The following is a 56,493-nucleotide window of genomic DNA, read 5'->3' as shown; positions in this document are numbered from 1 at the left end:
CGCGCGCCTGAACGTCCAGCAAGGTACGGTCAGCTTCTCGCCGGCCGGCGACGACAGCTGGTACGACGTCGTTCCGAACCGCCCGATCACCAGTGGCGACCGGCTCTGGACCGACCGCGATTCGCGCGCCGAAGTCTTCATCGGCTCGACCGCCGTTCGCACCGACGCCCGCTCCAGCCTCGAATTCACCCAGATCGACGACGGCACCATCCAGCTCACGCTGATGCAGGGCAGCCTCGACCTGCACATCCGCGACGATCCGGACGACCAGCGCATCGAGGTCGACACCGGCAATCTGGCACTGGTGATCCTGTCGCGCGGCGATTACCGCATCGACGCCGACCCGGCCGCCGGCACGACGCGCGTCGCGGTCGCCGCCGGCAGCGCAACGGTCTACGGCGAGAACGGCGCGCCGCTGCCGCTCGGCTCGCGCCAGCAGATCACCGTTTCCGGACGCGACCTCGGAACCGCCGAAACGCGCGTGCCGCAAACCGCCGCCGCCTTCGACCGCTGGGTCGGCGAGCAAAACCTGATCGACGAACGCTCGGCGTCGGCGCGTTTCGTGTCGCGCGACGTGGTTGGCTACCAGCAGCTCGATGCCTACGGCGACTGGCGCAGCGATGCGAGCTACGGCAGCATCTGGTATCCGCGCAACGTCGCAGCCGATTGGGCGCCATACCAGCAGGGCCAGTGGATCGACGTCGCGCCGTGGGGATGGACCTGGGTCGACGCGGCGCCGTGGGGCTTCGCGCCGTCGCATTACGGACGCTGGGCGCGCGTTGGGCCGCGCTGGGGCTGGGTGCCGGGGCGCATCGACGCGCGGCCGGTGTTCGTGCCGGCGCTGGTCGGTTTCGTCGGCGGATCGGGGCCGGGCACCGGCACCGGCACTGGCACTGACGGGCGCAACGGCGTCGGCTGGTTTCCGCTGGCGCCGGGCGAGCGCTGGCAGCCGGGTTTTCGTGCGAGCCAGCGCTATGTCGATCGCGCGAATCGCACGGTCGTTTACGTCAACGGACCGTTGCAGCGCAACGATGTCTACGTCAACCAGCGCTTCGGGCCAGCGGTGACGATGGTGCCGGCAGAACGGTTTGGCCGAGGGCCGATCGACAGGCGTGACTTCGTGCGCCAGCGCGACGACAGCCTTTCGCACGCGCCGGTCGCCTTCGCGCCGCCGCTCACGCTGACGACAGGTGCGGCCGTCGGCGGGGTCGCGCTCGGCGCGCTGCGCACGCGGCCGTCCGCTGCCGTGCCGCCGCCGATGATGCAACCTCGCGCGCCGATGGCGCAACTAGCGCCGATCCAGCCGATCCAGCCAAGAACGCAGATCTACTCGACCGAGGGCTCGGCTCAGCAACAACGACAGCAGCAACTGAACGAGCTGGACCGGCGTCGCGAGGAGCAGCAGCAACAGCTGCATCGACAGCATCTCCAGCAACAAGCGTCGAGCGATCAACGCAGACGCGCGGCGGAGCAGCAGGAGCAGCAACGCCGCGACGTCCAAAGGCAGCAGGAGAGCCGGGTCAACGCCGCGCGCGACCAGCAGGAGCAGGACCGGCAGCGCCAGGCCGATCGGCGACAGCAGGAGCAACGGCACGAACAGCAGCGCGAACAGGAGCAGCGCCTGCAGATGCAGCGCGCCGAGCGCGACCGCCAGGAGCAGAACCGGCAGCTCCAGTTCCGCCAGGAACAGCAGCGGCAGATCCAGCAGCAGGAACAGCGGCAGGCGCAGCAGGACCTGCAGCAGCGCGCGACTCAGCTGCGCGCGCAGGAGCAGGCGCAACAGCAGCAGCGCCAGCAGGATAGGCAGCACCAGCAACAACAGCAGGCATCACGTCTTCAGGACATCCGTCAATCGCAGGAGCGCGCGAACGAGCAGCGGCGCGACGACCAGCGCCGCAATCAGCAGCGATAGCCCCGCCGCGGCCGACGAAAAGTACCAGCCGCTACAGTCGATTCAGGGCGCCGCGGGGCGCCATCAGGAACCTCATGTCCACATTCGACTTCGATCTTTTCGTCATCGGCGGCGGCAGCGGCGGCGTTCGTGCCGCCCGCATGGCTGCGCAACGCGGTGCCCGTGTCGCGCTCGCGGAGGCTGCAGAACTGGGCGGCACCTGCGTCAACGTCGGCTGCATTCCCAAGAAGCTCTACAGCTATGCCGCCGGTTACGCGGAGGCTTTCGCGGAAGCGCCTGGCTACGGCTGGTCGTTCGGCTCCGCGCCGACCTTCGACTGGGCGCACCTCAAGTCGCAGCGCGCAAAGGAGATCAGCCGTCTCAACGGCGTCTACCGCGGCCTGCTCGAGAACACGGGTGTCACGCTGATCCAGGGCTGGGCGCAGCTGGCGGATGCGCACACCGTCACGGTCGGCAAGACCAGCCACACGGCGAAGCACATCCTTATCGCGACCGGCGGCATGCCTTTCGTGCCTGAATTTCCCGGTCGCGATCTCGTCCAGGTGTCCGACGGCATGTTCGACCTGCCCGAATTCCCGAAACGGCTGACGATCGTCGGCGGCGGCTACATCGCCTGCGAGTTCGCATCGATCTTCAACGGGCTGGGCGCAGAAGTGACGCTGCTCCAGCGCCAGGCGCACATCCTGAGCGGATTCGACGCGCACATCCGACAGTTTCTTGCGCAGGAAATGGGCAAGACGGGCATCGACATCCGCCTCAACACGCAAGTCGCCAGCGTTTCCCGCACTGCCGCGAAGGGTCCGTTCGACATCGCGCTCGAAAGCGGCGAGCGGCTGGAAGCGGATGTGTTGCTTTTCGCCACCGGCCGCCGGCCGAATACGCAAGGCCTGGGACTCGAAGCCGCCGGCGTCGAGGTCGACAAGCACGGCATGGTCGTGGTCGATGCGCACTACCGGACCTCGCTCAAGTCCGTCTACGCGCTGGGCGATGTGTCGACGCGCATGCAGCTGACGCCGGTCGCGCTGGCCGAGGCGATGTCGCTGGTCGATGCGCTTTTCGGCGACGGCAGGCGCAAGGTCGACTACGACCTGATCCCGACCGCCGTCTTCACGCATCCGAACGTCGGCACCTGCGGACTGACCGAAGCGGCTGCGCGCGAGAAGTTTGGCGACGTCACGATCTTCTGCAGCGAATTCAAGACGCTGCGCCATACGCTGTCGGGCCAGAGCGAACGCACTTTCCTGAAGCTGATCGTCGACCCCAAGAGCGATCGGGTCGTCGGCCTGCACATGGTCGGTCCGGACGCCGGCGAGGTGGTGCAGGGCTTCGCGGTGGCGATGCGCGCCGGCGCGACCAAGGCGGATTTCGACGGCACCATCGGCATCCACCCGACGTTGGCTGAAGAATTCGTGACGATGCGGGAGCCGATGAAGGACTGATCGGCCTGACCAGATAGTCAGGGCAGGCTTGGCACAATGTCACATATGCCTTACATGCCACCGTTCGTCGCTCCCGCCCGCTTCACCGATGCCGCCGCCGCGCTGGCCTATGTGCAGAACATCTACCAGGAGGGACTGGCTCATCTGCGCGAATCGATGCTGCGCTTCGTCGCGGGCGAGGCTCTGCCGGGACGCGTGCGGGCCTGCTACCCGTTCGTGCGCGTGCACACGCACACCGTCACGCGCCAGAGCCCGCCGACGACCGCCGGCCTGAGCTACGGCTTCGTCGCCGGCCCGGGCCGCTACGAGACGACGCTGACCCGGCCCGACCTGTTCCATCGTTATTACCTGGAACAGTTTCGCCTGCTGCTGGAAAACCACGAGGTCGAGCTCGAGGTCGGCACGTCGACGCAGCCGATCCCGATCCATTTCTCCTTCGCCGAGAACGATCACATCGAGGGTTCGATGGACGTCGAGCGCCGGGCGCAGATGCGCGACGCCTTCGACCTGCCCGATCTCGCCGCGATGGACGACGGCATAGCCAACGGCACCTTCATCGCCAAACCCGGCGAGCCGGAGCCGCTTTCGCTCTTCACGGCCGCGCGCGTGGACTATTCGCTGCACCGCCTGCGGCACTACACCGGCACGGCGCCGGAGTGGTTCCAGAATTTCGTGCTGTTCACCAATTACCAGTACTACATCGACGAGTTCGTGGCGCTGGGCCATGCCGAGATGGCCGATCCTGACAGCCCGTACATCGCGTTCATCCAGCCCGGCAACGTGACCAGCTACCGCGTCGGCTACGACGGCCCCGAAGGCGGCATCGCGCCGCCGCGCCTGCCGCAGATGCCCGCCTACCACCTGGTGCGCGCCGATCGTGCCGGGATCACGATGGTCAACATCGGCGTCGGCCCGTCGAATGCCAAGACCATCACCGACCACATCGCCGTGCTTCGCCCGCACGCCTGGATGATGCTCGGCCACTGCGCCGGCCTGCGCAACAGCCAGCAGCTGGGCGACTACGTGCTGGCACACGCGTATGTGCGCGAGGACCATGTGCTCGACGAGGAACTGCCGCTCTGGGTGCCGATCCCTGCGCTGGCGGAGATCCAGCTGGCCCTCGAAAAAGCAGTGGCGGAAGTGACCGGCCTCGACGGCGCCGAACTGAAGACCATCATGCGCACCGGCACCGTGGCCAGCACCGACAACCGCAACTGGGAGCTGCTGCCGCAGAACGAGCCCCAGCGCCGCTTCAGCCAGAGCCGGGCAGTCGCGCTCGACATGGAAAGCGCGACCATCGCGGCTAACGGATTCCGCTTCCGCGTTCCCTACGGCACCCTGCTGTGCGTATCGGACAAACCGCTGCACGGAGAAATCAAGCTGCCGGGCATGGCGAACCGCTTCTACCGGGAACGCGTCGAGCAGCATCTGCGGATCGGCATGAAAGCCATCGAGATCCTGCGCAGCGAGGGGTCCAGCCGGCTGCACAGTCGCAAGCTGCGCAGCTTCGCAGAGGTCGCTTTTCAATAAGCAAGGATAAACAGGCACGCTGGCCATTACCGGCGCATCATCGCCAGCCCCCGGCAACTTTTGTTGCGAATCCCTAAAGCTTTGGGGATGTCTTTTGACACAGCCATTTCGGGATATCTTTCCGGTTTCAGTACACAACTTCGCCGTGCCCACGCAAGGACAGACTCCTCATCCGCCTCAACCCGTGATCACGCTCGACAACTGCGACAGCGAGCCCATCCACATACCGGGCGCGATCCAGCCGCACGGTGCGTTGGTTGCTTTCGCGGGCGACGGCCGAACGGCATGGATGAGCGCCAATGCGTCCGCCCTGCTGGGTTCGACGGTGCCGCACATCGGCGAAATGCTGCGTTCGGACCATTTCGAAGGCAGCGTCGACGTCCACGAGACGCTCTCCGACACGATCGTCGAACAGGAAGACGGCCAGCCGTCGAGCAGCGAAGTGCAGCTGAACGGCCGGACCTTCGATCTGGTCGCGCATCGCTCGGGCGGACTTATCGTTGCCGAGTTCGAGCGCCGACCGGCGGGCGACGATGTCGTCGCCGATTTCGCGCTCAAGGCGCATCGCGCGATGGAGCGCATCAAGCGCCAGCATTCGCTGCGCAGCCTGCTCGATTTCGCAGTGCATGCCGTCCGCCAGCTGACCGGTTTCGACCGCGTGATGGCCTATCGTTTCCGCCACGACGACAGCGGCGATGTGGTCGCCGAAGCGCGCATCGACGCGCTGGAGCCGTACATCGGCCGGCGTTATCCGGCCAGCGACATTCCGGCGCAGGCGCGGCGGCTGTACGTCGTCAATACGCTGCGGCTCATCGCCGACGTGAATGCGGCGTCGGTGCCCATCGAGGCCGAAGCGGGCACGCCGGTGCTGGACATGAGCCATTGCGTGCTGCGCAGCGTTTCGCCGATCCACATCGAATACCTGCAGAACATCGATGTCGCCGCGTCGATGAGCATCTCGATCGTCGTCAACGGCCAGCTCTGGGGCATGCTGGCCTGTCACCACACGGCACCGCTGCAGGTGCCGTATTCGGTGCGCATGGCCTGTGACGTGCTCGCGCAATTGCTCGCCGCAAACGTGCAGAGCCAGATCGCCAGCGAGAACGCGCGTCGCAGCGATGCATCGGCAGACCTGCGCAGCCGGCTGATCGAAGCCACGCTGCACGCGGAAGATACCGCCTCGGCACTGTCGGCGATGGCGCCCGACATCGCGAAGGCGTTCAACGCGCATGCGGTGGTGATCGCCGAAGAGTCGAAGCTGCATTTCGACGGCGACCTGCCGCCCGGCTTCGCGCGCCAGCTGGTGCAGTGGCTCGATGCGTCCGACATGCCGGCCGGCGCCATGCGCACCACCGCCTCGCTCAAGAGCTTCGCGCCGGAACTCGCGGACAAGGCCGGCGTCTGGTGCGGCATGCTGGCGCTGTCATTCGATCCGGCGGCGCACGGCTGGCTGGTGCTGCTGCGCAAGGAGCAGATCGAGACCATCGACTGGGGCGGGCGACCGGAAAAGGAATACAAGACCGGCCCGCTCGGCGCGCGCCTCACGCCGCGCGGCTCGTTCGACATCTGGCGCCAGACCGTGCGCGACACTTCCGAGCCCTGGAGCGCGGCCGACATCGGCTTCGGGCGCCAGATTCTCGACGAACTGCTGCGCGCCCGCACCGTGCGCATGGCCGAAGTCGCACGCGGACGCACGCAGCTGATGGCGATGCTCGGCCACGATCTGCGCGACCCGCTCCAGTCGATCGCCATGGCCGCGCGCATGCTCGGCAAGCAGGCCGATCTCGGCGATGGCCAGGCAGCCAGCACCGGCAGTCGCATGGGCCAGCGGATCCAGGCATCGAGCAACCGCATGGCGCGGCTGATTTCGCAGGTGCTGGACATGTCGCGGCTGCAGACCGGCGGCGGTCTCACCATGAATTTCACCGATGTCGACCTGACCTCGCTGCTGGACGATCTGCTGGACGAAATGCGCACCGCGCACCCCGGCGTCCATGTCGTCCGCGAAGCGCCGCGGCACCTGCCGGCGCGCGTCGACGGCGACCGGCTGATGCAGGTTTTCAGCAACCTCATCAGCAATGCGCGGCATCACGGCGCGCCGGGCGAATCGATCGTCGTGCAACTTGCGGCCGAGGACGATTTCGTGACGCTCGACGTGAGCAATGTCAGCCCGCCGATCCCGGGCGACCAGCAGTCGCAGCTGTTCGCCGCGTTCAAGCGCCGGGAAGTCGCGAATCCGCGCAACAAGAACGGCCTGGGGCTCGGCCTGTACATCGCGCACGCGATCGTCGAGGCGCACGGCGGGACCGTCGGCTACAGCTATGCCGATCCTTACGTGACCTTCAGCGTGCGGTTGCCGCTGTCTGGCCTGCCCGGTCCGGCCGGCGAATGAATCCCGAGGATCTCCAGCGTCTCGTGACGCTCGAGATGCCGTTCGGCAAACACAAGGGCACGCTGATCGCCGACCTGCCGGGCAACTACCTCACATGGTTCGCACGCGAGGGCTTCCCGAAAGGAGAGATCGGACGACTGCTGCAGCTGATGCACGAAATCGATCACAACGGCTTGTCGGGGTTATTGAAGCCTCTGCGACGACCCTGAGCATCGGCAACGACTGACGCGCTGCAAGGTTTCGGCCGGACGGCGAGGCCGAGTGCAAAGCGGGAAAACAGATCCTGAAATTGTTCAAATATTCAAGGATTTCGATGACCCGCAAGTACAGATTCACCCTCGGCGCAGTTACTGCAGCAGCGGTACTGACCGCAGCCACCTTTGCCGCTCATGCACAGAGCGCCGCTCCGGCAACCGATGCCAATGCAGGCAAGCCGAACCCGGTGACCAACGCCATTTCGAAGGCCATGGGCAAGTTGCGTGCAGACACCGACATGCTCGATGTGCTCAACGCCCACGCCAGCCTGAATCCGAAGGCGATCGAAAAGGTCGACGTCAAGACGGCCCGCGCCCAGCCGACCATCGCCGATGCCGTGAACGTCGTCCTCAAACAGCAAGGCAGGAGTACGAATCCCGAAGAACTGGTGCCGGGCGTGACGAGCTTGGACACCACCGTTCAAGGCGCTGCCGGCATGCTGCCCGCACGCATCTACACGCCGGCCGGCGCGGGACCGTTCCCGGTCGTCGTGTACTTTCACGGCGGCGGCTGGGTGATTGCCGACAAGCAGGTCTATGACGGCGGTGCTCGCGGTCTGTCGAAGGAAGCGAATGCGGTCGTGATCTCGGTCGACTACCGCCGCGCGCCGGAAGCCAAGTTCCCGGCAGCCTGGGACGATGCACTGGCATCGTACAAATGGGCACTGGCGAATGCGGCGCAGCACAAGGGTGATCCGAAGCGGGTTGCATTGGCCGGCGAAAGCGCAGGCGGCAATCTCGCACTCGCCACCGCCATCGCAGCACGCGATGGCAGCCTTCAGGCGCCAACCGCCGTGGTCGCTGTCTATCCGGTCACACAGACCAGTCTGAATACCGAGTCGTACATCGAGAATGCAATCGCCAAGCCGCTGAATCGCGCGATGGTCAAGTGGTTCGTCGAAAAGACGACGCGCAGCCCGGCCGATCTGAAGGACAAGCGCCTGCAGCTCATCGACGCCAAGCTGGAAGGCCTGCCGCCGGTCACGATCATCAATGCCCGCATCGATCCGCTGCGCAGCGACGGTTCGAAGATGGAAGACGCGCTCAAGAAGGCCAACGTCCCGGTCGAGCGCCGCGAGTACGAAGGCGTGACGCATGAATTTTTCGGTGCTGCAGCAGTGGTGCAGAAAGCCAAGGAAGCACAAGCCTATGCAGGTCAGCGCCTGAAGCAGGCCTTTGGTTCCTGATGACGGTGTGCTGAGTCGTCACCGGCATCGACCACAATGCTTCGGTGAATGACTCCACCCTGTTTCAGGTCAGCCGGCTGACCAAGCGCTACGGCGACGCTGTCGTCGTGGACGATCTCTCGTTCGATATCGCGCCCGGTGAATGCCTTGGCGTCATCGGTCCGAACGGAGCCGGCAAGACGACCACGATCCGCATGTGCCTGGGGCTCACCGCCCCGGACGCAGGGCGGATCGTTTTTCATGGGCGCGATGGCGAGTTAGAAATGCCGCGCGATGCGCTTGCCATCAAGGCGCAACTTGGCGTCGTCACGCAATTCGACACGCTCGACCCCGACTTCAGCTGCGCCGAGAACCTGATGGTCTACGGCCGTTATTTCGGATTCGCGCGCGCCGACATCGCGCCGCGTGTTCCGCAGCTTCTCGAATTCGCCGCCCTGTCGCAGAAAGCCAATGCGAAGCCGGGAGAACTTTCAGGCGGGATGAAGCGCCGGCTTTCGCTTGCTCGGGCGCTGGTCAATGATCCGAAGCTGCTGCTTCTGGACGAACCGACGACCGGCCTCGACCCGCAGGCGCGTCATCTGATGTGGGAGCGTCTCCAGGTGCTGCTGCAGCAAGGCAAATCGATCCTGCTGACGACGCACTTCATGGACGAAGCCGAGCGGCTTTGCTCGCGCCTGCTGGTGCTGGACCACGGCCGCAAGATTGCCGAAGGCAGGCCGCGCGACCTGATCGCAGAACACTTGGAGCCGGACGTCGTCGAGGTCTACGGTGTTGGCGCAGTCGCGCTGGCCGAAGCACCTGAATTGCGCGCTCTGGCCGCACGCATCGAGGTCAGCGGCGAAACCGTCTTTTTCTACACGCAGGACGCACGCCGTCTGCTCGACGCGTTGACGCAACGCGGCGGTCTTCGCACCTTCCACCGACCGGCGAATCTCGAGGACCTGTTCCTCAAACTGACCGGCCGTCAGATCCGAGAGTGATGAGCAATCCAACTTCTTCGCCTTCGATCTGGCGCCCGCCGGTGCTGTCGATGCGCTGGTGGCCGGTATTCCTGCGCAATCTGCTGGTATGGCGGAAGCTCGCGATCCCGAGCCTGATCGGCAACATCGCGGAGCCGCTGATCTGGCTCGTCGCCTTCGGCTACGGCATGGGCGCGCTGATCGGACAGGTGGCGGTCGATGGCGTGAAGGTGCCGTACATCCTGTTCCTGGCGAGCGGCTCGATCTGCATGAGCGCGATGAACGCGGCATCGTTCGAGGCGCTGTATTCGGCGTTTTCGCGCATGCATGTGCAGAAGACGTGGGACGGCATCATGAATGCGCCGGTCGGCCTCGACGACATCGTGATGGCGGAGATGCTGTGGGCCGCTTTCAAAGCGATCTTCACGACCACGGCAATCCTCTTGGTCATGCTTGCTCTGGGCATTAGCCACAGCCCGAAACTGGTCGTCGCCTGGTTCGTGCTCGCCGGCGCCGGCATCACGTTCTCATGCATCGCGCTGATCTTCAATGCGTTGGCCAAGGGCTACGACTTCTTCACCTATTACTTCACGCTGTTCATGACGCCGATGATGTTTCTCTCGGGCGTTTTCTTCCCGCTGGAACAGCTGCCGGTAGCAGTGCGCGCGGTGTCGGCCTGGCTGCCGCTGAGCAACGCCATCGCGCTGGTGCGCCCGCTCTTCATGGACCAGTGGCCGACCGATGCGTTGCGGCACGGCGCGGTGCTGGTGATCTACGCAGTCGCCGCTTTCTGGATCGCGCTGGCACTGACGCGCAAACGCTTTCGCGCCTGAGCGGCTGCAGCGCCCGAAACTTCAGGAAGGCTTTTCTTCATTGGCCGCTCCTTCTGCAGACAAAGCAGCCGCTGCGCGAAGCTTGTCTTTCTTGCTCGGACGCTTGCCCTTGACGCCGCCGGTTCCCGGCACTTCGGCATGGTCGATGGCTGGAGCGGCCGGCGCGACGTCCGCGCGCGGCGCAGGCTCGAAACCGGCGATCCGCTCGCGCGGCACCGCAAAGCCCTGGCGCTTCTCGATCAGCCTGAAATGCGCTTCGCTTTCTTCCGTCACGAAGCTCACCGCCACGCCGGTCTCGCCTGCCCGACCGGTACGGCCGATGCGATGGACGTGGTCCGTGGCCGAGCGCGGCAGGTCGTAGTTGACGACCGCCGGCAGTTGCACGACGTCGATCCCGCGCGCCGCCAGATCGGTCGCAACCACCACCTGCACGCGCGAAGCCTTGAGGTCGGCCAGCACCTGGCTGCGCTTGCCCTGGCTCAGCACGCCATGAAACGGCTCGGCGTCGAGCCCCGCCTTGCGCAACTTGTCGGCGACGATCTCGGCGGCGAACTTGGTCGCGACGAAGACCAGCACGCGTGTCCATTTCTCGTCCTTGACGAGGCGCGCCAGCAATTGGGTGCGCCGGCTGGCATCCACCTCGATGGCGCGCTGGGCGATGTCGGGGACGGCAGTGGTCTCGGACTCGGATGCGATGGCAATCCGCAATGGATCGGTGAGCGTGCGTCCGGCGAGTGTTTCGATGTCCGGCGCGAAGGTCGCCGAGAACATCAGCGTCTGGCGCTGCGCGGGAAGCAGGTCGAGGATGCGCTGCAGCTCGTCCGCAAATCCCAGGTCGAGCAGACGATCGGCTTCGTCGAGCACCAGCGTCGAGAGCGATCCGAGCCGAAGCGCGTTGTGCGCGACCAGGTCGAGCAGCCGACCCGGCGTGGCGATCATCACGTCAGCGCCGCCGCGCAGGCCCATCATCTGGGGATTGATCGAGACGCCGCCGAAAGCGACGGCGATCTTCGGCTGCCTGGCGGGCTGCTGCGGTATCGCCTGTACCAGTCCCTGCAGCGTCTCGCCGACCTGTGCGGCAAGTTCGCGCGTGGGCACCAGAACCAGTACCGACAGTTCTCGACGCCCTTCGTGGCGGATGATGTCCAACAGTTTCTGCAGCAGAGGCAGCAGATAGGCCGCTGTCTTGCCGGAGCCGGTGCGGGCAGACGCCAGCACGTCGCGGCCGGCCAGGATCGCGGGAACCGCTTCGCGCTGGACGGGCGTGGGCTCTGCATAGCCGACCTTGGCTGCGGCTTGTGCAAGAGGAGAAATGAGGCCCAGGGCGTTGAATGGCATGCGTCGGCAGGATCAGCGGAGTCGGTGGAACGAGGGCCGAACGGATGTTCGACACAGGAAAGTGGGGAGAGGAATGTGCGGGGAACGAAGCGCCAAGGATAGCCAGCCCCACTGCGCAGACGCAGAAACGTTTCCTTTCGATCTTTTTACCGCATCTTCAAAAAGGTTTTTACCCAAAACGTCCGGAGTGGACGACAATGCAAAAGCGTTTAGGCGGATTTCCGTCTGAACGTGAACCGGTGATAGGTCAGTTTCGCGCCACAGCGCTCTTCAGTCAGTTGTGATTCTGGGACTCCATCGCTTTGTTATTTTGGTTTGAATTAGGAGTCCCTCCATGGGCAAGAAACTTTACGTAGGCAATCTGTCCTACTCCATCCGTGACAACGATCTTGAACAAGCCTTCGGCGAGTTCGGTGGCGTGACCAGCGCCAAGGTCATGATGGAACGCGAAACCGGCCGCTCGAAGGGCTTCGGCTTCGTCGAAATGGGCACCGACGCTGAAGCGCTGGCTGCCATCGAAGGCCTGAACGGCCACACGCTCGACGGCCGCGCTCTGACGGTCAACGAAGCACGCCCAATGGAACCACGTCCTGCTGGCGGCGGTTTCGGTGGCGGCCGTAGCGGCGGCGGTGGTGGTGGCGGCTACGGTGGTGGCGGCAGCGGTGGTGGCGGATACGGCGGCGGTGGCGGCCGTAGCGGTGGCGGCGGTGGTGGTGGTTACGGCGGTGGTGGCGGCGGCGGTGGCCGCGGTGGTTACTAAGCCCTCGCTCGAACTATCCTGACCTCGTGTCGGAATGAAAAGCTCCTTCGGGAGCTTTTTTTGTGCCCGAGTTTCATGCATACGGGATTCGCCCTACACCGTCCTACGCGTTAGTGCGTAGCGAGCCCGTCAGCCTACGGTCAGTCGTATCCAACGACCCTCGATCCTTCAAACAAGAGGGTCGAGACAATGGGAATCAAAAGTCAAACAGACTTCTTTTCGGGGGTCATGTTCACTGCGATAGGCGCCGCTTTCGCGATCGGCGCCACCACGTACAACGTCGGAAACGGCGCCCGAATGGGCCCGGGCTACTTCCCGCTGATGCTGGGTGTGCTGCTGGCCATCCTGGGCGCGATCATCATCTTCCAGTCGCTGGTGGTCGAAACCTCCGACGGCAGCCCGATCGGCAAGTGGGCCTGGAAGCCGCTGGCCTTCGTCATCGGCGCCAACCTCGCATTCGGCGTCCTGCTCGGCGGATTGCCCAGCATCGGCCTTCCTGCCATGGGAATGATCATCGCGATCTACGCCCTGACCATCATCTCCAGCCTCGCAGGCGAGCATTTCAAGCTGCGCGACGTCCTGGTGCTTGCGACGATCCTCGCGGTCGGCAGCTATATCGCCTTCATCTGGGCGCTGAAGCTGCAGATCCAGGTCTGGCCTACCTTCATTTCGGGCTGAGGACACACGCATCATGGAACTGTTTCATAACCTCTCCATCGGGTTCGGTGTCGCATTCACCTTCACCAACCTGCTCTATTGCCTGGTCGGCTGCATCCTGGGCACGCTGATCGGCGTGCTGCCGGGCATCGGCCCAGTCGCGACGATCGCAATGCTGTTGCCTGCGACTTACGCGCTGCCGCCCGTGTCGGCCCTCATCATGCTGGCCGGCATCTACTACGGCGCCCAATACGGCGGCTCGACGACGGCCATCCTGGTCAATCTGCCGGGGGAATCGTCCTCGGTTGTGACCTGTATCGACGGCTACCAGATGGCGCGGCAAGGCCGGGCGGGCCCAGCGCTCGCTGCGGCCGGGCTCGGCTCGTTCTTCGCCGGCTGCGTCGGCACGCTGATCCTGGCGGCCTTCGCTCCGCCGCTGACCGAACTGGCCTTCAAGTTCGGCCCTGCCGAGTACTTCTCGCTGATGACGCTCGGCCTGATCGGCGCTGTCGTGCTGGCGTCGGGCTCGCTGCTGAAGGCTGTGGCGATGATCGTGCTGGGTTTGCTGCTGGGCATCGTCGGCACCGACGTGAATTCCGGCGTGGCGCGCTTCAGCTTCGACATCCCGGAACTCACCGACGGCATCGGCTTTGTCGTGATCGCGATGGGCGTGTTCGGTTACGGCGAAATCATCGGCAACCTCTCGCAGCCGGACGACGAGCGCGAAGTCTTCACAGCCAACGTCAAGGGCTTGTGGCCGACCAAGGACGACTTCAAGCGCATGCTGCCCGCCGTACTGCGCGGCACGGCGCTGGGTTCGGCGCTCGGCATCCTGCCTGGCGGCGGCGCTTTGTTGGCGGCGTTCGCGGCCTATGCGCTGGAGAAGAAGATCAAGATGCGGCCGGGCGAAGTGCCGTTCGGCAAGGGCAACATCCGCGGCGTGGCATCGCCGGAATCGGCGAACAATGCCGGCGCGCAGACATCGTTCATTCCGCTGCTGACGCTGGGCATTCCACCGAACGCGGTGATGGCGCTGATGGTCGGCGCGATGACCATCCACAACATCCAGCCGGGCCCGCAGGTCATGACCTCGAATCCGGAATTGTTCTGGGGCCTGATCGCCTCGATGTGGATCGGCAACGCGATGCTGATCATCCTGAACCTGCCGCTGATCGGCATGTGGATCAAGCTGCTGACGGTGCCTTACAAGTTCCTGTTCCCGGCCATCGTGCTGTTCTGCGCCATCGGCGTGTATTCGACGAACAACAACACCTTCGACGTCTGGATGGTGGGCCTGTTCGGTTTCATCGGCTACATCTTCCTGAAGCTGAAGACCGAGCCGGCGCCGCTGCTGCTGGGCTTCATCCTCGGCCCGATGATGGAGGAGAACCTGCGCCGTGCATTGTTGCTGTCGCGCGGAACGTGGAGCGTTTTCGTGACGCGTCCGTTGTCGGCCGGGCTGCTGGTGGCTGCATGCCTGCTGCTCGGTATCGTGCTGCTGCCTTCGATCAAAGCCAAGCGCGAAGAAGCTTTCGTGGAGGAATAGGCTCGCCCCCAGGCTTGCCCACTTCGTGTGGCAGCGCCTACCCCCTGCCGGGGGCAACACCAGCGGCCGGGCAGAGCCCGTTCCGCGGTGTTCTGCGAACAAGAATGCCGCCTTCGGGCGGCTTTCTGCTTTTTGCGCTGCGCGCCATGCCGTGATGTGCGCTGGTTAGGCGGTGCGGGGTTTTACGCGTGCGGCGGCGGCTTTGGCGTTGGTGCGGGCGGTTTCGATGTCGTCGGCGTGCGCCAGCGCGACGCCCATGCGGCGTTTGACGAAGCTTTCGGGTTTGCCGAAGAGGCGGATGTCGATGCCAGGGATGGTGAGGGCTTCGGCTACACCGTCGAAGACGATGCCGGTGGCGTCGACGCCGCCGTAGATGACGGCGCTGGCGCCGGGGGTGTGGAGCGTGGTGTCGACGGGGAGGCCGAGGATGGCGCGGGCGTGGAGTTCGAACTCGTTCTGCCACTGGGTCGCCATGGTCACCATGCCGGTGTCGTGCGGGCGGGGGCTGACTTCGCTGAACCACACCTCGTCGCCCTTGACGAACAGCTCGACGCCGAACAGGCCCTGACCGCCCAGATCGGCGGTGACGGCTTCGGCGATCTGCTGCGCCTTTTGCAGCGCAGCGTCTGCCATCGGATGCGGCTGCCAGCTTTCGACATAGTCGCCGCTGACCTGGACGTGGCCGATGGGTTCGCAGAAGTGCGTCTTCACGACGCCGGCTGCGTCCACGGCGCGCACGGTCAGCAGCGTGATCTCGTAGTCGAAGTCGATGAAGCCTTCGACGATGACGCGTCCGTGGCTCACGCGGCCGCCGGCCATGGCGAAGTCCCAGGCCTTGGCGATGTCGTCCGGACCGTCGATCCTGCTCTGGCCCTTGCCGGAACTGCTCATGACCGGCTTGACGATGCAGGGGTAGCCGATGTCGTTCACGACGGCGGCCTGCAATTCGGCAAGCGAATCGCAGAACCTGTACGGACTGGTCGGCACGCCGAGCGTCTCAGCGGCAAGGCGGCGGATGCCTTCGCGGTCCATCGTCAGGCGGGTGGCGCGGGCGGTCGGCACCACCCGAACCTTGCCGGCGTCTTCTAGCGCTTGGAGCATGGGCGTGGCGATGGCTTCGATTTCAGGCGCGACGAGGTGCGGTTTCTCGGCCTCGATCAGCGCTTCGAGCTGCGCGGGATCGCTCATGACGATGGTGCGCGCGTGGTGCGCGACCTGCTGGCCGGGCGCGTTGTCGTAGCGGTCGACGGCAATGGTTTCGACGCCGAGGCGCTGGAGTGCGATGAGCACTTCCTTGCCGAGCTCGCCGGAGCCGAGCAGCATCACGCGGGTGGCAGAAGGAGAAAGAGGGGTTCCGATGGTCGTCATGCGGACAGTTTAATGAAGCTTGCTGCGCCACAATGACCGCCGCATGCGGGCCTCCGGGTCCGCCCTTTTCAATCTGCAGTGCAAGGAGCATTTCTCATGGCTATCCAGACCGTCGGCATCATCGGAGCCGGAACGATGGGCAACGGCATCGCGCAAGCCTGCGCGGTCGCGGGCGTCAACGTGGTGATGGTCGACATCGCGCAGGCGGCGGTCGACAAGGGCTTGGCCAACGTCGCGGGCAGCCTCGACCGGCTGATCAAGAAGGAGAAGCTGACCGAGGGCCAGAAGACGGCCGCGCTGGCGCTGATAAAGGGCTCGACGAACTACGACGACCTGAAGTCCGCGCAACTGGTGATCGAAGCCGCGACCGAGAACCACGCGCTCAAGATCAAGATCCTGAAACAGATCGACGCGATCCTGGCGCCCGAAGTGATCGTCGCATCGAACACCTCGTCGATCTCGATCACGCAGCTCGCCGCCGCCACCTCGCGCCCGGACCGATTCATCGGCATGCACTTCTTCAACCCGGTGCCGATGATGGCGCTGGTGGAAATCATCCGTGGCTACCTCACCAGCGACGCGACGCACGATGCGGTCAAGGCGCTGGCCGAGTCGCTCGGCAAGTCGCCGATCACGGTGAAGAACGCGCCCGGTTTCGTGGTCAACCGCATCCTGGTGCCGATGATCAACGAGGCATTCTTCGTGCTTTCGGAGGGCATCGCCACCGCGGAAGACATCGATGCCGGCATGAAGCTCGGCTGCAACCAGCCGATCGGACCGCTGGCGCTGGCCGACATGATCGGGCTGGACGTGTGTCTGGCGGTGATGGAGGTGTATCTGGAGCAGTTCGGCGACTCCAAATACCGGCCGTGTCCGTTGCTGAAGGAAATGGTCGCGGCGGGTCAGCTCGGTCGCAAGACCAAGCGCGGTGTTTACAGCTACTGACCGGTTCGCAGGGTGCCTGACGCCCTGCAACCCTAACGGCGATGCGGAATTGCATTGCGGGCAATTTAATCGCTCGATATAATTCAACCCATGCACACCGAAATCACCGCCGACAACATGCTCAAGCTGGACAACCAGCTGTGCTTCGCGGTGTATTCGACGTCGCTGGCCATGACGCGGCTCTACAAGCCGCTGCTTGAAAAGCTGGATCTCACCTATCCGCAGTACCTCGTGATGCTGGCTTTGTGGGAACGCGACGGCGTGATGGTTTCAGAACTCGGCACACAGTTGTCGCTCGATTCCGGGACATTGACGCCGTTGCTCAAGAGGCTCGAAAGCGTCGGCCACGTGACCCGGCTGCGCGATGTGATGGACGAACGCCGCGTTCGCGTCACGCTGACCCCGAGCGGCCGTGCGCTCAAGTCGCAGGCGACCGTGCTTCCTTCCTGCATCCTGGCAGCCAGCCAATGCTCCATCAACGAACTGTCGACGCTGACCCGGCAACTCCAGCAGCTGCGCGACCGCCTGAAGGCAGCTGCCTGAAAAAGATTCCTTTCTTCACCGCCGCGCAAGTCGCGGCATCTTCTTCAACCCCTTCTCCAACCACCAAGGAAACAACCATGACCACGCAACTCGACAAAGTTCTCTACACCGCTGAAGCACACACCGTCGGTGGCCGCGAAGGCTCGGGCAAGTCCAGCGACGGTGCCATCGACGTCCAGCTGAGCGCGCCAGGTTCGGGCAAGCCGGGCACCAACCCGGAGCAGCTGTTCGCGGTCGGCTACGCCGCCTGCTTCATCGGCGCGATGAAGGCCGTTGCGCCGAAGGTCGGCGTCAAGGTGCCGGACGATGTCTCGATCGACTCGAAGGTCGACCTCGGCCCGACGAACGACGGCGCCCGTTACGGCATCAGCGTGCATCTGGCGATCACCCTGCCTGGCCTCGACGCCGAGCAAGCCAAGAAGCTGGTCGACACGGCGCATGAAGTGTGCCCGTACTCGAACGCCACCCGCGGCAACATCGACGTCGAAATCACCATCGCCTGATTGATCTCCGCGCGGTCGACCTGACCGACGAGACATCGAAACGAAGGCGCTGCGGCCACAAGCCGCAGCGCCTTTTTGCGTGGTGTGCCGCGCGCACTCGGGTCGATGGTGACAATGGCCGGATGACATCAACTTCAAGCACGCATCCCTACGAAAGCCTCACGCCGGACGTCGTCCTCGATGCGTTGGCCACACTGGGCCTCCACGGCGACGGCCGGCTGACCGCCCTCAATTCGTACGAAAACCGTGTCTACCAGGTCTTCATGGACGACCCGAAGCCGTATCCCGCGGTCGTCGTCAAGTTCTATCGTCCCGGCCGCTGGAGCGAAGCCGAAATCCTCGAAGAGCACGCCTTTGCACTGGAACTGGCCGAGGGCGAAGTTCCTGCCGTTCCGCCGCTGATGCTGAACGGCGCGACGCTGCATCACCACGCCGGCTTCTCTTTCAGCGTGAGCCCCTACCGAGGTGGGCGCGGGCCGGAGCTGGACGATTTCGAAGTGCTCGAATGGGTCGGCCGTTTTCTCGCCCGAATCCATGCTGTTGGCGCCAAGCGGCCTTTCATCGAACGGCCCGTCCTGAACCTGCAGACCTTCGGCATCGCCTCACGCGACTGGCTGCTCGGCAACGACAAGATTCCGCTCGACGTGCAGCGCGACTGGGAAATCGCCTGCAACGATGCGCTCGACCGCATCGCCGCAACGCCGCTGGTCGCCGGTGTTCATACCGAGTTGCGAACGCTGCGTCTGCACGGCGATGTGCATCCCGGCAACATTCTCTGGACTCCCACCGACCGGCCCGGCGGCGGTCCGCACTTCGTCGACCTGGACGATGCACGCACTGGATTTGCCGTGCAGGATTTGTGGATGCTGTTGAACGGCGAGCGCGCGCAACGCACCGCGCAATTGAGCGGGCTGCTCGACGGCTATGAGCAATTCCGCGAATTCGATCGGCGTGAACTGGCGCTGATCGAGCCGCTACGAACGCTGCGGCTGATCCACTACAGCGCCTGGCTGGCGCGGCGCTGGGAAGATCCGATCTTCCCGATCAATTTCCCGTGGTTCGGATCGAGCGATTACTGGAAGGGGCAGATTCTGGTGCTGCAGGACCAATGCGAGCGGATGGAGGAGGAGCCGCTGTATGCGTGAACTGATGCGGCATCGGTTCAATTGCAGCCCTTGAGGCAGGGGCTGGTGACTGACGCCGGTTCTTGTGCATACGATTTTCCAGCGTCCTCTGCTTTGGCAGGCACGAACATTGGTGGATCTTTCATGCGGATGGCAGACCAGAGCGAATGGGTCAATGCGTAGCGTTCGCCGACGTATCTGAATCGATCGCCGATCCACGTGGACAAGAGGAAGAAAACAATGATCACGCCTGTGGTGTTGCGCAAGAAGCGCAGTTCTGAGATGCGCTTCCTGAATGCGATCCAGAAACCAACGTTTGCCAACAGTGCGGTGAACAGCGCGATCAACGCATAAGCCATGTAGGTCAGGCTCGGCCCAACATTGCGCTGCTGATACTTGGAGAACCAGATCGAATATACGCAGGAGAAGATAGCGGCTGCGACCACGGGCAAATTGATCGCAATGATGAGCAGACGACCGAACATCAGCGCAATCCCTCCGCAAACAAGCGTTTGGCGAGAGCCTCCCACCTAAGGGTGCTTCCCCGCACAAGGTGCGCATAGTAGAAATGACCATCGCCTTGATTTCGATCCTTCTGATCTTGAAGCTCGGGAGCTGCTTTCATCAGGTCGAACTGGGAAATTCCGGCGTGAATCGGATCTCCTAGTTCGGTCAGATCGATGACGATCACCTTTCGGATGCATTCGTGCTTTCGCAGATCGCCCAGAAAATCTGCATCGATCGGCGATGCAATCAAAACAACGTGATCAACGACGTGGGCTTGGCGTGCGTACCAGTGTGCTGTTTGTGCGGCCAGCAAGGAGCCATAGGAATATCCAATGAGATTGAACTGTGGCGCAGCATCTGTCATTCCGGGGGTGACAACCCACTCCGAATCATCGCGATAACGAATCAGGGTGCCAGCCCGCGCTGCATCGATCAACGACCCTGTCCGACCAAGTAGCCGAGATGCCGTATTCGTCAACCCCGCACTCACATGCGAAATCCCCGCCTCTTTGAACGCAGCAAGCTGAGGCTGAACATACGGTCCGTCCAACCCCGCGCCTCCCCAATACAGCGTCCCCTTCGGCTTCCTGACATAAACCGTCGCAGCCCTGGTATCGCGCTTCAAGGTCAACGCTGCAGTCGCCATCGCGGCCGGCACCAGCAGCGGCGCGATCACGCGTCTTCTCCGAAGACTTCGATCCGGATTTCGCTGCCGACGCTGCCGGACACGAACTCGGTATGGTCCTGCGCATCGGTACGGCCCTGCACCAGACCGCCGAGGTAACTCAGCCGGTACAGGCGGTTCGCCACCGGTTGCCCGGTCGACTCGTCGCGGACGAGGAATCGTTGGTCTGCGGGCGGCGTGTCATCAATTGGGTCGGCGTCGCCTGCGGACTGAAGCCCAGCCCGCCAGCCGCCGACGAACGCCACACCAGCCAGAGCACCCACAGTGGCCGCTGCAGTCCCGGCACTTGCGGCCATCACCACATCGCCCGCCTCGCCTTCCGTCCACGCAGTCTCCTGCGAAGCCACCAGCCTCGGCGGCGGACTGCATTTGCACAGACAGAGGTCGCCGCTCAGCGCACGCTGCCGGCCATGCGAACCGACGGACGAGATGCGCGATCCCACCGTACGGATCTGTCCGACGCTGCCGCACTTCGGGCATTCGACCGCGTCGCCGTCGAAGGCGTTCGGCATGCCATGCCAGGTGCTGGTCGAAAGCCCGGTCAGCACCTTGCCGGCGCTGGTCGTCGTATCGCCGACGTGGATGTAGAAACGCTTGCCCATGAAGTCCTCCGCTTTTTTATAGTGCGGAAAATTCTATGGGTTTGAAATCACCGGCCTTGCATCGACTGCTGGCCGAAAGTTCACGTCAAGCTGCTCCGGGATCGCTTTAGTTCGCGTATTGCGGCTCGATCTGCTGCTGTGGCGCCGAACCGGGACGCAGCGTGGGCGGCGCGTTGGGGTCGTAAAGCAACGTGCCGGTTCCGACACCCGCTCCCGCACGCACCCCGCCACCGATGCCGGTCGATGCGCCGAGCCCCGCGCCGCCATAGACCTGACCGCCGGTGTTGACGCCGACGCCGACACCGACGGGGCCGACGCCGGTACCGAGCCCGACGCTCGGCCCGCCGGAGCCGAATCCCAGTCCGAGCGAAACACCCGGCACCAGCGGCATACCGATGCCGACACCGCCAGCGCAACCCGACAGCGCTGCGACGACAGCCGCTGTCGCAATCCAATGTCCGGTCCGCGAGCGCATGGCGATCAGACGAGCAACGCGTTCACGCGCCGCACATACGCAGCCGGATCGGCCGGCATGCCGCCTTCGGCCAGCAGCGCCTGATCGAACAGGATGTTGGCCAGATCGTCGAAATGCGCCTGCGAACCTTCACCGGCCTCGCCCAGCGATTCCAGTTTGCGGACCAGCGCATGTTCGGCGTTGACTTCGAGCACCGGCTTCAGGTCCGGTGCAGGCTGGCCGGCCTGCTTCAGCATGCGCGCGAGCTGCGTGCTCATGCCGTCGTCCTTCACCACCAGGCACGCAGGCGAATCGACCAGTCGCGTGGTCACGCGCACGTCGTCGGCCTTGTCCTTGAGGGCGGCCTTGAGCTTTTCGAGCACCGGCTTGAAGGTTTCGGCCGCCTCTTCGGCTGCCTTCTTTTCCGACTCGTCCTGCAGCGTGCCGAGATCGACCGCGCCCTTGGCAACGCTTTGCAGCGGCGTGCCGTCGAAGTCCTGCAGGTAGTTCAGCGCCCATTCGTCGACGCGGTCGGTCATCAGCAGCACCTCGATGCCCTTCTTCTTGAAGAGTTCGAGCTGCGGGCTGTTCTTGGCCGCGGCCAGCGTGTCGGCGGTGATGTAGTAGATGGCCTCCTGGCCTTCCTTCATGCGCGCCTTGTAGTCGGCGAAACCGACGCTGACCGTGTCGCTGGCGGTCGATGCGAAGCGCAGCAGCTTGGCGATGCGCTCGCGGTTGCCGTGGTCTTCGCCCAGGCCTTCCTTCAACACGGTGCCGAACTCGGCATAAAAGGCCGCGTACTTGCCGGCGTCTTCACCGCCCGCGAATTCGGCTGCGGCTTCGGCGGCAGGCTGCGCGTCGACGACGTTCTTCTTGTCGACCACGTCGGTCACGCCGTCTTCGGCCTTCAGCGCTTCGGTCGGTTCCGGCGCCGGCACCGACTCGCCCGAGCCGATGTCGATCTTGGTCGCGGCGCTGTCGGCTGCGTTCTTCTGCTTCTTCGCCATGTCTTCGAGCATCGACAGCACGCGCTTGGTGCTGCCTTCGCGGATCGCCTTCACGTCGCGGCTTTCCTGCAGCAGTTCGCGGCTGACGTTCAGCGGCAGGTCGGCGGAGTCGATCACGCCCTTGACGAAGCGCAGGTAGCCGGGCATCAGCGCCTCGGCATCGTCCATGATGAAGACGCGCTTGACGTACAGCTTGACGCCGGCGCTCTTCTCGCGGTTCCACAGGTCCATCGGCGCCTTCGACGGAATGAAGAGCAGCTGCGTGTATTCGGTGCTGCCCTCGACGCGGTTATGGCTCCAGGTGAGCGGTGCTTCGTAGTCGTGCGTGATGGTCTTGTAGAAGTCGGCGTACTGATCGGCCGTGATGTCCTTCTTGGGACGCGTCCAGAGCGCGCTGGCCTTGTTGACGGACTCCCATTCGCCGGTCTTGACCATGTCGCCGGGCTGTTCGTTCTCGCCCTCTTTCCACTCTTCCTTCTCCATCAGGATCGGCAGGGAGATGTGGTCGGAATACTTGCCGATGACCGACTTGAGCTTCCAGGCGTTGAGGTATTCCTCGGCGTCTTCACGCAGGTGCAGCGTGACGCTGGTACCGCGCTGCGCACGATCGATGTCGTCGACCTCGAAGTCGCCGGCGCCGCCGCTGGCCCAGCGCACGCCCTGGTCGGCCGGCAGCCCTGCGCGCCGCGATTCGACGGTGATGCGGTCGGCCACGATGAAGCCCGAGTAAAAGCCGACGCCGAACTGGCCGATCAGCTGCGCGTCCGACTTCTGGTCGCCGCTCAGCTTGCTCATGAAGTCCTTGGTGCCGCTCTTGGCGATGGTGCCGAGGTTGTCGATGGCTTCCTGCTTCGACAGGCCGATGCCGTTGTCGGCAATCGTCAGCGTGCGGGCGGCCTTGTCGAACGAAACGCGCACTTCGAGGTTCGGTGCTTCCTCGTACAGCGCGGCGTCCTTGATGGCTTCGAAACGCAGCTTGTCGCAGGCGTCCGATGCGTTGGAGATCAGCTCGCGGAGAAAGATCTCCTTGTTGGAGTAGAGCGCGTGCGTGACGAGGTGCAGCAGCTGTGCAACTTCGGCCTGAAACGGAAGTTTTGTCGTAGCGGAAGTGGTCATGGTTCGAGGCTCGGAAAATTCTGAAAACTAGGAAATCGCCAGTGATTCGGCAACGACGCACAGATGGCGTCGAGCCCGCCATTTTCAACGCTGCGCGAGCGATGCACGAAATGCCGGGCCACCGTGACGTGGTTCCGTTTGACGTGTCGGCTTTCTCCTACAGCCGTCATCCCCGTTCGAGACTCGTTGCGCTTCGGTTTTCCGAAGCGTTTTGTCACACATCGAACAGGGAATAAAAAATGGAAACCAGCAATCTTCAGAAATGGTCGGCCGAATTCATCGGCACGTTCTGGCTTACCTTCGGCGGCTGCGGCAGTGCCGTGCTCGCAGCGGCGTTCCCGCAACTGGGCATCGGCTTCGCAGGCGTGTCGCTGGCCTTCGGCCTCACGGTGCTGACCGCAGCCTATGCGCTGGGGCCGATCTCGGGCGGGCACTTCAACCCGGCAGTCTCGATCGGGCTGGCCGTGGGTGGGCGTTTCGACGCCGTCGAGATTCCCGGCTACGTGATCTCGCAGGTGCTCGGCGCGGTGGCCGGTGCAGGCGTGCTCTACGCCATAGCGACCGGACGTCCGGGGGCCGACCTCGGCGGCTTCGCCACCAACGGCTACGGCGCGCATTCCCCGGGCGGCTACGGCATGGCGGCGGCGTTGCTCGCCGAAGCCGTGCTGACGGCGATCTTCCTGATCGTGATCCTCGGCGCCACGGCCAGACGCGCAGCCGCCGGCTTTGGTGGATTGGCAATCGGCATGTGCCTGACGCTGATCCATCTGGTGTCGATTCCGGTGACCAATACTTCGGTCAATCCGGCACGCAGCACCGGGCCGGCAGTTTTCGGACCTGCTTATGCGGCGTCGGAGCTATGGCTCTTCTGGACAGCGCCGATCGCGGGCGCAATCATCGGCGCGCTGATCTACAGGATGCTGCTGGCAGACGAGAAAGCCAGTTGACCCATCCGGTGCCGAAAGATCAGAACTTCTCGTTCACGCCCAGATAGCGCCAGTTCCCGACCGGCAGGTTTCCCAGCACCACGCGTCCGATCCGGATGCGCTTCAGGCCGACCACCTTCAGGCCGACCTGCTCGCACATCCGGCGGATCTGGCGCTTCTTGCCTTCGGTCAGCACGAAGCGCAGCTGCTCCGGATTCTGCCAATCGACCCTGGCTGGCTTGAGCGGCTGGCCGTCCAGGCTCAGCCCGTGGCGGAGTTTTGCCAGCATGGCGGGCGGAAAAACACGCTGCACGTCAGTCACCACGTCGTCCCGCGCCCCAGGCCCTCCGCTGGCACCGATCACCGGCGACCAGGTCACGCGCACCAGGTATTCCTTCTCCATCCCCGAATCCTCGCCGATCAGCTGGCGCGCGACGCGGCCGTCCTGCGTGAAGACCAGCAAGCCGACCGAATCGATGTCGAGCCGCCCGGCCGGCGCCAGACCGCGCGTCTGCGGCGGCGAAAACCGGTTGGTGCTGGTGTCTTCGCGCCAGTGCGTGCGCGGGTTGATGAGCATCACGGCCGGTTCGTGACCGTCCTCGGCCTGGCCGCTGACATAGCCCATCGGCTTGTGCAGCAGGATCGTGACCTGCGTCGCCTGCCGACCTTGAGCCGCCTTGTCGATCTCGACACGATCGGCCGGCGTCACCTTGACACCCATCGGTGCGATCTTGCCGTTGACCTTGACCCATCCCCGGTCGATCCAGTCGTCAGCCTCGCGACGGGAGCAGAAGCCGAGTTCGGCCATGCGCTTGTTGAGGCGCACGGCGCCGGGGACGGAAGGTGAAGAAGATGTGGGCTCGGTCATCGTGGGGACGATTGTCCCCGGGAACGCCGAACCGGTAACGGAGGCCGGTTCAGGTTGGTTCAGGCTGGTTCAGCCCTGCTGTCGCTGCGCCGGGTCGTTGCGGGCATCGCTTTGCTGTCCACCAAGATACTGGCGGACGGCCGACGATGCGTCGCCAGCCGCGCGCACCGCGGAGCGAAGCCGTTCTTCGGTCACCGACAGTGCAGATGCCCAGTAACGGACCTCGGCGGGCTCGTCCAGATTGATCCAGCCGCTGTCGCGCGGCCGGCGTTCATTCGATTGGTCTGCCATTTGCGTGTCTCCGGCGCGTGATGCGCTCTCTGTTCCGGCAATGTTCCTGCAACGCGCCGGACAAGCAGAGCTTGCAACACGATGTAGCCGGACATTGACGGTGTCGCGAGACTCCGGATGCAGGACACGTCCTGCATCCGATCCGTTCAGATCACCAGCCGGTAGCCCACGCCCGTTTCGGTCAGCAGATGCCGCGGCTGGGCCGAGTCGGCTTCCAGCTTCTGCCGCAGATGTCCCATATATATACGCAGGTAGTGGCTCTGCTCCCCATGCGACGGCCCCCACACTTCGCGCAGCAGCTGGCGTTGCGTCAGCACCCGGCCCGCATTCGCCACGAGCATGCCGAGCAGACGGTATTCCGTCGGCGTGAGATGCACTTCGGCACCGGCCCGGCGGACGACGCGCGCCGTGCGGTCGACTTCGACATCACCGAAGCGGAACACCGGCTCGCCGACCTCCGCGCCTGCCGATCCGCCCGCCGCAGCCCTCGGACGACGCAGGTTGGCGCGTACGCGAGCGAGCAACTCCCCAGTGCCGAAAGGCTTGGTGAGATAGTCGTCGGCACCGGCATCGAGCGCTGCGACCTTGTCGGTTTCATCGATGCGCGCCGACAGCACGATGATCGGCACCGCCGACCAGCCGCGCACGTCGCGGATCAGGTCCAGCCCGTCGCCGTCGGGCAGTCCGAGGTCGAGCACCAGCAGATCGGGCTGGCGGGTACCGGCTGCGGCGAGCCCGTCGCGCAGCGTGCCGGCCTCGTGCACCTGCCAGCCTTCGGCCTCCAGCGCTCCGCGCACGAAACGGCGGATCTGGGGTTCGTCTTCGATAACGATGGCGGTTGGAGCAGGCATGTTCAGTGTGTTTCTCCAGCCTCGGGCGCATCAGGCGGTGTCCGGCGCGGCAGGGTCACCGTGAATTCTGCCCCGCCGCCCTGCGCATCGGGCGCCACGTTCGTCGCCGAAATCTCGCCGCCATGCGCACCCACGATCGCCTTGCAGATCGCCAGCCCGAGCCCCACGCCGGGCGTCGCCGATTCGGCCTGGCCGCGCGTGAACTTGTCGAACAGCTGCTGCTCGCGACCTCGCGACGATGGCGGCAGCCCCGGACCGTGGTCCCGCACCGACAGAACCAGCGCGGCCGGCGTGACGCGTGCGCCGACCACGATCGGCGGCGCACCGTACTTGGCCGCGTTCTCCAGCAGATTGACCAGCACCCGCTCGATCAGCACCGCATCGAACTCGACCAGCGGCAGATCGGCGGCCAGCGCGGTCCGCACCGCAAGGTCGCCGAGCGCGGATGCGGCCGAGCGGATGGCGGTGCCGACCACTTCCTCCACCGATTGCCAGTCACGCCGCAGGTTGACCGCGCCGCCGGCGATGCCGCTTTCGAGCCGCGCCATGTCGAGCAGGTTGTTGACCAGCGCGTTCAGGGCGCGTGCCTGCGAGACGATGGCCTGAGCCGTCTCGGACTGCCGCGCGGCATCGGTCGTCGTCTGCTGCAACGATTCGGCCAGCCCGATCAGCGCGGTGAGCGGCGTGCGCACATCGTGCGAAATCGCACCCAGCAGCGTGTTGCGCAGCCGCTCCGACTCCATCTCTACCACCGCCTGCTGCGCGACCTCAACGTAATGAACGCGCTCCAGTGCGATCGCGATCTGGCGCGCCAGCGTTTCGAGCTGCTGCGCCTGTTCGGGAATCAGCAGCCAGCGCGGCTGCGCAGGCGCCAGCGCCAGCACGCCGCGTACCCGCATCGGCGCCTTCAGCGGCATGTAGTGCCAGGGCTGAGCGGCCAGCGTGGCGGTGGCCAGCCCGGCCGGCTGCCCCTGGCGAAAGGCCCAGTCGGCCACGCTCGGATCGAAACCCGGTGGCGGCGCGGCCGGTTGCGCGAGCTGGTCGCGTGCATCCGTGACGACCACCAGCGCACGCCCGCCGAAGTGGCGCTGCACCGCAGCCGCGCCGAGCGCGATCACCTGCGTGCTTTCGAGCGCAGCCGACAGGTCGCGTGTGAGTTCGAACAGCGACTGCGCGCGTCGCTCGCGGCTGCCCGACACGCCGACCGCGAAGCGCAAGCCGGCGGTCAGCTGCCCGACCAGCAAGCCGACGCCCAGCATCACGGCGAACGTCACCAGGTATTGCGCGTCGCTGATGGCGAACGACATGCGCGGCGTGACGAAGAAGAAGTCGAATGCAGCGACGTTGAGCAGCGCGGCCAGTGCGGCAGGCCCGCGTCCGAAACGCATCGCGACACCGACCACGCCGAGCAGGAACAGCATCACGATATTGACCTGCTCCAGCAGGCCCGACAGCGGCGTCGCGACAAGCGTCAGCGCCATGCCGATGACGGTGGCCCAGACATAGCCGTACCAGCGGCTGTGCGACCGACCTTCATGACTGTCGTCGCGAACGCCATCGTCCGGCTCGTCCTGTACCGCATTGAACAACGTGCGCGCCAGCCGGCGCGTGCTGTGCGCTTGCGCGGTCTCGACGATGTCGAGCGACGGAGCGTGTCGCGCCAGTTGCTGCGGCAAGGATGTGCCCCGCAACACGCCGAAACCGCCGCGCCACCCAGGCGTCGGAGCTTCGCGACCGACCAGCAACGTCGCGCAGTTGAGCCGCTGTGCCTGCGCCGCCAGCGCCTGCGCCACGTCGTCGCCGGTCAGTACGGCCGTTTCGGCGCCGAGCTCCTCGGCCAGCTTGAGGACTGCGAGGATGCGGTCGCGGTCGGCGGCGGGCAGTCGCTGCAGCCGCGGCGTTTCGACGTACGCGGCATGCCAGCGCACGTTGAGCTGACCGGCCAGGCGCGCCGCCGATCGCACCGTCTGCGCCGCGCCTTCGTGCGGGCCGACGCAAGCGAGGATCGCGCCAGACGTGTTCCACGCGTCGAGTGCGCCCTGCCCCGATCCGTCCGACGCCGACGCCGACGCCGCCTTCGACTGTTCGACGCGCCAGCCGCGCACGTCGTCCTCTACATGCTCCGCAGTTCGACGCAGTGCAATCTCGCGCAGCGCGATCAGGTTGCCCTTGCGGAAGAAATTCTTCGCCGCACGCTCGGCCTGCTGCGGCATGTAGACCTTGCCGGCCGAAAGACGAGACATCAGTTCGTCGGCCGTGACGTCGACCATCACCACTTCGTCGGCCTCGTCGAGAACGATGTCGGGCACGGTCTCGTGCACCCGCACGCCGGTGATCGCACCGATCGTGCCGTTGAGGCTTTCCAGATGCTGCACGTTGAGCGCCGACCAGACGTCGATGCCCGCAGCCAGCAGCTCCTGCACGTCCTGCCAGCGCTTGGCATGGCGGGAATCCGGCGCGTTGGTGTGCGCGAGTTCGTCGACGAGCAGCACGGCGGGCTTGCGCACCAGCGCGGCGTCGAGATCGAACTCGGCCAGCGTATGGCCGCGGTAGGGCACGTCGCGCAGCGGCAGTTGCGCCAGGCCCGCCAGTAGCGCGGCGGTTTCGCTGCGGCCGTGCGTCTCGACGACGCCAATCAGCACGTCGCGCCCGGCAGCCGTTTCGCGCTGCGCCGCGCTCAGCATCGCCCAGGTCTTGCCGACGCCCGCGCTGGCACCGAAATAGATGCGCAGCCGCCCGCGCAACGCCCGCGCTTCCTCGCTGCGCATCTGCGCGATCAGCGCGTCCGGGTCGGGGCGATCCTGTCGGGTGGCGTCCATGCGGCGGTTTTACTTCATGGCGTCCAGCGCCAGGTTCAGCGCCAGCACGTTGACGCGCGCCTCGCCGACGAAACCGGCCAGCGGCGCCTGCGTCTGGCGTTCGATCAGCGCATCGACCGTGGCTTGCGGCAGCTGGCGCAGACGCGCGATGCGTCCGGCCTGGTAGCGCGCAGCGGCGGGGCTGATGTCGGGGTCGAGTCCGCTGGCCGACGTCGTGACCAGATCGACCGGCACCGGCGCCTTGTTGTCCGGATCTGCGGCGCGCAACGCCTCGACGCGGCCCTTGACCGCATCGACCAGCGCCGGGTTCAGCGGGCCGAGGTTGGAGCCGCCGGAAGCTGCTGCGTTGTACGCCGTCGGCGCCGTGGCCGACGGACGGCCCCAGAAGTGCTTCGGGTCGCTGAAGTTCTGGCCGATCAGCGAAGAGCCGACGGGCTTGCCGTCGCGCTCGACCAGGCTGCCGGCGGCCTGCGTCGGGAACACGGCCTTGGCGGCGCCGGTCACAGCCAGCGGATAAAGCAGCCCGGTGAGCGCGCTGAGCAGCACGAAGAGCACGAGTGCGGGACGAAGTATGGTTTTCATGATGTCGATTTCCTTGACGTCCTCAAACGAGGTGAATTGCCACCAGCAGCCAGTCGATCAGCTTGATACCGATGAACGGCACCACCAGCCCGCCGAGCCCGTAGATCGCCAGATTGCGGCGCAGCAGCGCGGCTGCGCCTACCGGCCGATAGCGCACGCCCTTCAGCGCGAGCGGAATCAGGAACACGATCACCAGCGCGTTGAAGATCACCGCGCTCAGGATCGCCGACGACGGACTGGCGAGCCCCATCACGTTAAGCGCGCCGAGCTGCGGATAGGTGCTCACGAAGATCGCCGGGATGATCGCGAAATATTTCGCCACGTCGTTCGCGATCGAGAAGGTGGTGAGCGAGCCGCGTGTCATGAGCAGCGCCTTGCCGGTCTCCACCACCTCGAGCAGCTTGGTCGGATTGGAGTCGAGATCGACCATGTTGCCGGCCTCTTTCGCGGCCTGCGTGCCGCTGCCCATCGCCACCGCCACGTCGGCCTGCGCCAGCGCGGGCGCGTCGTTGGTGCCGTCGCCGGTCATGGCGACCAGCCGGCCTTCGGCCTGGTACTTGCGGATCAGCGCGAGCTTGTCTTCGGGCGTGGCTTCGGCGAGAAAATCGTCGACGCCGGCTTCGGCAGCGATGGCGGCGGCGGTGAGCTTGTTGTCGCCGGTGATCATCACCGTCTTGATGCCCATCGCGCGCAGTTCGGCGAAGCGCGACTTGATGCCGGTCTTGACGATGTCCTTGAGCTCGACAATGCCGAGCACCCGATTTCCTTCAGCCACCGCCAGCGGCGTGCTGCCCCGGCGCGACGCATCGTCGGCCGCGCGCAGCACTTCGGCCGACATGCTGCCGCCGAGCGATTCAACGTATTTGCGCACCGCGCCGACCGCGCCCTTGCGCAGCAGCACGTCGTCGGCGTCGAGGCTGTTGGGCGCAGCCGGCAGATCGACGCCGCTCATGCGCGTCTGCGCCGTGAACGCGACGAAACGCGCACCGTCGACGGCGCTGTCGTCGGTGCCGCCGCGACGCGCCAGCTCGACGATGCTGCGGCCTTCGGGCGTTTCGTCCGGCAGCGACGACAGCAGCGCGGCGCGCGCGAGGCGCTCCGGCGTCACGCCCGGCGCCGGCAAAAAGGCGCTGGCCTGGCGGTTGCCGTGCGTGATGGTGCCGGTCTTGTCGAGCAGCAGCACGTCGACGTCGCCGGCCGCCTCCACTGCACGGCCCGACGTGGCGATCACGTTGGCCTGCATCATCCGGCTCATGCCGGCCACGCCGACCGCCGACAGCAGTCCGCCGATGGTCGTCGGGATCAGGCAGACCAGCAGCGCGACCAGCGCCGTCAGCGACACCACCGAGCCCGCACCCATCGCGCCGACGCTGAAAACCGAGAACGGCAGCAGCGTGACGGTGACCATCAGGAACACGATCGTCAGCGCCACCAGCAGGATGGTCAGCGCGACTTCATTGGGCGTCTTCTGGCGCTTGGCCGCCTCGACCATGCCGATCATCCGGTCGAGAAACGACTCGCCCGGATTCACGGTGATGCGCACGATCAGCCAGTCGGACAGCACGCGGGTGCCGCCGGTGACGGCAGAGAAGTCGCCGCCGGACTCGCGCACCACGGGCGCGGATTCGCCGGTGATGGCGCTCTCGTCGACCGCCGCCACGCCTTCGATGACTTCGCCGTCGAGCGGCACGACTTCGCCGGCATCGATTCGCACCACGTCGCCGCGACGCAGGTTCTCGGCCTGTTCCGGCAGCCAGCTCGCGCCCTGCTCGCCTCGGCTTGCTGCGCCGGCCTGAAAAGTGCCTTTCAGCTTCTTGGCCCAGGTGTCCTTGCGCAGTCCGCGCAGCGACGCCGCCTGCGCCTTGCTGCGCCCTTCGGCCAGCGCCTCGGCGAAATTGGCGAACAGCACGGTGAACCAGAGCCAGACCGTGATCGCCAGCACGAAAGCCGGCTGCATGCCGCTGTCGCCCGGATAGGTCAGCGAATGGACCCACAGCAGCGTCGTCAGGATGCTGCCGATGTAGACGATGAACATCACCGGGTTGCGCCACTGCACGCGAGGGCTCAGCTTGGCGACGGCGCCCCAGAGCGCGGGCTTGACCGGCGCCATGTCGAACAGGGAAAGGGAACTTGCGGAACTTGCGGTTTTCGAGGTCATGTTGCGACCCTCACTTCCAGAGAATCAGGTGCTCGACGACCGGGCCTAACGCCAGCGCCGGGACATAGTTCAGCAGGCCGACCAGCAACACGGTGCCGATCAGCAGCGCGACGAACAGCGGGCCGTGCGTCGGCATCGTTCCGGCCGTGACCGGCAGGCGTTTCTTGGCCGCGAGCGCGCCTGCGATGGCCAGCACCGGCACGATCATTCCGAAGCGTCCGAACCACATCGCGACCGCGAGCAGCCCGTTGTAGAACGGCGTGTTGGCGGACAGTCCGGCAAAGGCGCTGCCGTTGTTGTTGGCCGCCGAAGCCAGCGCGTAGAGGATTTCGGAGAAGCCGTGCGCGCCGGGATTGGCGATGCCCGCCTTGCCCGCATCCAGGCTCACCGCCAGCGCGGTGCCGGCCAGCACCAGCATGGGCGTGACGAGGATCGCGATGGAGGTCAGCTTCATCTCGTGAACCTCGATCTTCTTGCCGAGGTATTCCGGCGTGCGGCCGATCATCAGCCCGGCGATGAACACCGCCAGGATCGCGAAGATCAGCATGCCGTACAAACCGCTGCCGACGCCGCCGAAGACGACCTCGCCCAGCTGCATCAGCACGATCGGCACCATGCCGCCGAGCGGCGTGAACGAGTCGTGCATCGCGTTGACCGCACCGCACGAAGCGGCTGTCGTGATGGCCGCGAACAGCGCCGACGAAGTGATGCCGAAGCGCGTTTCCTTGCCTTCCATGTTGCCGCCCGCCTGCAGGACCGACGCCGTCTGGTCAACACCCAGCGGCGAGAGCAGCGGATTGCCCGCCTGTTCCGCAGGCAGGATCACGACGACCGCGGCGACGAACAGCACCGTCATCGCAGCCAGCACCGCGAAGCCCTGGCGCTTGTCGCCGACCACACGGCCGAAGGCAAAGCACAGCGCCGCCGGAATCAGGAACATCGCCAGCATCTGCACGAAGTTGGTCAGCGGCGTCGGGTTCTCGTACGGATGCGCCGAGTTGGCATTGAAGAAGCCGCCGCCGTTGGTGCCGAGCATCTTGATAGCTTCCTGCGACGCGACCGGGCCCATCGAGATGGTTTGCGTCGCGCCTTCAAGCGTGCGCACGGCCTGCGATGCGTCGAGGTTCTGGATTACGCCCTGGCCGACGAAGAACATCGCCAGCACCAGCGACAACGGCAGCAGCAGCCAGACGGTGATGCGGGTGATGTCGGCCCAGAAGTTACCGATGAAACCGCGCCCGTCCGTGCTGCGCGCAGCAAAGCCGCGTGCCAGCGCGAATGCCACCGCGATGCCGGTCGCGGCGGAAAAGAAGTTCTGCACCGTGAGCCCGAGCATCTGCGTGAGATGGCTCATCGTCGACTCGCCGGCATAGCCCTGCCAGTTGGTGTTTGCGACGAAGCTGATCGCGGTGTTGAACGACGAGTCCGCCGACACCGCCGCCATTCCGGCGGGGTTCAGCGGCAGCAGATGCTGAAGACGCTGCAATCCGTAGACGGCCAGCGCGCCGATGGCGTTGAAAGCCAGCAGCGCGAAGGCATAGGTGTGCCAGTGCATCGGCTGGTCGGGCGCGACGCCGGCGAGCTTGTAGAGCGGCGCCTCGACGCGCTGCATCCAGCGCGGCATGCGGGCATCGCACAGTGCCGCAATGGCGCGGCCGAGTGGCCAGGCGAGCAGCAGCAGGACGGCCAGGAAGGCGACGAGGAGGGTCCAGGCGGAGGTGTTCATGTCAGAACTCTTCTGCGCAGATCAGCGCGAAGACGAGATACGCGAACAGGATCACCGCGATCAGCGCGCCGAACCCGTAGAGCGCTTCGAGGCCGATCACGACCGCTCTCCTGAATGCTGTCCCGAGTGCTTCGGCTTGTCGAGCTTGCCCAGCCCGACGACCATTTCAGCGACTGCTACCCACATCACGGCGATTGCCGCGATCCATACGATGTCCATACGTCACTCCTCTGTCGAGACACGGATGCAAGTCTCGGGAAAGAGGCGTAAAGATGGGGAATGGAGGTAGGGGTGGGGCGTAAAGAAAGCGTAAAAACCGGGTCAGCTGGCGCCCTCTGCTATTGCCGCCGAAGACTTCCGTTGGCTTCAAGGCGACCGGACGGGGCGAGATCTGATCGACGCCATCCAGGCCTCTCCTTATCGCGACATGGAGATCGAAGTGCCGCGTGCGCCGATGCTGGTCCGGGATGTGGCGCTGTGACCGGCTATCTGCTGGACACCAACGTCATCTCCGAATTGCGCAGACCGCGCCCGAATCAGCGGGTCATCGATTTCGTCGCCGCGCAGCCGCTGGAGACACTTCATATCAGCACAGTGACGCTGGAAGAAATTCGCTTCGGCATAGAGATGGTTGCCGATGCAAGCCGTCGCGCCGAGTTGTCCACGTGGCTCACGCACAAGGTGCGGCCCATGTTCGAGCACCGGGTACTGCCGGTCTCCGAAGACGTGATGCTGGCATGGCGCCTCCTCGTCGAAACCCGCCGCAAGACGGGGCACACATTCTCGCAACCCGATCTCAGCATCGCGGCCACTGCAGCCGAATACGGACAGACGGTGGTGACGCGCGATGTCTCGAAATTTGCGCACGCGAGGGTGCCGTTTGTGAATCCGTGGGACATCGCGTCATGAGACGAAAGATGAGCATCCGGTGTCGATCAGGAAAAGCGCCACGCCATTGTTTCTGATGTCCAGTTGGCCTTAAAAGCAGCTCCATCGACGACAGCTTCAGTCGGCGGCCAAAGCAGACGATCCAATACGGAAACTGCATCGACCAAATCGCCGGCCACGAGGCGGTTCTTGTTCAGGAACGCTTGCCACTGGCGCTTCTTTCCCGCGTCATCACCGAATTGGCTTGTCAGAGCGAGTGGACGCAGCGCAGGAACAGCGGTCGACCTGCGCTCGAAGGTAGCCGCGATCGCAACGGAGAGATTCGCGCCGTCCAGATCTGTCCGACGAGCGATGACGGCGATGTCGTAAAAGTCCTTCATTCGGCTGTTGGCCAGTCCGAGGACGACCATGGCGTGATACTTTTCCGCGATGACGGTGTAGACCGGATACACCCTCAAAACTGGAGCCTGGAAGTCGGCGAGCAATGTCGGAAAAACCACGGTTTGCGCCTGGGGCGTCACCACGTCGCCAAAGCCGATGTCGATCTGGAGCGCACATCGCGCTGAGCCGATACGAGCGACCAGATTGATCCGTGTGCCGCCGTAGGTGTTGTCTTCACGGATCGCATCCGCGCGGACCGAGGTGAGGTCGAACACGATTCCATCTTCCATCTCGATTGCAGCGACCTCACGGATGACGGCTACCAGATGTTCGGCATTGTCCTCTCCGAAACCGAGCAGATCGACGTCGCGTGTCGGACGATGCGGCTCGTCGTACCAAAGGGCGAACAGTAGCGCCCCTTTGAGCAGGAACTCATCGGCGTGAGGCGAAGTACTCAGGCGGCATAGCAGACGCTCCAACGCAAAGCGGTTGAGCACCAAGCTGTAGTCATCGTCCCGCTGCTTCGCCAGAGCCAGCAATCGATTCAGGATGGAAGCGGACAGATTCGACATCAAGCGACTACGGCCTCCAGATATGGCTGCATGACCCGCTCGACACGGTTGATTTTTGCGAAATGACTGAGATCGGAGATCGACGCCTTTCGCTTGATCCAGACATCTTTGAGTGCCTCGAGCGCCACATCGAGCCCGATCTTGTGACGAAACTTGAAGCAATCGGCCACGGTCTTTGCCACGCTGTACACGCGGATGGTGGCGCCGTGCTCGGAGACGGTTTCGATGCCTTCGCTGTAAGCCATGCCTCGCATGCGCGCAATGCGCAGTGATGGGTAGCCCGGAGCAGGCGTTGGCGCGCCTTCCGGCACGGCAAGCCACACCTCGTGAGGCATCTGCGAGCCCACCTCATGGAACTGCAGCGCTGAAAGCAGGCAGACGACGCCTTTGGGCACGCGCCGACAAACCTCCATCAGCGTCTGGTTCGCAACGATTTCGGCATCCGTCAGGCTGTACAGGCCACGGGTGACGCGTTGAAGGTGTCCCATCTCATGCAGGCGGATCAGCAATTGAGGCGACCAGCCATGCGCGCGGACATCCGCAGCGCGAATCAGACGTTGTCGACGAGCGAGCTCTAGGATTTGGTCGGATTGGCTCATAAGCCTCAAAGTTTAATATTCGCGCTACTTGTTATCAAGTGATGTGAATATCAAACCCGACCTCGTAAAGGCCACCTTGTCCCACGACATCCTCATCCGCCCCGTCACCGCTGCCGACTTTGAAAAGTGGACACCACTCTGGCAGCGCTACAACGCCTTCTACGGTCGCAGCGGCGAAACGGCGCTGCCGGAATCGATCACCGATGCCACCTGGGCACGCTTCCTTGCCCCCGAGGAACCGATGCACGCCCTGGTTGCCGAAAGCGCCGATGGCATTGTCGGACTGGCGCACTTCCTGTTCCATCGCAGCACGATCCAGCTCAACCCGACCTGCTATCTGCAGGATCTCTTCACGACCGAATCCGCGCGGGGCAAAGGTGTGGCGCGCGCGCTGATCGAAGCGGTCTACCAGCATGCCGCCGACGCTGGCGCGGCCCGTGTGTATTGGCAGACGCACGAGACGAACCGCACGGCGATGCAGCTGTACGACAAGGTAGCCGAGAAGTCGGGGTTTCTGGTCTATCGCAAGCTGCTCTGAACGAGCTCAATTCATCGAGCAAACGCTCACCACCAGCTTGCACGGCTCCGTCGGCAACCGCCCGTTGCATTCCGCAATCGCAGCCTTGCTCGCAGCCTCCTTCGTGCCGGCAGTCGCAGTCCCCCACTCTCCGAAATTCCCGGTGACCAGCGCTGCGCAACTGCGGTCGAATACCGTCCGCACTTCGCATGCAGCCGGCGCAACGGGGGCAATCGATGCACCACTGGTTCCGGCAGTCCCCTTGCGCTCCGGCGGACGCTCGCACTGCGCGCGTGCCACCTGCTCCGCGGCGGCCTGCGTCTTCTGGTTGAACGAATAGCCATAGCCAAGCGATTGCGAGGCGATGGCGCCCCAGCTCGGCGTCGAACGGCGCGCGACGGTCGTCGCACCGGGCTCGGCAGCCGAAGCCGAAGCCGAAGCCGGCAACAAGACACCGGCGCAAATCGCGACCAGCGAAATCAGCGCAATCAGCGAAACCATCACGCGCACAGCGATCGATCGAATCTTCATGCCGGAACTTCTCCCGCCTCGATGAACAGCCGCTTGATCGTCGGAAATTTCTCCCGCACTTCTTTCTGGATCAACGTCATCGCCGCTGCCGCATCGTCGGTGCGTGTCCCGTCCTCGAAATGCAGGTCCAGCGTCACCAGCACCTCTTCCGGTCCGATGTACATCGACAGGATCTGCCCGACGTCGTGAACGTTCGGCTGTGCCGTCGCGATGCGGCGGATCTCGCGCGCGGTTTCCGGCCGGATGCCTTCGCCGATCAGCAGTCCTCGCGACTCGCGCACCAGCAGCACCGCGACGCCGGCCAGCAGCAGGCCGATGACCACCGATGCCGCGCCGTCGAGTTCCGGGATATCGAGTTCATGGCTCAGGTAGATGCCGATCGCCGCGACGATCAGACCGACCAGCGCGGCCGAGTCCTCGGCCAGCACGGTGTACGTCGTCGGGTCCTTGCTCGAATGCAGCGCGTTCCAGAACGGCCGGCCGCGCGACTCGCCCCGGAACTGCTTCAGCGCAATGCCGAAGCTGATGCCCTCGAACAACATCGCCGCGCCGAGCACGATGTAGTTCCAGGTCGGATCGGTCATCGGCTCCGGGTTGCGGATGTGCTGGATGCCTTCGTAAAAAGACACGCCGCCACCCAGGCCGAAGATCAGCACCGCGACCATCAGGCTCCAGAAGTACAGCTCCTTGCCGTGGCCGAACGGATGCTCGGCGGTGGCGGGCCGCTGGCTCAGCTTGACGCCCACCAGCAGCAACACGCCGTTGAAGGTGTCGACGGCGGAATGCACGCCCTCGGACAGCATCGCCGAACTGCCGGTGATCCCGGCAACGGTGAATTTGGTCGCCGCGATGGCGACGTTGGCGCCGATCGCGCCGTAGATGGCAATTTTGGACTCGGCCATGGTGTTGTTGTGTGTGTGTCGGCGAAGGCCGGAACCTTAACTGCCGAGTGTTTCGAAATCTGTAGTCCGCTGGCGTGCGCGCCACAATGAGGGCATGCAAGACACAGCGCACACTGAAGCCGGAATCCTCGCCGCCACCCACGCCCTGCGCGAAGACGCCGTCGCGATGCTTCGAACGCTGGTGTCGCACCCGTCGCTGCTGGGCGACGAGCAGAGCTCGCAGCAGTTCATGGCGCAGACCTTCGAAGCGCTTGGCCTGGGCGTGCACACCTTCGAGATCGACGAAGAAAAGCTGCGCGCCCATCCGGCTTATTCGCCGTCGATCGTCTCCTACCAAGGCCGCACCAACGTCGTCGGCGTGCACCGGCCCCATGGCCCGGCGCAGGGCCGCTCGCTGATCTTCAACGGCCACATCGACGTGGTGCCGACCGGCGCCGAGGCGCTGTGGACGCATCCGCCCTTCTCCGGCCATCTCGACGGCGACCGCATCTACGGGCGCGGCGCGTCGGACATGAAGGCCGGCATCGTCGCGTACACGATGGCTTTCAAGGCATTGCGGTCGATCGGGCTCGCGCCGGCATCGCCGGTGTATTTCCAGTCGGTGATCGAGGAGGAATGCACCGGCAACGGCGCGCTGGCCTGCCTGATCGAAGGCTACCGCGCCGATGCGGCGGTGATCCCGGAGCCGATCTCCGACGGCGGCATCATGACCTGCCAGCTCGGCGTGCTGTGGCTGGCGATCGAGGTGCTCGGCAAGCCTGTGCATGCGTCGGTCGCGCAGACCGGCGTCGGAGCGATCGACTTCGCGCTGTACCTGTTCGGCGCGCTCAAGAAGCTCGAAGCGCAATGGAATGCGCCAAGTGCGCGCTACCGCAACTTCGCGCATCACAAGCATCCGGTGAATTTCAACCTCGGCAAGATCCACGGCGGCGAATGGGCTTCGTCGGTGCCGTCGGCCTGTCGTGCGGACATCCGGATCGGTTTCTATCCGGACCGCAAGATCGGGCAGGTGAAAGCCGAGGTCGAGGCGCTGCTGGCCGAAGCTTTCGAGGCGCATCCCGCGCATGCGGCGCTGAGCTACCGGATCATCTACGAAGGCTTCCAGGCCGACGGCTGCGACGTGCCCGACGATGCGCCAGTGGTGGTCGCGCTGGCGCAGTGCCACAAGGACATCGTGGGCATCGATGCCGTGCCGGTCGCCTTCACCGGCACGACCGACGCGAAGTTCTTCAACCTGTACGGCGAGACGCCGGCCGTCTGCTACGGCCCGTCGGGCGGCGCGAACATCCACGGCATCGACGAGTGGGCGTCGATCGACAGCATGATGCAGACGGCCGCCGTTCTGGCGGTGTTCATGGCGCGCTGGTGCGGCGTGGTCAGCCTGCCGGAAACGTCACGCTGACGTCGCCGGATTTCCATGCCGGATGGCGCTGCATGACGGTCGCGAACGCGGCCGAAGCTTCCCATGCTGCGAGCCAGCTGCGCAGGTGCGGCCACGGTTGCGCGGCAAACCAGACAGCGTCGACGCCTGCGAACTGACGGACGAACGGTGCGATGGCGGCGTCGGCCAGCGCAGTTCTGTCGCCGAACAGGAAGGCGCCGTTTGCGAACCTCGCTTCGAGCTGCAACAGGAAATGCCCGCCGCTGTCGCGTGCCGCCGCCGCGTCGGTTTCCGCTTCGTGGCGCCCCGGATACTTGTAGCGGTCCAGGTCGCGCTTGAAGCCGGTGTCGCAGGCTTCGATCAGCGCCAGCATTTCATCGAGAGTGCCGTTCGCAGGCACCAGCCAATGTTGCGGATCGCTCCTGCGCAGCGCCCACAGCATGATGTCCAGGCTCTGCGCGATCACGCTGCCGTCGTCGAAAACGAGAACCGGCACCGTGGCTTTTGGCGATGCCGCCAGCAATTTGGCCGGCTTGTCGCGAAGCAAGACTTCGCGCAGTTCGCAGCGCTGGTCGCTGGCAAGCAATGCCAGCCGCGCCCGCATCGCGTACGGACAGCGGCGGAACGAATACAGGACCGGCAACGGATCGGGCGCCGGCATCAGTCGGGTACGAACTTCAGCTTGAACTTGGCCTCGTCCGCAGCATCTTCAAAAGTGACGAGCTGACCGGCCTTGTTGTCGACGATGCGGTGCGCGGCGAACAGGCTGTAGCGTCCCTTGAGGTAGTAGCTTTCCATCTCGATCAGCATGTACGGATACGGAACGAACACCTGGTGTTCGAAGACCACGCGGTGGAGGTTGCGCGGCGACGGGAAGAGCTTGTAGTCGGACGTGGAAAGAGCTTGAGCGGTGGCCATGGCGATCGGATTGTTGAATGTGGTGATGGAACGGCCGGATGCAGGCTCAGTCCGTGCGCACGTCGGCGACCGGCTTGCTGCCGAAGTCTGCGCGCGCGAGGTAGGCGAGCACCTTGGCGGCGGCGGTGGCCGGCGAATCGAGCAGCCCGTCGGACTTGAGCTTCTCGAAGCGCGCGCGGTCCGGGAACAACGCCGCGTCGGTGCCGCGGATGACGCCCTGCATGTCGGTGTCGATCACGCCGGGCGCGAGCGAGACGATCTTCGCGCCGTTCGGCTGCAGCGCCTCTTCCAGTGCAACGGCGCGCGAGAAGTGGTCTATGCCGGCCTTCGCGGCGCAGTATGGCGACTGGCTCGCCATCGCATTGCGGCCGAGGCCGGAAGAGATGTTGAGCACCTTGCGCACGCCGCGCCAGCCAGCGGTGGCGCGCAGGAAAGCGGCGGTCAGCAGCATCGGCGCTTCGAGCCCGATGCGCAGCGATTGCGCGACGTCGGTGAGGTCCGCTTCGGCAAGCGGACCGATGCGGCCGATGGTGCCGGCGTTGTTGATCAAGGTGACGCTGGCAAAAGCATTCGCGTCCCGCGCTGCAAGCCAGCTGCCCACGCGCTCGGCGGCGACTTGCGGCGCGGCGAGATCGAGCGACCACTGTTCGAGCGTCGCACCGGCGGCTTCGGCCTCGGCTGCGAGCGCGTCATCGGTCTGGCGCGAAATGCAGATCAGCGTGTCGCCGGCAGCGAGAAGTTGCGCGGCCATGGCGCGGCCCATGCCGCGTGAAGCGCCGGTGAGGAAGGTCAGGTGGGAGGTCATTCGGATGGACTCGAAAGAGGTTGAGATGCGATCGCACTGCTGCGCAACGCGGCCAGGTCGAGCACGCGCAGTCCGCCGTATTCGACCCGGATCGTGCCCTGCGCCTGCAGCATGTTGAGCGCCTGGTTCACGCGCTGGCGCGACAGGCCGATGAGGTAGGCCAGCTCCTGCTGCGTGATGCGCAGCAGTTCGCCGACGCCGGGAAAAAGCACCGGATTGAACAGCGCGGCGAGATTGCGCGCGACACGCACGTCCGGGTTGTTCAGCCGGTCGGCCTCGCGAGCGGCGATGAACTGGGCCAACCGTTCGTTGAGCTGGTGCATGACGAAGCGGTTGAAACCGATCGAATGGTCGAGCAGCCAGTGGAATTCATCGATCGGCAGGCCGGCGACCACGCTGCGGCGCAGCGCCTGGATGTTGTAGCGGTAGGGCTCGCGCTTGAGCACCGTGCCTTCTCCGAACCAGCCGCCGGGCGGCAGGCCGCTGTAGGTCATCGAAGTGCCGTCGGCGTTGTCGTTGCTCATCTTCAGCAGGCCTTCGACGACGCCGATCCAGTAGGTCGGCGGGCGGCCGACGCGGCAGATCAGGTCGCCGGCTTCGGCCTCGCCGACTTCCACCATCGCCTCGGCGCGGCGGCGCTCGTCCGGTCGCAGCGCATCCAGCCACGGAATGTTGCGCAGTTCTTCGCGAGTGGGCGCGCGCACGCGGTCGCGGATCGACGACGTGCGCGGACCCGCTTGCTTCTGGATCTGGGGAAGCGCGAAGGATTCGGGAAAGTCCGGGGGAGTGCTCACCCTAGGATTGTCGTTGGAACGACAGATTGGCGTCAAAGTCGGTCCTACAGTGGCTCATCGTGACATCCGACACAACCCGCCCTTCCCCTGCCGCCAACCAGGCCGTCCCGCCGGACAGCACCTTCCCACGCCTGCTTCGCGCCCACGCTGCAACGCAGCCGGATGCGCCGGCCGTGCGCGAGAAGGACCTCGGCATCTGGCAGACCTGGACCTGGCGCGACGCGGCGCTGGAAGTGCGCGAGATGGCTTGCGGGCTGGCGAGCCTCGGCTTCACAGCCGACCACAACCTGGCCATCGTCGGCGCCAACCGGCCGCACCTGTACTTCGCGGTTGTCGCGGCGCAGAGCCTGCGCGGCGTGCCTGTGCCGCTCTACCAGGACGCGGTCGCGGGCGAGATGGTCTTCATGCTGGACGACGCGAGCATCGAATTCGCCATCGCGGAAGACCAGGAGCAGGTCGACAAATTGCTCGAATGCCGCGAGCTGCAGCGGCAGGCCGGCAGCGCGACGGTCATTCGCCACATCGTCTACGACGACCCGCGCGGCCTGCGCCATTACGACCAGCCCGGGCTCATCGGCTACGAAGAATTGCGTGCACTCGGTCGCGCCTGGGACGCGGCGAATCCGGGCGTCTTCAACGTCAGCGTCGATGCCGGCAAGCCGGGCGATGTCGGCGTGATCCTCTATACGTCCGGCACCACCGGCCGGCCGAAGGGCGTCTGCCAGACGCATGCGAGCTTCATCGCCTCGGGCCATGGCGGCGTCGTGACCGACAGGCTCGGGCCGGGCGACAACATCATGAGTTACCTGCCGATGGCCTGGGTCGGCGACCATCTGTTCTCGGTCGCGCAGTGGCTGGTCGGCGGCTTCACGCTGAATTGCCCGGAGTCTGCTGCGACGGTGATGAACGACATGCGCGAGATCGGTCCGAGCTACTACTTCGGTCCGCCGCGCACTTTCGAAGGATTGCTGACAGCCGTGTCGATCCGCATGGAGGACGCTGCCGCGCCCAAGCGCTGGCTGTATGCGAAGTTCATGGCGCTGGCGCGGCGCGTCGGTGCGGACATCCTGAACGGGGTGCCAGTCGCTGCCGGCGACCGGATGCTGTACCGGCTCGGCGACGTGATGGTCTACGGGCCGCTGCGCAACGTGCTGGGCATGAGCCGCATCCGCGTGGCATACACGGCCGGCGCGGCCATCGGGCCGGACCTGTTCCGTTTCTACCGTTCGATCGGCGTCAACCTGAAGCAGTTCTACGGCCAGACCGAAACCTGCGCGTATGTGTGCCTGCAGCAGGACGGCAAGGTGAAGCTGCAGACCGTCGGTACTGCGGCGCCTGGCATCGAGCTGAAGATCGCGGCCGACGGCGAAGTGCTGGTGCGCGGCGTCTCGGTGCTGAAGGAATACTACAAACGCCCCGACGCGACGGCGGAAGTGCTGGACGCCGACGGCTACTTTCATACCGGCGACGCCGGCGTGCTCGACAGCGAAGGCCACCTGCGCATCATCGACCGCGCCAAGGATGTCGGTCGGATGTCCGGCGGCGCGATGTTCGCGCCCAACTACATCGAAAACAAACTCAAGTTCTTCCCGCAGATCAAGGAAGCCGTCTGCTTCGGAGATGCGCGCAGCGAGGTCTGCGCGTTCATCAACATCGACTTCGAAGCCATCGGCAACTGGGCCGAACGGCGCGGACTAGCTTACGGCGGCTACGTCGACCTGGCCGGCAAGCCGGAGGTGTTGATGCAGATCGCCGAATGCATCGGACAGGTGAACGCCGACCTCGCCGCCGAACCCGGCATGGCCGACACGCAGATCGCGCGCTTCCTGGTGCTGCACAAGGAGCTCGACCCCGACGACGACGAACTGACCCGCACGCGCAAGGTGCGGCGCGGCTTCATCGCGCAGAAGTACGCGGTGCTGATCGATGCGCTGTACGGAGGCAAGACCGAGCAGTTCATAGAGACGCAGGTGAAGTTCGAGGACGGGCGCACCGGCACGGTGAGCGCGACGCTGAAGATCGTCGAAGCGCAGCGGTTTCCCGAAGTGAAGGCGGCGGCATGACCACCAAGAAGATCGGCGAGGTCATCCTCGACGTGCAGAACATCTCGCTCGGCTTCGGCGGCGTGAAGGCGCTGACGGACATCAGCTTCAACGTGCGCGAACACGAGGTGCGGGCCATCATCGGGCCGAACGGCGCGGGCAAGAGTTCGATGCTGAACTGCATCAACGGCGTCTATGCGCCGCAGCAGGGTTCGATCACCTTTCGCGGCCAGACCTTCAAGCACATGAACTCGCGGCAGGTGGCCGAGATGGGCGTGGCGCGAACGTTCCAGAACCTGGCGTTGTTCAAGGGCATGAGCGTGCTCGACAACATCATGACCGGGCGTAACCTGAAGATGAAGAGCGGGCTGCTGGCGCAGGCTTTCCGCAATCCTTTCGGCTGGGGCAGCGCCGAAAAGGAAGAGATCGCGCAGCGCGAATTCGTCGAGCAGATCATCGACTTCCTAGAGATCCAGGCGTATCGCAAGACGCCGGTCGGCCAGCTGCCCTACGGCCTGCAGAAGCGCGTCGACCTCGGCCGCGCGCTGGCGATGGAGCCGCAGGTGCTGCTGCTCGACGAGCCGATGGCCGGCATGAATGTCGAGGAGAAGCAGGACATGAGTCGCTTCATCCTCGACGTGAACGACGAATACGGAACGACCATCGTGCTGATCGAGCACGACATGGGCGTGGTGATGGACATCAGCGACCGCGTGGTGGTGCTCGACTACGGCAAGAAGATCGGCGACGGCACGCCGGACGAAGTTCGCAACAACGAAGACGTGATCCGGGCGTACCTGGGCGTGGAGCACTGACCATGGGCTTTTTCCTCGAAACCGTCTTTGGCGGACTCATGGCCGGCATGCTCTACGCGCTGGTCGCGCTCGGCTTCGTGCTGATCTTCAAGGCGTCCGGCGTCTTCAACTTCGCGCAGGGGGCAATGGTGCTTTTCGCGGCGCTGGCGATGGCGCGATTCGCGGAATGGATACCGATGTGGCTCGGCTTCGACAGCCTACTGCTCGCGAACGTGCTGGCTTTTATCGCCGCCGCGGGATGCATGGTCGTCGTCGCCTGGCTGGTCGAGCGGCTGGCATTGCGACACCTGGTCAACCAGGAAGGCATCACGCTGCTGATGGCCACGCTCGGCATCGCCAACGTGCTCGATGGTGCCGGTCAACTGCTCTTCGGCAGCGCGACCTACAAGATCGACGTCGGCATGCCGAAGGATCCGTTCATCGTGCTGGAGAAGACTTTCGACGGCGGATTGCTGCTGAGCAAGGAAGACCTCTACGCTGCGGTCGCAGCCGCCGCGCTGGTCGGCCTGCTGACGCTGTTCTTCCAGAAGACGCGCACCGGACGCGCACTCCGCGCCGTCGCCGACGACCATCAGGCCGCGCAGTCGATCGGCATTCCGCTCGGGCGCATCTGGGTCATCGTGTGGGCGGTCGGCGGCATCGTCGCGCTGGTGGCCGGCGTGATCTGGGGCAGCAAGCTCGGCGTGCAGTTCTCGATCTCGCTGGTGGCGCTGAAGGCGTTTCCGGTGGTGATCCTCGGCGGGCTGACATCGGTGCCCGGCGCGATTCTGGGCGGGCTGATCATCGGCGTCGGCGAAAAGCTGTCGGAGATCTATCTGGGGCCGTATCTGGGCGGCGGTATAGAGAACTGGTTCGCGTACGTCTTGGCGCTTGCTGTCCTGCTGATCCGTCCGCAAGGATTGTTCGGCGACAAGATCATCGACCGCGTCTGAAGGCCCGACATGTTCTACAGAGAAAACGGGCAATTCAAGAGCAGCTACCGGGCCGACCTGGCGCTGTTCCCCATCGCGCAGGACCGCTGGGCGATGCTCGCGCTCGCCGCCGTCGCGTTCATCGTCGTGCCGCTGGTGGCAAGCGACTACAGCTTCCGCGCGATCCTGATTCCCTTCCTGATCCTGTCGCTTGCCGCGATTGGACTCAACATCCTGGTCGGCTACTGCGGGCAGATTTCGCTCGGCACCGGCGCGTTCATGGCGGTCGGTGCGTATGCGGCCTACAACCTGCAGGTGCGCGTCGAGGGCATGCCGCTGCTGCTCGCGATCCTCGGCGGCGGGCTGGCTGCTACTTTCCTCGGCGTGCTGTTCGGGCTGCCGAGCCTGCGCATCCGCGGGCTGTATCTGGCGGTTGCGACGCTGGCGGCGCAGTTCTTCATGGACTGGTTCACCAACCGCGTGAAGTGGGTCACCAACGATTCGTCGTCGGGCTCGGTGAGCGTGAATTCGCTGTCGATCCTCGGCTACCAGTTCAGCACACCGGCCGAGCGCTATCTGCTCTGCCTGACGCTGGTCGTGGTGTTCGGCCTGCTGGCCAAGAACCTGGTGCGCGGCGCCATCGGCCGCGAATGGATGGCGATGCGCGACATGGACGTGGCTGCGGCAGTCATCGGCATCCGCCCGGTCTACGCGAAGCTGTCGGCCTTCGCGGTGAGCAGCTTCATCGTCGGCGTGGCGGGCGCGCTGTGGGGCTTCGTGCATCTGGGCGCGTGGGAGCCGGCGGCCTTCGGGATCGACAAGTCGTTCCAGCTGCTGTTCATGATCATCATCGGCGGGCTCGGCTCGATCGCAGGGGCCTTCTTCGGCGCGGCTTTCATCGTGCTGCTGCCGCTGCTGCTGAACTACGTGCCGCACTGGCTCGGGCTGTCGATGTCGACATCGACAGCGTCGCACCTCGAACACATGATCTTCGGCGCGCTGATCGTGTTCTTCCTGATCGTCGAGCCGCATGGGCTGGCGAAGCTGTGGTCGACCGCGCGCCAGAAGCTGCGGCTCTGGCCCTTTCCGCATTGATGCCCTCACAGAAGATTTCTGCACCGCACATCCCGTGCCCATAAAAAGGAGACAAGCCATGCAATTGAGAACTCTCGCGCGCACCGCGGCCCTCGCCGTTGCCGCACTTTCGACACTCGCCGTCGGCACGCAGGCGCAAGCCCAGGCCGCTGCGGCCGAGCAATTCGTGCCGCTGCTGGTCTACCGCACCGGCCAGTTCGCGCCGCTCGGCATCCCGTGGGCCGACGGCAAGCAGGACTACCTGAAACTGGTGAACGCACGCGACGGCGGCATCAACGGCGTCAAGCTGACGTACGAGGAATGCGAGACGGCCTACGACGCGGCCAAGGGCGTGGAATGCTACGAGCGGCTCAAGGGCAAGGGCTCGGGCGCATCGGGCTTCGACACGCAATCGACCGGCATCACCTTCGCCGTGACCGACAAGGCCTTCGTCGACAAGGTGGTCGTCGAGACGCCCGGCTACGGACTTTCGCAATCGGTCGACGGCACGGTGTTCGAGTGGAACTTCCCGCTGCTCGGCACCTACTGGACCGCCGCTGACGTGATGATCCAGGACATCACGAAGAAGGAAAAAGGCAGCCTCAATGGCAAGAAGATCGCGCTGGTCTATCACGACTCGCCGTACGGCAAGGAGCCGATTCCGCTGCTGCAGAAGCGCGCTGCGGCCGACGGCTTCGAGCTGTCGCTGTTCCCGATCACGCCGCCGGGCGTCGAGCAGAAGTCGACCTGGTTGCAGATCCGCCAGCAGAAGCCCGACTACGTGCTGTTCTGGTCGGCGGGCGTGATGACGCCGGCCGGCATCCGCGAGGCGCAGGCCAGCGGCTATCCGCGCGAGAAGATCTACGCGATCTGGTGGGCCGGCTCGGACCATGACGTGAAGGACATCGGCGCGGGCGCCAAGGGATACAACGCGATCACCATCCACAACAGCGCGGCCAAGGACAAGGTGCAGGACGACCTGAAAAAGTTCGTCTACGACAAGGGTCAGGGCACGGGTGCCGCGACCGGCATCGGCTCGCTGGCGCACACACGCGGGATGATGATCTCGATGCTGCAGGTCGAGGCGATCCGTGCCGCGCAGGACAAGTACGGCAAGGGCAAGTCGCTGACGCCGGAACAGGTGCGCTGGGGCTTCGAGAACCTCGACCTGACGGCCGACAAGCTGAAGGCGCTGGGCTTCGGCGAGATCATGCGACCGGTGAAGACTTCGTGCAGCAACCACATGGGCGACGACTGGGCGCGCATCGTGCAGTGGGACGGCGGCAAGTGGGAAGTGAAGTCGGACTGGTATCAGTCGGACAAGAAATTCATCGATCCGCTGGTGAAGGAGTACTCGGCGAAGTACGCCAAGGAAAAGAACGTGAAACCGCGGACTTGCAGCTGATCGGTCCTTGCTCCCTCCCCTCCCGGGGGAGGGTTGGGGTGGGGGCCGGCAGCGTCACCGTTGGGCACATCGTCACCAATGGGCGCCACCCCCATCCCTGCCTTCCCCCGGAAGGGGAAGGAGCAAAACCAACCTCCGTACTGAGCATCTTCAACCATGAGCGAACCCAAGAACCTCCTCGAAGTCAACGGCATCGAGGTCATCTACAACCACGTGATCCTGGTGCTCAAGGGCGTGTCGCTGACGGTGCCCGAGGGTGGGATCGTCGCGCTGCTCGGCGGTAACGGGGCGGGCAAGACGACGACGCTGCGCGCGGTGTCGAACCTGCTCGCCGGCGAGCGCGGCGCGGTGACAAAGGGCACGATCGAGCTGCGCGGCGAGCGCATCGAGGCGCTGTCGCCGGCCGAGCTGGTGCGACGCGGGCTGATCCAGGTGATGGAAGGCCGCCATTGCTTCGCGCATCTGACGATCGAGGACAACCTCATGACCGGCGCCTACACCCGCACCGACGGCAAGGCCGCCATCGCGCAGACGCTGGAGAAGGTCTACGCGTATTTCCCGCGCCTGAAGACGCGGCGCACGTCGCAGGCGGCCTACACCTCGGGGGGCGAGCAGCAGATGTGCGCCATCGGCCGTGCGCTGATGGCCAACCCGACGATGGTGCTGCTCGACGAGCCGTCGATGGGCCTCGCGCCGCAGATCGTCGAGGAAGTTTTCGCCATCGTGAAAGACCTGAACGAGAAAGAGCGCGTGACCTTCCTTCTCGCCGAGCAGAACACCAACATGGCGCTGCGTTTCGCCGACTACGGCTACATCCTCGAGAACGGCCGCATCGTGATGGACGGCGAAGCCAAAAGCCTGCGCGAGAACGAGGACGTGAAGGAGTTCTATCTGGGCGTCGGCGGCGCGGACCGGAAGAGCTTCAAGGATGTGAAGAGCTACAAGCGCCGTAAACGTTGGCTGGCTTGAAATTGCTCGCCCCCAGGCTTGCCCACTTCGTGTGGCAGCGCCTACCCCCTGCCGGGGGCAACACCAGCGGCCCGGCAAAGCCGGTTCCGCGGTGTTTCTGGAATCGAAGAAAGCGCTCTGACCATGATTCACCATTACGACACCTTGGAAATTCGCGACCCGGCTGAACGGGAGCGATATCTGCTCGAGGCTCTGCCAGGACAGCTTCTGCACGCGCAGACGACGACGCAGGCCTTTGCCGAGATTCTTGCCGGCATCGACTGCACGACCGTCACGACGCGTAAAGCGCTCGCAGGCCTGCCGGTCACGCGCAAGTCGGAACTGCTCGATCGGCAGAAACGCCTGCGTGCGAGCGACCCCTTCGGCGGGTTCAGCGCTGTCGTGCGCGGCCCGGCGATGCCGCGTGTCTTTGCAAGTCCGGGAACCATCTACGAACCCGAAGGCGCTGGCCGCGACCACTGGCGCACCGCGCGAGCGCTTCACGCAGCGGGCTTTCGCGCAGGCGAGTTGATCCACAACGGCTTCAGCTACCACCTCACGCCGGCCGGCGCGATCATGGAAAGCGGCGCGCACGCGCTGGGCTGCACCGTCTTTCCCGGCGGCACCGGACAGACCGAGCAACAACTCGAAGCCATGATCGACCTGCGTCCCGCCGGGTACATGGGCACCCCGAGCTTCCTGCGGATCATCCTGGAGAAAGCCGCCGCGGCGGGCATCGCGCTGCCGAGTCTGCGCAAGGCGCTGCTGTCTGGCGAAGCCTTTCCACCCAGCCTGCGGGATTGGCTGGCCGAGCGCGGCATCGTCGGCATGCAGTGCTACGCGACCGCCGACCTCGGCCTGATCGCTTATGAGACCGAAGCGCGCGAAGGCCTGGTGCTCGACGAAAGCGTGTTGCTGGAAATCGTCCGTCCCGGGACCGGCGACGTGCTGCCCGATGGCGAAGTCGGCGAAGTCGTCGTCACCACCTTCAACCGCGACTATCCGCTGGTGCGATTCGGAACCGGCGACCTCTCTGCCGTCCTGACCGGCCCCTGCCCGACCGGCCGCACCAATACCCGCATCCGTGGCTGGCTCGGTCGCGCCGACCAGACGACGAAAGTGCGCGGGATGTTCGTGCATCCGGGTCAGGTCGCTGCGGTGATGCGTCAGTTTCCGGAAGTGGCGCGCGCGCGGCTTGTGGTCGAAGGTGAAATGGCGGATGACCGCATGACCCTTCGCATCGAGGCGAAGGCAGACGATGCACTGGCAAAACGCGTTGCAGACGCGGTTCGCGAGATCACGAAGCTACGTTGCACCGTGATGTGCGTCGGGGTGGGAACGCTGCCGAATGACGGCAAGGTGATCGAGGACGCGCGCAGCTACAGATGAAAAATGACCTGGGAAAAAAAAGACCGCCTCACCAGTGAAGGTGAGGCGGTCCGGTTCGAGTGACTCGCTTGCGGCTGCCAGGCAATCGTTTGGCAGCCGAAGTGACCAGTGACCGATCAGATCAGATCAGATCACTGCGTAGGTCTGATCCAGATAGCTCAGCGGATGCAGCATGTCGGTCGCGACATGGCTGAACGATGCCTGAGCAACGGCCATCGTGCTGCCGTTGTCCATCACCGCGGCCGACTTGCCCGCTTCCGTCACGCCTTCGGCCGGTGCACTCACCACGCCGTTGGACGTCAGGCCGATGGACTGGATGCCCAACTGCGTCAGCGTCTTGACCTCGCCCGCTTCGCTGATGCCGTCGCCGTTGGCGTCTTGCCATACCGACAACTGATTCCACAGCACATCGAGCTTGTCAAGCTTGCTGTCGCCGTTGGTGTCGAAGATCTTCAGCGAAGTGAAGGAATACTGGCTGCTGTCGTGGACCATGCCGTCCTGGTATTTGTCCCAGACCAGCACGCCGTCACCCTTGCCTGCCCAGGCGATGAGTTCCTTGTAGCCAGTGCCGCTGACGTCGATGAGGGCCTTGTCGTAGGTGATTTGGCCGTCGTGGTTCATGTCTAGGACGAAGGGGTGGGCGACCGCTCCATTCTGTCCACCGGCATTGTTCGCATCAAATATCACGTCTGCTACCACCATTTGACTGCCGTCCTCAAGCGTCGCGGAAGACTTGCCTGCCTCCTGCACGCCGTTTGCTGGATTTGACACTACGCCATCCGATACCAGATTGATCGAGGTCATCCCCCACGCTGCAAGCGTTTTTACTTCGCCAGCATCGCTAATTCCGTTCCCATTGAGATCTTGCCAGACACGCATTTCGTTCCACACTGAGTCACCGGCATCAAGTTTGCCATTTCCGTTTGTATCAAAAGCCGTCAAGCCTTCAAGGTCGGTCTTTGCGCCGGCAAGATATTGCGCAAATGCATACTGACTGCTGTCATGAACTTTGCCGTCATGGTACTTATCCCAGATTAAAACGCCATCGCGAGATTCCACCCATGCTGAAGTTTTAGTCATCCCATCGCCCCTCACATTTACAGCCACATCGCTATACGTAATTTCTCCGTCGCGACTCAAATCCAGCGCGACAGGAGGAACAAACGGCGAAACGTAATATGGCGTGTAATTTGGATATGGACCACCGGGGTTATTGAGATTTGCGTATGCGATGAACGGTATTGTTATTGTAGTAGTGTCTCCGGAAGCCGAATGTGCGACGATTTGCACCGAGGTCGGGTGGTAGCCATAGGTCACAATATGTGGATACGGCGAGACCACAGCGTAAGCTGGATTTGTAGTTCCATCTGTGTAGATGACGCCATCAGATCTAACCTTGATGAAATCGACGTTTGTCGTATACGTGACTGGAATGTCCGAACTCAATTTTCCCATAACGAAGTACTGCATGTATGCCCCAGCACTCGCAGCCATGACCCACATATATCCGCCGCTCTGTTGAGTGACCGTGAGGACCGGGGCTTCTGGCACATTAAGTACTGCCAACGATGCATTTTGCACCGTTGAATTTCCAGCAGCGTCCGTTGCTGTAACGATATAGTCGTAGACATCATTTCCGTCAGCATCAGCCGGCGCCTCGTAATCAGGCGTGAAATTGATGCTCACCTGCCCTGTAGTGGCATTGATGTTGAAACGCCCGGCGTCCGCGCCTCCAGATATGGTGTAGGTTACGTTCGATGCGTCAGTCGTCCCAGCAACATAAACAACCGTACCTGCAGGCGTGGATGTTGTGACTCTATTTTTGTTTACCGCAGTGTTTGAATTGGTAGTAAAGACGGGTGGAGTGGTATCCAGCAGGACACCCCAACCTGCCGAATCACTAGACACATTCCCTGCTGCGTCAGTAGATGTGATCTTGATCTCGTGAACACCGTCGCCAATCAGCGTTGGCGTGAAGTTCCATGCACCCAATGCATCGGTTGTAGTTGTGCCCTGAAACAAACCGCCGTCGAATACGCTTATCAAACTATTGGCTTCAGCGGTTCCCGACATCAACGGTGTGTCGTCATTTGTCGGTATACCTGCCGCAACGTTGCCTTGTAAGCTGCCGAAGCCATCGTTACTCGCTCCGATGTCGGGCGTCCGAGGTTTAATAGTGTCGAGATTAACGGTCCATATGATAGATGGCGGCGAAGTGTTTCCAGCCGCATCAGTTGCCGTCGTAGTTATTGAATGCATGCCTTGAGTTGTGAGCGTAGGCGTATAGCTCCAATTACCCAAGGCGTTGGCAAACACGGTTCCGGCAGCTACTCCATTGTCGAAAAGATTGATAAGTGCATTTGCCTCAGAAGTACCCGATATCAGCGGCGTGGGATCGTTGGTCGATACACCTCTTGGAATATTTCCCAAGTAAAGACTAACGTCATCGTTAGAACTAACGATGACCGGCGCAATTGGCAAGATGGTATCGATCAACACGGTCCATACAGCCGAAGGCGGCGATATGTTTCCAGCCGCGTCGGTAGCTGTCACGGTCATCGCATGCGCGCCCTGTGCAGTGAGCGTCGGTGTGAAGTTCCAATTGCCCGCAGCATCTGTCATCACGCTTCCGACGATGGTCAGACCGTCGAAAAGCTCGATCTTGCTCAAGGGTTCCGCCCTGCCCGACATCAGCGGCGTGGTGTCGTTGGTCGGCGTGTTGCTCGGGATGTTTCCCGTGTAGATGCCGAAGTTGTCATTGCTGGTGTCGATGAACGGCGTCGGGGGCGGCGTCGTATCGATCAGGCTCACGAACGAAGCAGGCAGGCTTTCGTTGCCAGCAGCGTCAGTGGACGTGACGGTAAGCGGATGCGTACCGTCGAACAGCGCGTTTGCGGCGAGGGGCGTGAACGTCCAGATGCCCGCTGCGTTTGCCGTGACGACGCCGATCGGCGTGCCATTGTCCTTGATGGTGACGGTGCTGAACGGTTCTGCGGTACCCGTGAGCGTTGGCGTGCTGTCATCGCTCGGGGTTCCACTGGTCAGATTGCCCACGTAGATGCCGACGTTGTCTTCGACGGTCACGATGACCGGCGCAACCGGGCGGGTGGTATCGATCAACTCGTTCCAGGTCACCGATGGCGGCGAAACGTTGCCGGCTGCGTCGGTGGCTGTCGCGGTGATCGGATGCGTGCCGTCATTGAGCGGAGACGCCGGCGTGAAGAACCAGTTGCCTGCGGCGTCGGCCGTGGTGGTGCCGATCTTCACGGCACCGTCGTAGACGGTGACCTTGCTGAGCGCTTCAGCCGTGCCCTTGAGCGTGGGCGTGCTGTCATCCGACGGACCGCCATTGGGGATCGCACCCTTGTGCAGGCCCACATCGTCGGTGGAGGAGACGATGACCGGCGGGATTGGCTTCGCGGTGTCGACGGTGATCGCGAACGCCGCAGTAGGCGAGCTCTCGGACACGGCAGGCGTGGTGACGGTGGCAGTCAGGTTGTGCACACCGTCGACCAAGGCGACCGTGGGCGTGATGACCCAGTAGCCCGTGCTGTCTGCGGTGGCCGAGCCGATGACGATGGCCGTACCGTCACGGTAGAGCTTGACCAGACCGCCAGCCGTGGCGGTGCCGCTGACGGTGGGATTCGTGTCGTCAGTGCTCGCATTCATCGCAAGCACGCCAGTGATCGGATTGACGTCGTCGAACACCTGGTCGATCGCGATCTTCACGAGGCTCGTGTCGAGCGTGAAGTGGATCGGCGCCGTTGGTCCGGAGACGTTGCCTGCCGGGTCGGTGACGATGGCGCTGAACACATGCGCGCCGGGGTCCAGCTTTGGCGACTGGAAGGCCCAGTTGCCAGCCGGGGTCACCAGCGTGGTGCCCAGCTTCGCGAGGCCGTCCATGACGGTCACGATCGCTCCCGCCTCCGCCTTGCCGGTGTAGGTGGGCGTGGCGTCGTCGGTCGTGCTGTTGTCCAGGATCTGCCCGGTGTCCGGGCCGACGTTGTCGGTCAGCACCGGGACGGTGGCAGCTGCAGGCGCAATGATGTCGACGGTGATCGGGTAAGGATCCGTCGGTGTGCTTACATTGCCAGCCACGTTCGTCGCCGTTGCGGTGAAGCTGTGCGGGCCATTGGCCAGGCTTGGCGTAGTGACGCTCCATTGTCCGTTGACGTCGACAGTCGATGTGCCGAGCAGCAGTCCGGTTTCGCTGTACAGGCTCACGATGGCGCCGACGAGCGCCGTGCCCTTCACAGTCGGCGTCGGGTCGTTGGTAAGGCCGTACGGCTCGATGTTGACCAAAGTCCCGACATCGTCAAAGACGTTGGTGATGGCCGGCGAAGTGGGCAGGCCGCCGGTGACGAGCGTGAACGAGTGGGTGCCGGAAGTCGGACCTACATTGCCTGCCGCATCCACCGCAGTAGCGGTGATGACATGTGCTCCGTTGAAGAGCACGGTGGTGGGCATGAAGCTCCAGACACCGGCCGCGTTGACCGCAGCGGTGCCGAGCACGGTCAGCCCGTCCCTGACGATGACGCTGCCGTTGGGCTCGGACGTGCCGCTGATGAGAGGCAGCGAGTCGTCGGTGACACCCAGCGGGTTGTTGGCCACGTTGCCCACGGTCGTGCCCTGGTCGTCGTAGACCGAGGTGATCGCCGGCACGATGGTCGGGGAGATCGTGTCGATCAGCAGGCTCCACGGTGCCGAGGGTGGCGACTCGTTGCCGGCCGCATCGGTGGCCGTCACGGTGATGGCGTGGGTGCCTTCGTTGAGTGGCGAGATGGGCGTGAACGTCCAGTTGCCCTTGGCGTCGACTGCGGCGGTGCCGATCTTCACGGTGCCGTCCAGGATGGTGACCGTGCTCAGCGGCTCGGCCGTGCCCGTCAGGGTCGGTGTGGTGTCGTCGCTCGGCGAGCCGGCGACCTCCAGGCCGCGGACGCTGCCCACGTCGTCGCTCACCGAGACGATGACCGGGGCGATGGGCTTGACCGTGTCGACGGTGAGCGTGAAGGCTGCCGTCGGCGCGCTCTCAGGCGCTGCGGCCGTGGTGACCGTGGCCGTCAGGTTGTGCAGGCCGTCGACCAGTGGCGTCGTCGGCGTGATGACCCAGTGGCCCGCGCTGTCTGCGGTGGCCGAGCCGATGACGATGGCCGTACCGTCACGGTACAGCTTGACCAGACCGCCTGCCGTGGCAGTGCCGCTCACGGTGGGCATCGTGTCGTTGGTGCTGGCATACATTGCCAGCACGCCGGTGATGGCGCTGATGTCGTCGAGCACCTGGTCGATCGCGATCGCCACGAGGCTCGTGTCGAGCGTGAAGTGGATCGGCGGCGCGGTCGGTACGGAGACGTTGCCCGCCGGGTCGGTGACGATGGCGGTGAACACATGCGCACCAGGGTCCAGCGGCTTCGTGGGGGTGAAGCTCCAGTTGCCGGCCGGGTCCACCAGTGTGGTGCCCAGCTTTTCGATACCGTCCATGACGGTCACGGTGGCGCCGGCTTCTGCCTTGCCGGTGTAGGTGGGCGTGGCATCGTCGGTGGTGTCGTTGTCCAGGATCAGGCCGATCTTCGGGCCGACGTCGTCGTTGAGCACCCCAGCGGTGGCCGCAGCGGGTGCCGTCGCGTCGACGACGATCTGGTAGGGCGCCGTCGGCGCGCTGAGGTTGCCCGCCAGGTCGGTCGAGGTGGCGGTGAAGCTGTGCGCTCCGTCGGCCAGCGCCGGCGAGGTGATGAGCCACTG

General features: G+C 64.5%; 52 protein-coding genes (1 of these 52 only partly in view). 27 read left to right on the top strand and 25 right to left on the bottom strand.

The annotated features are described in order from the left end of the window. The 8 genes from ACSFA3_RS19305 to ACSFA3_RS19270 form a co-directional block, all read left to right on the top strand. On the top strand, window positions 1-1,912 hold the 3' portion of the coding sequence (locus tag ACSFA3_RS19305; protein WP_435507117.1) for a DUF6600 domain-containing protein. It extends 101 nt beyond the left edge of the window; 1,912 of the gene's 2,013 nt are visible here — the last part of the coding sequence; the start codon falls outside the window, past its left edge; it ends in the stop codon at window positions 1,910-1,912. A 74-nt stretch (window positions 1,913-1,986) separates the two neighbouring features. Continuing rightward, window positions 1,987-3,351: a glutathione-disulfide reductase gene (gene gorA, locus ACSFA3_RS19300; RefSeq protein ID WP_435507116.1), complete on the top strand. Its 1,365-nt coding sequence runs from the start codon at window positions 1,987-1,989 to the stop codon at window positions 3,349-3,351. A 45-nt stretch (window positions 3,352-3,396) separates the two neighbouring features. Next, window positions 3,397-4,881: an AMP nucleosidase gene (locus ACSFA3_RS19295; protein WP_435507115.1), complete on the top strand. Its 1,485-nt coding sequence runs from the start codon at window positions 3,397-3,399 to the stop codon at window positions 4,879-4,881. Between the two features lie 145 nt (window positions 4,882-5,026). After that, the gene (locus ACSFA3_RS19290) at window positions 5,027-7,273 is read left to right on the top strand and encodes an ATP-binding protein (protein WP_435507114.1); all 2,247 of its coding nucleotides are present in this window, start codon (window positions 5,027-5,029) and stop codon (window positions 7,271-7,273) included. Next, window positions 7,270-7,482: a DUF3820 family protein gene (locus tag ACSFA3_RS19285; RefSeq protein ID WP_435507113.1), complete on the top strand. Its 213-nt coding sequence runs from the start codon at window positions 7,270-7,272 to the stop codon at window positions 7,480-7,482. The genes ACSFA3_RS19290 and ACSFA3_RS19285 overlap by 4 nt, the downstream gene beginning before the upstream one ends. 104 nt (window positions 7,483-7,586) lie before the next feature. Next, window positions 7,587-8,714 (top strand): alpha/beta hydrolase, encoded by a 1,128-nt coding sequence (locus ACSFA3_RS19280; protein ID WP_435507112.1) that lies wholly within the window; start codon window positions 7,587-7,589, stop codon window positions 8,712-8,714. A 44-nt stretch (window positions 8,715-8,758) separates the two neighbouring features. Further along, on the top strand, window positions 8,759-9,694 hold the full coding sequence (locus ACSFA3_RS19275) for an ATP-binding cassette domain-containing protein (RefSeq protein ID WP_435507111.1): 936 nt from the start codon (window positions 8,759-8,761) through the stop codon (window positions 9,692-9,694). Beyond that, window positions 9,694-10,506: an ABC transporter permease gene (locus tag ACSFA3_RS19270; protein ID WP_435507110.1), complete on the top strand. Its 813-nt coding sequence runs from the start codon at window positions 9,694-9,696 to the stop codon at window positions 10,504-10,506. The genes ACSFA3_RS19275 and ACSFA3_RS19270 overlap by 1 nt, the downstream gene beginning before the upstream one ends. A gap of 21 nt (window positions 10,507-10,527) precedes the next feature. Here the strand turns inward: ACSFA3_RS19270 and ACSFA3_RS19265 are convergent, their stop codons facing one another. Next, entirely contained in the window at window positions 10,528-11,844 is a 1,317-nt protein-coding gene (locus tag ACSFA3_RS19265; protein ID WP_435507109.1) for a DEAD/DEAH box helicase, read from the bottom strand. Window positions 11,845-11,888: 44 nt separating this feature from the next. Between ACSFA3_RS19265 and ACSFA3_RS19260 the strand changes: the two genes are divergently transcribed. The 4 genes from ACSFA3_RS19260 (at window position 11,889) to ACSFA3_RS19245 (ending at window position 14,807) form a co-directional block, all read left to right on the top strand. Beyond that, on the top strand, window positions 11,889-12,128 hold the full coding sequence (locus ACSFA3_RS19260; RefSeq protein ID WP_435507108.1) for a hypothetical protein: 240 nt from the start codon (window positions 11,889-11,891) through the stop codon (window positions 12,126-12,128). Between the two features lie 50 nt (window positions 12,129-12,178). After that, window positions 12,179-12,604, top strand: a complete 426-nt coding sequence (locus tag ACSFA3_RS19255) for an RNA recognition motif domain-containing protein (RefSeq protein WP_435507107.1) — start codon at window positions 12,179-12,181, stop codon at window positions 12,602-12,604. Between the two features lie 189 nt (window positions 12,605-12,793). After that, entirely contained in the window at window positions 12,794-13,282 is a 489-nt protein-coding gene (locus ACSFA3_RS19250) for a tripartite tricarboxylate transporter TctB family protein (protein WP_435507106.1), read from the top strand. A 13-nt stretch (window positions 13,283-13,295) separates the two neighbouring features. Then, complete coding sequence (locus tag ACSFA3_RS19245) at window positions 13,296-14,807, top strand: tripartite tricarboxylate transporter permease (RefSeq protein WP_435507105.1); 1,512 nt, start codon at window positions 13,296-13,298, stop codon at window positions 14,805-14,807. Window positions 14,808-14,972: 165 nt separating this feature from the next. Here ACSFA3_RS19245 and purT read toward each other — a convergent pair whose 3' ends face one another. Beyond that, window positions 14,973-16,175, bottom strand: coding sequence for a formate-dependent phosphoribosylglycinamide formyltransferase (gene purT, locus ACSFA3_RS19240; protein WP_435507104.1), 1,203 nt, complete (start codon window positions 16,173-16,175; stop codon window positions 14,973-14,975). A gap of 96 nt (window positions 16,176-16,271) precedes the next feature. On the opposite strand from purT, the gene ACSFA3_RS19235 reads away from it, so the two are divergent. The 4 genes from ACSFA3_RS19235 (at window position 16,272) to ACSFA3_RS19220 (ending at window position 19,311) form a co-directional block, all read left to right on the top strand. Beyond that, a complete protein-coding gene (locus ACSFA3_RS19235) occupies window positions 16,272-17,120 on the top strand; it encodes a 3-hydroxybutyryl-CoA dehydrogenase (RefSeq protein WP_435507103.1) in 849 nt (282 codons plus the stop codon). 90 nt (window positions 17,121-17,210) lie between these two features. Beyond that, on the top strand, window positions 17,211-17,663 hold the full coding sequence (locus ACSFA3_RS19230; protein WP_435507102.1) for a MarR family winged helix-turn-helix transcriptional regulator: 453 nt from the start codon (window positions 17,211-17,213) through the stop codon (window positions 17,661-17,663). A gap of 77 nt (window positions 17,664-17,740) precedes the next feature. After that, entirely contained in the window at window positions 17,741-18,166 is a 426-nt protein-coding gene (locus ACSFA3_RS19225; protein WP_435507101.1) for an organic hydroperoxide resistance protein, read from the top strand. A gap of 122 nt (window positions 18,167-18,288) precedes the next feature. Beyond that, window positions 18,289-19,311 (top strand): serine/threonine protein kinase, encoded by a 1,023-nt coding sequence (locus ACSFA3_RS19220; RefSeq protein ID WP_435507100.1) that lies wholly within the window; start codon window positions 18,289-18,291, stop codon window positions 19,309-19,311. Window positions 19,312-19,328: 17 nt separating this feature from the next. Here the strand turns inward: ACSFA3_RS19220 and ACSFA3_RS19215 are convergent, their stop codons facing one another. From ACSFA3_RS19215 to htpG, 5 genes are all read right to left on the bottom strand, one after another. Next, entirely contained in the window at window positions 19,329-19,775 is a 447-nt protein-coding gene (locus ACSFA3_RS19215; protein WP_435507099.1) for a hypothetical protein, read from the bottom strand. Then, complete coding sequence (locus ACSFA3_RS19210; protein WP_435507098.1) at window positions 19,775-20,473, bottom strand: hypothetical protein; 699 nt, start codon at window positions 20,471-20,473, stop codon at window positions 19,775-19,777. The genes ACSFA3_RS19215 and ACSFA3_RS19210 overlap by 1 nt, the downstream gene beginning before the upstream one ends. Next, window positions 20,470-21,084 carry a PAAR domain-containing protein gene (locus ACSFA3_RS19205; protein WP_435507097.1) on the bottom strand — a complete coding sequence of 205 codons (615 nt, stop codon included), beginning with the start codon at window positions 21,082-21,084 and terminating at the stop codon, window positions 20,470-20,472. Before ACSFA3_RS19205 ends, ACSFA3_RS19210 begins: the two co-directional genes overlap by 4 nt. 106 nt (window positions 21,085-21,190) lie before the next feature. After that, window positions 21,191-21,559, bottom strand: a complete 369-nt coding sequence (locus ACSFA3_RS19200) for a hypothetical protein (protein WP_435507096.1) — start codon at window positions 21,557-21,559, stop codon at window positions 21,191-21,193. A gap of 5 nt (window positions 21,560-21,564) precedes the next feature. Further along, window positions 21,565-23,661 (bottom strand): molecular chaperone HtpG, encoded by a 2,097-nt coding sequence (htpG, locus tag ACSFA3_RS19195; protein ID WP_435507095.1) that lies wholly within the window; start codon window positions 23,659-23,661, stop codon window positions 21,565-21,567. A 239-nt stretch (window positions 23,662-23,900) separates the two neighbouring features. Between htpG and aqpZ the strand changes: the two genes are divergently transcribed. Beyond that, window positions 23,901-24,608 (top strand): aquaporin Z, encoded by a 708-nt coding sequence (aqpZ, locus tag ACSFA3_RS19190; RefSeq protein WP_435507094.1) that lies wholly within the window; start codon window positions 23,901-23,903, stop codon window positions 24,606-24,608. Window positions 24,609-24,627: 19 nt separating this feature from the next. Here aqpZ and ACSFA3_RS19185 read toward each other — a convergent pair whose 3' ends face one another. From ACSFA3_RS19185 to ACSFA3_RS19145, 9 genes are all read right to left on the bottom strand, one after another. Then, the gene (locus ACSFA3_RS19185; RefSeq protein WP_435507093.1) at window positions 24,628-25,455 is read right to left on the bottom strand and encodes a pseudouridine synthase; all 828 of its coding nucleotides are present in this window, start codon (window positions 25,453-25,455) and stop codon (window positions 24,628-24,630) included. A 69-nt stretch (window positions 25,456-25,524) separates the two neighbouring features. Continuing rightward, window positions 25,525-25,746: a DUF3606 domain-containing protein gene (locus ACSFA3_RS19180; RefSeq protein WP_435507092.1), complete on the bottom strand. Its 222-nt coding sequence runs from the start codon at window positions 25,744-25,746 to the stop codon at window positions 25,525-25,527. Between the two features lie 146 nt (window positions 25,747-25,892). Beyond that, window positions 25,893-26,597, bottom strand: a complete 705-nt coding sequence (kdpE, locus tag ACSFA3_RS19175) for a two-component system response regulator KdpE (RefSeq protein WP_435507091.1) — start codon at window positions 26,595-26,597, stop codon at window positions 25,893-25,895. Between the two features lie 2 nt (window positions 26,598-26,599). Next, on the bottom strand, window positions 26,600-29,416 hold the full coding sequence (locus tag ACSFA3_RS19170; protein WP_435507090.1) for a DUF4118 domain-containing protein: 2,817 nt from the start codon (window positions 29,414-29,416) through the stop codon (window positions 26,600-26,602). A 9-nt stretch (window positions 29,417-29,425) separates the two neighbouring features. Next, complete coding sequence (gene kdpC / locus ACSFA3_RS19165; protein WP_435507089.1) at window positions 29,426-29,998, bottom strand: potassium-transporting ATPase subunit KdpC; 573 nt, start codon at window positions 29,996-29,998, stop codon at window positions 29,426-29,428. A 22-nt stretch (window positions 29,999-30,020) separates the two neighbouring features. Further along, window positions 30,021-32,156 carry a potassium-transporting ATPase subunit KdpB gene (kdpB, locus tag ACSFA3_RS19160; protein ID WP_435507088.1) on the bottom strand — a complete coding sequence of 712 codons (2,136 nt, stop codon included), beginning with the start codon at window positions 32,154-32,156 and terminating at the stop codon, window positions 30,021-30,023. A 10-nt stretch (window positions 32,157-32,166) separates the two neighbouring features. Continuing rightward, window positions 32,167-33,882, bottom strand: coding sequence for a potassium-transporting ATPase subunit KdpA (kdpA, locus tag ACSFA3_RS19155; RefSeq protein ID WP_435507087.1), 1,716 nt, complete (start codon window positions 33,880-33,882; stop codon window positions 32,167-32,169). Between the two features lies 1 nt (window position 33,883). Then, window positions 33,884-33,982, bottom strand: coding sequence for a K(+)-transporting ATPase subunit F (gene kdpF, locus ACSFA3_RS19150; protein WP_435507086.1), 99 nt, complete (start codon window positions 33,980-33,982; stop codon window positions 33,884-33,886). Continuing rightward, complete coding sequence (locus ACSFA3_RS19145; protein ID WP_435507085.1) at window positions 33,979-34,101, bottom strand: hypothetical protein; 123 nt, start codon at window positions 34,099-34,101, stop codon at window positions 33,979-33,981. The genes kdpF and ACSFA3_RS19145 overlap by 4 nt, the downstream gene beginning before the upstream one ends. A gap of 258 nt (window positions 34,102-34,359) precedes the next feature. Between ACSFA3_RS19145 and ACSFA3_RS19140 the strand changes: the two genes are divergently transcribed. Then, the gene (locus ACSFA3_RS19140; protein ID WP_435507084.1) at window positions 34,360-34,791 is read left to right on the top strand and encodes a type II toxin-antitoxin system VapC family toxin; all 432 of its coding nucleotides are present in this window, start codon (window positions 34,360-34,362) and stop codon (window positions 34,789-34,791) included. Between the two features lie 26 nt (window positions 34,792-34,817). On the opposite strand, the gene ACSFA3_RS19135 is transcribed toward ACSFA3_RS19140, so the two are convergent. Further along, a complete protein-coding gene (locus tag ACSFA3_RS19135) occupies window positions 34,818-35,726 on the bottom strand; it encodes a nucleotidyl transferase AbiEii/AbiGii toxin family protein (protein ID WP_435507083.1) in 909 nt (302 codons plus the stop codon). Further along, the gene (locus ACSFA3_RS19130; RefSeq protein ID WP_435507082.1) at window positions 35,723-36,322 is read right to left on the bottom strand and encodes a type IV toxin-antitoxin system AbiEi family antitoxin domain-containing protein; all 600 of its coding nucleotides are present in this window, start codon (window positions 36,320-36,322) and stop codon (window positions 35,723-35,725) included. Before ACSFA3_RS19130 ends, ACSFA3_RS19135 begins: the two co-directional genes overlap by 4 nt. A gap of 76 nt (window positions 36,323-36,398) precedes the next feature. Here ACSFA3_RS19130 and ACSFA3_RS19125 point away from each other — a divergent pair, with 76 nt between their 5' ends. Then, entirely contained in the window at window positions 36,399-36,860 is a 462-nt protein-coding gene (locus ACSFA3_RS19125) for a GNAT family N-acetyltransferase (protein WP_435507081.1), read from the top strand. Window positions 36,861-36,866: 6 nt separating this feature from the next. On the opposite strand, the gene ACSFA3_RS19120 is transcribed toward ACSFA3_RS19125, so the two are convergent. After that, window positions 36,867-37,370: a DUF4189 domain-containing protein gene (locus ACSFA3_RS19120; protein ID WP_435507080.1), complete on the bottom strand. Its 504-nt coding sequence runs from the start codon at window positions 37,368-37,370 to the stop codon at window positions 36,867-36,869. Next, window positions 37,367-38,272 carry a cation diffusion facilitator family transporter gene (locus ACSFA3_RS19115; protein ID WP_435507079.1) on the bottom strand — a complete coding sequence of 302 codons (906 nt, stop codon included), beginning with the start codon at window positions 38,270-38,272 and terminating at the stop codon, window positions 37,367-37,369. Before ACSFA3_RS19115 ends, ACSFA3_RS19120 begins: the two co-directional genes overlap by 4 nt. 94 nt (window positions 38,273-38,366) lie before the next feature. Here ACSFA3_RS19115 and ACSFA3_RS19110 point away from each other — a divergent pair, with 94 nt between their 5' ends. Next, window positions 38,367-39,674, top strand: a complete 1,308-nt coding sequence (locus tag ACSFA3_RS19110) for an ArgE/DapE family deacylase (RefSeq protein ID WP_435507078.1) — start codon at window positions 38,367-38,369, stop codon at window positions 39,672-39,674. Here ACSFA3_RS19110 and ACSFA3_RS19105 read toward each other — a convergent pair. The 4 genes from ACSFA3_RS19105 to ACSFA3_RS19090 are packed head-to-tail and all read right to left on the bottom strand — an operon-like array spanning window position 39,649 to window position 42,125. Next, window positions 39,649-40,314, bottom strand: a complete 666-nt coding sequence (locus ACSFA3_RS19105) for a glutathione S-transferase (RefSeq protein WP_435507077.1) — start codon at window positions 40,312-40,314, stop codon at window positions 39,649-39,651. The two genes, ACSFA3_RS19110 and ACSFA3_RS19105, sit on opposite strands and share 26 nt — an antisense overlap. Next, window positions 40,314-40,571 (bottom strand): hypothetical protein, encoded by a 258-nt coding sequence (locus tag ACSFA3_RS19100; protein WP_435507076.1) that lies wholly within the window; start codon window positions 40,569-40,571, stop codon window positions 40,314-40,316. The genes ACSFA3_RS19105 and ACSFA3_RS19100 overlap by 1 nt, the downstream gene beginning before the upstream one ends. Window positions 40,572-40,617: 46 nt before the next feature. Beyond that, window positions 40,618-41,376 (bottom strand): SDR family NAD(P)-dependent oxidoreductase, encoded by a 759-nt coding sequence (locus ACSFA3_RS19095; protein ID WP_435507075.1) that lies wholly within the window; start codon window positions 41,374-41,376, stop codon window positions 40,618-40,620. Beyond that, a complete protein-coding gene (locus tag ACSFA3_RS19090) occupies window positions 41,373-42,125 on the bottom strand; it encodes a Crp/Fnr family transcriptional regulator (protein ID WP_435507387.1) in 753 nt (250 codons plus the stop codon). Before ACSFA3_RS19090 ends, ACSFA3_RS19095 begins: the two co-directional genes overlap by 4 nt. A gap of 104 nt (window positions 42,126-42,229) precedes the next feature. Between ACSFA3_RS19090 and ACSFA3_RS19085 the strand changes: the two genes are divergently transcribed. From ACSFA3_RS19085 to ACSFA3_RS19055, 7 genes are all read left to right on the top strand, one after another. Continuing rightward, on the top strand, window positions 42,230-44,233 hold the full coding sequence (locus ACSFA3_RS19085; RefSeq protein WP_435507074.1) for an AMP-dependent synthetase/ligase: 2,004 nt from the start codon (window positions 42,230-42,232) through the stop codon (window positions 44,231-44,233). Beyond that, a complete protein-coding gene (locus ACSFA3_RS19080; protein WP_435507073.1) occupies window positions 44,230-45,027 on the top strand; it encodes an ABC transporter ATP-binding protein in 798 nt (265 codons plus the stop codon). The genes ACSFA3_RS19085 and ACSFA3_RS19080 overlap by 4 nt, the downstream gene beginning before the upstream one ends. Before the next feature lie 2 nt (window positions 45,028-45,029). Further along, window positions 45,030-45,959: a branched-chain amino acid ABC transporter permease gene (locus ACSFA3_RS19075; RefSeq protein ID WP_435507072.1), complete on the top strand. Its 930-nt coding sequence runs from the start codon at window positions 45,030-45,032 to the stop codon at window positions 45,957-45,959. A 9-nt stretch (window positions 45,960-45,968) separates the two neighbouring features. Beyond that, window positions 45,969-47,033, top strand: a complete 1,065-nt coding sequence (locus tag ACSFA3_RS19070; protein WP_435507071.1) for a branched-chain amino acid ABC transporter permease — start codon at window positions 45,969-45,971, stop codon at window positions 47,031-47,033. Between the two features lie 58 nt (window positions 47,034-47,091). Next, on the top strand, window positions 47,092-48,417 hold the full coding sequence (locus ACSFA3_RS19065; protein WP_435507070.1) for an ABC transporter substrate-binding protein: 1,326 nt from the start codon (window positions 47,092-47,094) through the stop codon (window positions 48,415-48,417). Between the two features lie 156 nt (window positions 48,418-48,573). Next, window positions 48,574-49,386: an ABC transporter ATP-binding protein gene (locus ACSFA3_RS19060; RefSeq protein WP_435507069.1), complete on the top strand. Its 813-nt coding sequence runs from the start codon at window positions 48,574-48,576 to the stop codon at window positions 49,384-49,386. A gap of 123 nt (window positions 49,387-49,509) precedes the next feature. After that, window positions 49,510-50,754, top strand: a complete 1,245-nt coding sequence (locus tag ACSFA3_RS19055) for a phenylacetate--CoA ligase family protein (RefSeq protein ID WP_435507068.1) — start codon at window positions 49,510-49,512, stop codon at window positions 50,752-50,754. Between the two features lie 126 nt (window positions 50,755-50,880). On the opposite strand, the gene ACSFA3_RS19050 is transcribed toward ACSFA3_RS19055, so the two are convergent. Beyond that, entirely contained in the window at window positions 50,881-56,388 is a 5,508-nt protein-coding gene (locus ACSFA3_RS19050; protein WP_435507386.1) for an Ig-like domain-containing protein, read from the bottom strand. Between the last annotated feature and the right edge of the window lie 105 nt (window positions 56,389-56,493).

The organism is Variovorax glucosi, assembly GCF_051216695.1.
Classification (GTDB): Bacteria; Pseudomonadota; Gammaproteobacteria; order Burkholderiales; family Burkholderiaceae_C; genus Variovorax.
The sequence above is the reverse complement of the archived record's forward strand: the minus strand, read 5'-3'. Positions and strand labels throughout refer to the sequence as shown.

Excerpts from the sequence above, each read along its gene's own strand:
- gorA (WP_435507116.1), top strand. The coding sequence starts at position 1,987 with ATGTCCACATTCGACTTCGATCTTTTCGTCATCGGCGGCGGCAGCGGC.
- ACSFA3_RS19295 (WP_435507115.1), top strand. The coding sequence starts at position 3,397 with ATGCCTTACATGCCACCGTTCGTCGCTCCCGCCCGCTTCACCGATGCC.
- ACSFA3_RS19285 (WP_435507113.1), top strand. The coding sequence starts at position 7,270 with ATGAATCCCGAGGATCTCCAGCGTCTCGTGACGCTCGAGATGCCGTTC.
- ACSFA3_RS19280 (WP_435507112.1), top strand. The coding sequence starts at position 7,587 with ATGACCCGCAAGTACAGATTCACCCTCGGCGCAGTTACTGCAGCAGCG.
- ACSFA3_RS19270 (WP_435507110.1), top strand. The coding sequence starts at position 9,694 with ATGAGCAATCCAACTTCTTCGCCTTCGATCTGGCGCCCGCCGGTGCTG.
- ACSFA3_RS19265 (WP_435507109.1), bottom strand. The coding sequence starts at position 11,844 with ATGCCATTCAACGCCCTGGGCCTCATTTCTCCTCTTGCACAAGCCGCA.
- ACSFA3_RS19260 (WP_435507108.1), top strand. The coding sequence starts at position 11,889 with ATGTTCGACACAGGAAAGTGGGGAGAGGAATGTGCGGGGAACGAAGCG.
- ACSFA3_RS19255 (WP_435507107.1), top strand. The coding sequence starts at position 12,179 with ATGGGCAAGAAACTTTACGTAGGCAATCTGTCCTACTCCATCCGTGAC.
- ACSFA3_RS19250 (WP_435507106.1), top strand. The coding sequence starts at position 12,794 with ATGGGAATCAAAAGTCAAACAGACTTCTTTTCGGGGGTCATGTTCACT.
- ACSFA3_RS19245 (WP_435507105.1), top strand. The coding sequence starts at position 13,296 with ATGGAACTGTTTCATAACCTCTCCATCGGGTTCGGTGTCGCATTCACC.
- purT (WP_435507104.1), bottom strand. The coding sequence starts at position 16,175 with ATGACGACCATCGGAACCCCTCTTTCTCCTTCTGCCACCCGCGTGATG.
- ACSFA3_RS19235 (WP_435507103.1), top strand. The coding sequence starts at position 16,272 with ATGGCTATCCAGACCGTCGGCATCATCGGAGCCGGAACGATGGGCAAC.
- ACSFA3_RS19230 (WP_435507102.1), top strand. The coding sequence starts at position 17,211 with ATGCACACCGAAATCACCGCCGACAACATGCTCAAGCTGGACAACCAG.
- ACSFA3_RS19225 (WP_435507101.1), top strand. The coding sequence starts at position 17,741 with ATGACCACGCAACTCGACAAAGTTCTCTACACCGCTGAAGCACACACC.
- ACSFA3_RS19220 (WP_435507100.1), top strand. The coding sequence starts at position 18,289 with ATGACATCAACTTCAAGCACGCATCCCTACGAAAGCCTCACGCCGGAC.
- ACSFA3_RS19215 (WP_435507099.1), bottom strand. The coding sequence starts at position 19,775 with ATGTTCGGTCGTCTGCTCATCATTGCGATCAATTTGCCCGTGGTCGCA.
- ACSFA3_RS19205 (WP_435507097.1), bottom strand. The coding sequence starts at position 21,084 with ATGGGCAAGCGTTTCTACATCCACGTCGGCGATACGACGACCAGCGCC.
- ACSFA3_RS19200 (WP_435507096.1), bottom strand. The coding sequence starts at position 21,559 with ATGCGCTCGCGGACCGGACATTGGATTGCGACAGCGGCTGTCGTCGCA.
- htpG (WP_435507095.1), bottom strand. The coding sequence starts at position 23,661 with ATGACCACTTCCGCTACGACAAAACTTCCGTTTCAGGCCGAAGTTGCA.
- aqpZ (WP_435507094.1), top strand. The coding sequence starts at position 23,901 with ATGGAAACCAGCAATCTTCAGAAATGGTCGGCCGAATTCATCGGCACG.
- ACSFA3_RS19185 (WP_435507093.1), bottom strand. The coding sequence starts at position 25,455 with ATGACCGAGCCCACATCTTCTTCACCTTCCGTCCCCGGCGCCGTGCGC.
- ACSFA3_RS19180 (WP_435507092.1), bottom strand. The coding sequence starts at position 25,746 with ATGGCAGACCAATCGAATGAACGCCGGCCGCGCGACAGCGGCTGGATC.
- kdpE (WP_435507091.1), bottom strand. The coding sequence starts at position 26,597 with ATGCCTGCTCCAACCGCCATCGTTATCGAAGACGAACCCCAGATCCGC.
- ACSFA3_RS19170 (WP_435507090.1), bottom strand. The coding sequence starts at position 29,416 with ATGGACGCCACCCGACAGGATCGCCCCGACCCGGACGCGCTGATCGCG.
- kdpC (WP_435507089.1), bottom strand. The coding sequence starts at position 29,998 with ATGAAAACCATACTTCGTCCCGCACTCGTGCTCTTCGTGCTGCTCAGC.
- kdpB (WP_435507088.1), bottom strand. The coding sequence starts at position 32,156 with ATGACCTCGAAAACCGCAAGTTCCGCAAGTTCCCTTTCCCTGTTCGAC.
- kdpA (WP_435507087.1), bottom strand. The coding sequence starts at position 33,882 with ATGAACACCTCCGCCTGGACCCTCCTCGTCGCCTTCCTGGCCGTCCTG.
- ACSFA3_RS19145 (WP_435507085.1), bottom strand. The coding sequence starts at position 34,101 with ATGGACATCGTATGGATCGCGGCAATCGCCGTGATGTGGGTAGCAGTC.
- ACSFA3_RS19130 (WP_435507082.1), bottom strand. The coding sequence starts at position 36,322 with ATGAGCCAATCCGACCAAATCCTAGAGCTCGCTCGTCGACAACGTCTG.
- ACSFA3_RS19120 (WP_435507080.1), bottom strand. The coding sequence starts at position 37,370 with ATGAAGATTCGATCGATCGCTGTGCGCGTGATGGTTTCGCTGATTGCG.
- ACSFA3_RS19115 (WP_435507079.1), bottom strand. The coding sequence starts at position 38,272 with ATGGCCGAGTCCAAAATTGCCATCTACGGCGCGATCGGCGCCAACGTC.
- ACSFA3_RS19110 (WP_435507078.1), top strand. The coding sequence starts at position 38,367 with ATGCAAGACACAGCGCACACTGAAGCCGGAATCCTCGCCGCCACCCAC.
- ACSFA3_RS19105 (WP_435507077.1), bottom strand. The coding sequence starts at position 40,314 with ATGCCGGCGCCCGATCCGTTGCCGGTCCTGTATTCGTTCCGCCGCTGT.
- ACSFA3_RS19100 (WP_435507076.1), bottom strand. The coding sequence starts at position 40,571 with ATGGCCACCGCTCAAGCTCTTTCCACGTCCGACTACAAGCTCTTCCCG.
- ACSFA3_RS19095 (WP_435507075.1), bottom strand. The coding sequence starts at position 41,376 with ATGACCTCCCACCTGACCTTCCTCACCGGCGCTTCACGCGGCATGGGC.
- ACSFA3_RS19080 (WP_435507073.1), top strand. The coding sequence starts at position 44,230 with ATGACCACCAAGAAGATCGGCGAGGTCATCCTCGACGTGCAGAACATC.
- ACSFA3_RS19075 (WP_435507072.1), top strand. The coding sequence starts at position 45,030 with ATGGGCTTTTTCCTCGAAACCGTCTTTGGCGGACTCATGGCCGGCATG.
- ACSFA3_RS19070 (WP_435507071.1), top strand. The coding sequence starts at position 45,969 with ATGTTCTACAGAGAAAACGGGCAATTCAAGAGCAGCTACCGGGCCGAC.
- ACSFA3_RS19065 (WP_435507070.1), top strand. The coding sequence starts at position 47,092 with ATGCAATTGAGAACTCTCGCGCGCACCGCGGCCCTCGCCGTTGCCGCA.
- ACSFA3_RS19060 (WP_435507069.1), top strand. The coding sequence starts at position 48,574 with ATGAGCGAACCCAAGAACCTCCTCGAAGTCAACGGCATCGAGGTCATC.
- ACSFA3_RS19055 (WP_435507068.1), top strand. The coding sequence starts at position 49,510 with ATGATTCACCATTACGACACCTTGGAAATTCGCGACCCGGCTGAACGG.